The following is a 54,830-nucleotide window of genomic DNA, read 5'->3' on the forward strand; positions in this document are numbered from 1 at the left end:
TGGTGGCCGCCGCCCCCACATAGCCGATGACGATCTCGGCGTAGGAGACCGGCGCCGAGAGCAGCTCGTAGATGGCGCCGGAGAAGCGCGGGAAGAAGATCCCGAAGGAGGCGGTGGCCACGCTCTGGGTCAGCAGCATCAGCATGATCAGCCCGGGCACGATAAAGGCGCCATAGCTGACGCCCGCCACCTCGCTGATGCGGGTGCCGATGGCGGCGCCGAAGACCACGAAGTAGAGCGATGTGGAGATCACCGGCGAGACGATGCTCTGCAGCATGGTGCGCTTGGTTCTGGCGAGTTCGGCCAGGTAGAGGGTGCGTACGGCCTTGAGGTTCATAAGTCGGGTCCTGTGTGCGAGGCATCCATGTCGGCCGGGTTGGGCCGGGTAACGGGGGCGTCCGAGCCGGTATCAGGGCTCCTTGACCAGACTGACGAAGATCTCCTCCAGGGAGCTCTGGCGGGTATGCAGGTCGCTGTAGCGGACGCCGGCCTCGCGCAGGGCGCCGAGCAGCTCGGCGATCCCCGAGCCTTCGCCGTTCCCCGCGCTGCTGTCGTAGCGATAGATCAGCGCCTGGCCGTCCTCGCTCAGCGTCAGGTGGTAGGGCGCCAGGGCCTCGGGCACCGACGCCAGAGGCGCCTTGAGCTGCAGGGTCAGCTCCTTGCGGCCCAGTTGGCGCATCAGCGCCTGCTTCTCCTTGACCAGCACCAGCTCGCCGCGGCGGATCACCCCGATGCGGTCGGCCATCTCCTCGGCTTCCTCGATGTAATGGGTGGTGAGGATGATGGTGACGCCTTCGTCGCGCAGGTCGCGGACGATCTGCCACATCTCGCGACGCAGCTCCACGTCGACCCCGGCGGTGGGCTCGTCGAGGAACAGCACCTGGGGCTGGTGTGAGAGGGCCTTGGCGATCAGCACCCGGCGCTTCATGCCGCCGGAGAGGGCCATCAGGCGATTGTTGCGCTTGTCCCATAGGGTCAGGGCGCGCAGGATGCGCTCCAGGTAGGCGTCGTCCCGGGGCTTGCCGAACAGCCCGCGGCTGAAGCGCACCGTGTCCCATACCGTGGAGAAGGCCTCACCGGTCAGCTCCTGGGGCACCAGACCGATCAACTCCCGGGCCGCCCGATAGTCGCCGACGTTGTCATGCCCATCCACGGTGACCGTGCCGCCGCTGGCGTTGACCAGGCCACAGATGATGCTGATTAGCGTCGTCTTGCCGGCGCCGTTGGGGCCCAGCAGGGCGAAGATTTCGCCGCGATTGATGGTCAGGCTCACTTCCTTGAGGGCCTGGAAACCGCCGCGATAGGTCTTGGAAACTCCGTCGATGCGGATCATGGGCGTGCCCAGGGCGGCCTGAATAGGACTTGGCGCGAAGGCGGTGGTCATGGGCGCTCCTTACCCGGGGCGGCCTGGATAGGACTTGGCGCGAAGGCGGTGGTCATGGGCGCTCCTTACCCGGGGCGGCATGGATAGGGCTTGGCGCGAAGGCGGTGGTCATGGGCTGTCCTTATCAGCGGGCCGGGTCGTTGTGGGGCTACGTCACTCGAGGCGGGCGGTGCGGCCGAGTTTTCGACCTCTCCAATGACGAAGGCCGCGGCGACTCGCCGCGGCCTTCTCGGTGGCGCCAAGGCGCCGCTCACCCGGGGCGATCAGCTGCGGCTGGTGACTTCCAGCAGATGGTAACCGAACTGGGTCTTCACCGGGCCCAGCACGGTGTTGAGCTCGCCGGAGAACACCACCTTGTCGAATTCCGGCACCATCTGGCCGGGACCGAAGGCGCCCAGGTCGCCGCCCTGGCGGCCGGACGGACAGCTGGAGTGCTCGCGAGCCACCTCGGCGAAGTCGCGGCCGCCTTCGATCTCGGCCTTGAGGGCCAGACACTTCTCTTCACTCTCTACCAGAATATGACGCGCGGTTGCCCTGGCCATAATACACTCCTCGATGGATGGCTATCGGGCCGGCCAGACGGCCAGCCGGTTTCTCGGCCGAGGATAGCATGCCCGGCGCGGGTGGGGCAGCCAGGGAGGCATCGACACGGCCGGGTCGGGTTCCCGAGCCGGCCGTGTCGATGCGTCGACGCTGTTCGAGCGCCCGGCCGGTCAGGCCTCGGCGCCGGGCAGCGGGTACTCGGCCATCGCCGCTTCGATCTGCGCCATGCTGCGGCGCTGCGCGGGCCGCTGCTCCAGTGCCTGCCAGTAGCGCTCGAACTCGGGGCGCCGGTCGATGGTGCCGAACTGCATGCCCCAGCCGAGATGGGAACCCACATAAACGTCCGCCGCCGAGAAGCGCTCACCGGCGATATAGTGCCGCCCCCGAACCGCGTCGGCCAGCACGTCCAGCACCGTCTCGAGGCGCCCACAGCCCAGCTGCATTTCCTGGTCGGCGCTCATCTCCACCTGGCAAGCCTTCAGTCCCAGGGCGGCCTCGAGGGGCCCGGCGACGAACAACAGCCAGCGGTAGTAGTCGCCCCGCTCGGCCGGCGGAGGGGCCAGGCCGGCCTCGGGAAAGGCGTCGGCCAGATAGGCGCAGATCGCCGCCGCCTCGGTGACCACCACCTCGCCATGCCGAATGGCCGGCACCTTGCCCATCGGGTTGATGGCCAGGTAGTCGGGCGCCTTCATCGAGGTGCCGTATTGTAAATATTCCACTCGGTAGGGCACCCCGATCTCTTCCAGCATCCAGTGCGCGATGCCGCCACGCGAGTAGGGGTTGGTGTAGAGGGTAATCGTCCGTTCCATGTCGCACTCCTAATGTCCGTTGGGGTGCCTCAGCATAATCGAGCAGGCTGACAGCTTTTGTCAGCAGTCTTGGAGGGTCGCCAGCCATTCCCGACGCAAGACATGGCGTCGACGGGGATAGTGCTCCGCCAGGGGCGTCGCCGATTCGATCCGGTCGGCACGGAAATGCCGATATGCCCGACGCAGCTCACACCAGGCGGCCAGGATCCGGCTCGACTCGAAGAAGGTCAGGCTCACCGGCCAGATGAGCCGCGTCGACGCCTGGCCGGCTTCATCGTGGTAGTCGATCCGCAGCTTGCGCTCCTCACGAATGGCCTGGCGCAGGACGCTTAGCGCGACCGCCTGGGGTTTCTCCCAGCCGGGACCCACCAGCAAGGCCTGGTCTTCCAGGTGCGCATGGAGGGCGCGTGGCAGCACCGCCGAGACCTTCGCCAGAGCCTCGGCCGCGGCGGCGGCCAACTCATCGTCGGCTCGGCGCTCGACCCAGGTCAGTCCCAGGGCCAGGGCCTCCACCTCGTCGGCGGAAAACATCAAGGGGGGCAGCAGGAAATCCGGTCGGAGCACATAGCCCAGGCCGGGCTCACCGTCGATCTGGGCACCGATCGCCTTGAGGTCGGCGATGTCGCGGTACAGGGTGCGCAGGGACACGCCCAGTTGCTCCGCCAGCAGCTGGCCGCTCACGGGGCGCCGATGGTGGCGCAGCAACTGCATCAGATCGAATAGCCGGGTCGTGCGCGACATGGTGATCTAGGCTCCATTCGCCAGGAGAGGTAGTGCGGCACCTTAGCCGGTTCGCCCGGCTTTCGAAACTGGCCAGGCCATGAGGAGCCCTGCGTGCGCCAATGCCAGCGTCACCGCCGTTCGTCGCGGGTGGCGCGCAGCAGGACCCGGTCCATGCCGCGGCTGCCGAGCAGGCGCTTGAGGCAGGCAAAGAGGTGGGTCGGCAGGGTCACCGCATAGCGGGCCCGGGGGCGGGGGCTCTCCAGGGCATGCACCAGCTTGGCGATCACCGCCTCGGGGCCCAGGGTGAAGGGCGCCTTGCCTGCCTGGCTGGCCAGGCGCGCCTCCACATGGCGATAGGTCTCGGCATGGGCGCTGTGCCGGGTGTCGATGCGGGCCCGGAAGGCGCGGTGGGCGCTCTCCCGGAAGCGGCTGCTGATGGGGCCGGGCTGGATCAGGCTGACCTGGATGCCGCTGCCGGTGAGCTCCTGGCGCAGGGTATCGGTGAGGCCCTCCAGGGCGAACTTGGAGCAGACATAGGCGCCACGATAGGGCAGGGCGGCGAAGCCTAGCACCGAGCTGTTCTGCACGATGCGCCCATGCCCCTGGGCGCGCATCGCGGGAAGCACCCGGCAGGTCAGCTCATGGGTGCCCAGCAGGTTGGTCTCCAGTTGGGCGCGCAGGGTCGCCCGGCTGAGGTCCTCCACCGCCCCGGGTTGCCCATAGGCACCGTTGTTGAAGAGGGCATCGAGGCGCCCGTCGGTACGCTCCAGTACCTCTTGTACCGCGGCGGCGATGCTGTCGCTGTCGTCCAGGTCCAGGCGCAGGGCCTCCAGGCCCTCCGCCTCGAGTCGGGCCACGTCGTCCGCACGGCGCGCCGTGGCGAAGACCCGCCAACAGCGGGCGCTCAGGGCATGGGCGGCGGCATGACCGATGCCGCTGGAGCAGCCGGTGATCAGGATGGTGCGTGGCGAATCGGACACCCGGGTTCTCCCCTGACAAAAGCCGCACTGTGGCGCTTTCGTTCCCTCGGGGCAAGGCCGGGAGCGGGTGCCCCGTGATAGGAGATAGAGGTTACCGATGGACGGGGGCCGATCTACCCACAGCGAGAAGAGGACGTGTCGCCCATGCCCCAGGCCATGCGCCCCGGGTTGGTCGGTATCAGCTCGCGAGGGCAGTTGAGGAGGCCGCCGTCGGGTCCGATCACCATCGCCCTGGAGGTGGGCGGCGTTGTCGCGCAGCACGGCATGCGGCTCTGCGGACAACGGGGACGTCACGCCCCTGTCGCTCGATACGCCCCGGCCTGGGGGGAATGGGCTAGTGTGAAGGAAGGGGGCCGGGAGCCGCGTGGCGGTGCCCTCGAGGCCCGACGAATGGCGCCAGGGCGCCAGGGCAGGAGAACATGGAACCGCATCGCTTCGCCGAGTCGGCCCTCGGCTTCACCCGCAGCCCGCTGGGCATCATCGCGCTCTTTATCGTCCTGGTCTACGGCTTCGCCTCCCTGGTGGTCGGGCTCGGCAGCAACCTCGCCGAGCGGGTGGTGCCGCTGATCTATTTCATGGTCGGCTTCCCGGTGCTGGTCTTCTTCGGTTTCCTGTGGCTGGTCGCCCGACACCACAACAAGCTCTATGGTCCCGCCGATTTCGAGGACGAGGAGAACTTTCTTCGCGCCCAGGTGGCCACCGCCGCCTCCCTGGCGGCGGCCTCGATCAAGCATCCGGGGGACGAGGCCGACGCCGGCGAGAGCCAGGTGAACACGATCGTCGAGACCCTGTCGATGATGCCCCGCGGGCGGATGGAGCCCTGGCGCCAGCGCCTGCTATGGGTCGACGACCACCCGGAAAACAATATCTTCGAGCGTCGGGCCTTCGCCGCCCAGGGCATCGATGTGGTGCTGGCACGCTCCACCGACGAGGCCCTGAGGCTGCTGGAATCGCGGCGCTACGCGGTGATCATCTCCGACATGGGGCGGCGCGAAGGGCCGCGGGAGGGCTATGCACTGCTCGAACGCTTGCGCGCCCGCGGCGATACCACACCCTTTCTGATCTATGCCGGCTCGAATCGCCTCGAGCACAAGCAGGAGGCGCACCGGCGTGGCGCCCAGGGCTCCACCAATCGGGTCGAGGAGCTGTTTCGCCTGGTGATGGAGGCCCTGTGCCGCGATCGCGATGTGCCCGGCCCTAGGCCTTGCTGACGCGCACCGCGGTACCGGTGGCCACCAGGAAAAGCATCGACTTGCCGCCGCCGGAGATCTCGCTGTAATCGAGGTCGACGGCGATCACCGCATTGGCGCCCAGGGATTCCGCTTCCCGGCGCAGCTCGTCCAGGCAGGCCACCCGCGCGTCCCGCAGCGCCGCCTGGGACGACTTGTTGCGTCCGCCGAAGAAGTCGCGGAAGCCGGCGAACAGGTCCTTGAAGACGTTCATGCCGAAGACGCACTCCGCCGAGACGATATCGAGGTGCTCGACGACGCGGTAGCCTTCGAGGTGGGAGGAGGTGGTGAGCAGTAGGCGTTCAGACATGCGACTTCCTTTTCCGAGGTGACGGGGCCCGGCGCCTGGCCGGGACGAAATGCAAGGTACATTCGATCCTAGCCCAGCTTCCCCCGGCTGTAATCCTGCCCATGGGGATTAGACCATGGTCTAGGTCCCGTTTTTCGCTCATTCGTTGACACCCCGTTGTCCTGGCGACTAGGCTCAATGGCGAAAGTTACCGGTAACATTCGGCTCGATATGGAGAGCTCGTTGCATAAGTCTCGTTACCAGAGACCCGTTACCCAGATCCCGAATGCCGCCACGTCGGCGGTATCGACCAACAACAACGCCGATCACGGAGTCACGCCATGACACCTCGTTGGAGCCACGCCGCCGCCCTGACCGGGGCCGCCATCCTCTCCCTTGGCATCGCCCAGGCCCAGTCCCCCGAGCTCTCCGCGCCCCCCGCCATCGACGGTGAGGTGGTGGGAGACCACGGCAGCCATACCATCCGCATGGGCTTCGGCCTCTCGGAGGGCTCGCCCCAGTACCTCTCCAGCCGCTACTTCGCCGATATCCTCGAGCAGCGCAGCGAGGGCCGCCTGACGGTGCAGATCTTCCCCAACAGCCAACTGGGGGACGATGTGCAGATGATGGAGATGCTGCAGACCGGCACCCTGGACATGACCTATCCCTCCAGCTCGGCGGCCACCTCCTATGTCTCCGAGCTGGCGGTCTTCGACCTGCCCTTCCTGCTGCCTAGCCGCGAGGCGGCCATCGAGGTGCTGCAGAGCGAGGCCGCCCAATCGATGCTGGACGCCTTCGAGGGCAGCGGCATCAAGGCCCTGGCCTTCTCCGAGAATGGCTATCGCCAGCTCTCCAACAGCGCCCGCCCGGTGGCCAGCCCCGAGGACGTGGCCGGCCTGGACGTGCGCGGCCTGACCGTGCGCACCATGGAGAACCCGGTGCACCTGGCGATCTGGGAGGCGCTGGGCGCCAACCCCACGCCGATGGCCTTCGGCGAGCTCTTCTCGGCCATGGAGCAGGGCGTGGTGGACGGCCAGGAGAACCCCTGGAGCACCATCCTCACCTCCAACTTCCACGAGGTGCAGGACTATGGCTCCGAGACCCGCCACGTCTACACCCCCTTCGTGATGATGATGTCGGAGCGCACCTGGGATCGCCTGGATCCCGAGTACCAGGCCCTGGTGCAGGAGGCGGCCCGCCAGTCGGCGGCCTACGAGATCCAGATCAGCGCCGAGTATGACGACTGGGCCCGCGACCAGCTCGAGGCACGCGGCATGCAGATCACCCGCCTGGACGACGCCCAGATCGCCGCCTTCCAGGAGGCCGTGCAGCCGGTCTATGAAGAGTGGGCGCCGGAGATCGGCGAAGAGCTAATCACCGAGATCCAGCAGATCGCCGCCTCCGTCGCCGACGACCAATAAGACCGGTCTATGAGGAGTGGGGCCCGCAGATCGGCGAAGAGCTGATCACCGAGATCCAGCGGATCGCCGCCTCCGTCGCCGACGACGAGTAACTTCCCCCTTACCCCGATGTTCGATCCGGCGGGGCCCTCGGCGGCCCCGCCACTCGCCTCAGGAGTCCCGCGATGGACACCCAAGCCACCCCCGATCCCCACGCCTATGTGGAGGATCCCAACCGCCGCCCCCTGGAGCTGGACATCGAACAGCGCCGCGGCCCGGCGCCGTTCCGCTGGCTCACCGTGATCATGGAACAGCTGATCGCGGCCCTGCTGGTGGCGCTGATCCTGGCGGTCTCCGCCAATGTGGTGGGCCGTTCCCTGTTCAATCACGCCCTGCCCTGGGCCGACGAGCTGGCCCGCATGCTGTTTATCTGGCTGGTCTTCGTCGGCGCCGCGGCGGCCTTCGCCCGCTTCGAGCATATCGCCGTGGACTTCCTGGTACGCCGCCTGCCGCCCCGCGGGGCCTACCTGCTTTATCTGCTCCAGCACCTGATCATCGCCGCCCTGATGGGGGTGATCCTGTGGGGCGGGGCGCTGGTGGTCAGCCGCTCCACGGCCCGCACCGCCCTGCTCGGGGTGCCCTGGAACCTGATCAACGCCTCGCTGATCGTCTGCGCGCTCTTTATCGGCGCGGTGGCCCTGTGGCGCGCCTGGCAGAGCCTGGTGCGCCTCCTTTCCCCCACTTCCGGGAGCTGATGTCATGTTGTGGATCTTCCTGGCGATCCTCTTCGCCTCCATCGCCCTGGGCCTGCCCATCGCCTTCGGGCTCGGGGTGGCGGCCGTGGTCATGGCCGTGCTCTCCGATATTCCCCTGTCGATCCTGATCGAGCAGTCGATCCGCGGGGTCAACAGCTTCCCGCTGCTGGCGATCCCCTTCTTTATCCTGGTGGGGGAGGTGATGAGCGCCGGCGGCATCGCCCGTCGCCTGATGGACCTGGCCGGCGCCCTGGTGGGCTTTATCCGCGGCGGCCTGGGTCAGGTGGCGATCACCGGCTCGATGTTTTTCGGCGGCATCAGCGGCTCGGCGGTGGCGGATACCGCCGCCACCGGGGCGATGATGATCCCCTCCATGACCCGCCAGGGCTATACGGCGCCCCAGGCCACCGCCATCAACACCGTCTCCTCGGTGATCGGCATCATCATCCCGCCGTCGATCCCGCTGATCCTCTACGGCATCGTCACCGAGACCTCCATCAGTCGGCTGTTTATCGCCGGCATCGTGCCGGGGCTACTGATCGGCCTGGCCTTGATGGTCACCACCTTTATCATGGCCAGCCTCGAGCACGCCGGGCAGACCCGCAAGTTCCGCCTGGCGCCGCTGTGGCAGGCCTTCAAGGCCGCCTGGCTGGCCCTGGTGCTGCCGGTGATCGTGGTCGGCGGCATCATCGCCGGGGTCTTCACCGCCACCGAGGCGGCGGTGGCGGCGCTGCTCTACTCGCTGTTTATCTCGGTGGTTTGTTACCGGGAGATCCGTCTCGGCGACCTCTGGGGCATGTGCATCCGCACCGCGCGGCTCACCGGCATGGTGATGCTGCTGCTGGCCTTCGCCACCGTGATCGCCTGGTTCCTGACCATCAATCTGGTGCCCCAGACCCTGGTGCAGCAGGTCCAGGCGATTACTCAGGAGCCCTTCCTGTTGCTGCTGATCGTGGCGGCGCTGCTGCTGCTGATCGGCTTGGTGATGGACCTTACTCCGGCCATGGTGATCATGGCGCCGATGCTGGCCCCCATCGTCACCTCGGTGGGCGTCGATCCCGCCTACTTCGGGGTGCTGATGGCCTTTATCCTCGGCATCGGCCTGCTGACCCCGCCGGTGGGCACCTGCCTCTATGTGGGCTGTGGCGTGGGCAAGGTCTCCATGGAGTCCCTGGTCAAGGCGATGCTGCCCTATTACGCGGCCCTGCTGGTGATGCTGCTGGTGCTGGTGGCCTTCCCCGGCCTGGTCACCTGGCTGCCCGACCTGACCGCCGTGCGCGGCAACTAAGACGAGGGATGATCATGACGGCTTCTTGCCCTATCCAGGCCCCCTGGCTGCCTGCTCTGGCCACCCCGACCGCCGTGCGCGGCAACTAAGACGAGGAGCAAGCGTGACTCAGGCTTCCCCCCCCACGGCTTCCTACCGCATCCTGGTGATGGGCGTCTCCGGCTCGGGCAAGTCCCATGTCGGGCGCCTGTTGGCGCGGCGCCTCGGCGCCGATTTTATCGACGGCGATGATCACCATAGCGCCGCCAACGTGGCCAAGATGGCCCGCGGCATCCCGCTCACCGACGACGACCGACGCGGCTGGCTCGATACCCTGGCGGGGCGCTTCGCCGACTACCGCCGCCGCGACGCCTCGGTGGTGATCGCCTGCTCGGCGCTCAAGGCGCGCTATCGCGGGCGCCTGCGCCGCGGCGATCCCGAACTGCGCATTCTCTACCTGGGCGGCGAACGGGCCTTGCTGCGCGAGCGCCTCGGCTCCCGCCGGGGGCACTTCTTCAAGGGCGACGCCATGCTCGCCAGCCAACTCGCCGACCTGGAACCGCCGGGGCCGGACGAGGCTCGGGTGGCGAATATCGCCGAGTCCCCCGAGGCCATTGTCGAGGCCTTTGTCGCGGCGCTGGGGCAGGGGTAGTGCCATTGGAACGGCATAGGGGCGCTGGGGGTAGGCCGGAGCAAAGCGTCTTTTTCAGGGACGAAAAAGTCGAGCGTCCAAGGATGGATTCACAGCGTCTTTGCGAAGTGCCTACCCACAGGTTAGCCCCGTGCTCCAATGGCCCTGTCAAAGCGCGGGAGAGGCATGATTTACCCGGGCAACTCCGCTAAGGTGTTGATCTGATTTCAGCGACGGGCGAGCCATGGTGAAGAAGAAGCGTCCCACCCTCCAGGATATCGCCGACCGGGTCGGCGCCACCAAGATGACCGTGAGCCGTTGCCTGCGCGACCCGGCCACGGTCTCGGAGGGGCTTCGCCAGCGCATCTTCGAGGTGGCCGAAGAGCTCGGCTATATCCCCAACCGGGCCCCGGACATCCTCTCCAAGGCGCGCAGCCACGCCATCGGCGTGCTGGTGCCCTCCTTGACCAACCAGGTGTTCGCCGAGGTGATCGTCGGCATCGAGGAGGTCACCGAGCCGGCGGGCTACCACCTGATGCTCTCCCACTACGGCTACGACCAGGCCCTGGAGGAGCGCAGCCTGGCCTCACTGCTCTCCTATAACGTCGACGGGGTGATCCTCTCCGACAGCCAGCACAGCCCGCGCAGCCTGCGCATGCTCGAGACCGCCGGCATCCCCACGGTGGAGATCATGGACAGCCGCACCCCGCCGCTGCACCAGGCGGTGGGCTACGACAACGTGGAAGCATCGCGGGCCATGGTGGAGGCGATGATCGCCCGGGGCCGACGCCAGGTGGTCTACCTGGCGGTACGCCTGGATGCCCGCACCCGCCAGCGCGGCGAAGGCTACGCGGCGGCCATGGCGGCCCATGGCCTGACGCCGCTGACCCTGCAGAGTAGCCAGCGCTCCTCCTACAGTGTCGGCGCCGAGCTGATGGGCGAGGTGCTGGACAAGTACCCGCAGACCGACGGCCTCTTCTGCACCAACGATGACGTGGCCCTCGGCGCCTACTTCGAGTGCCTGCGCCGCGGCATCCCGGTGCCGCAGCGCATCGCCATCGCCGGCTTCCACGGCCACGACGTCGGTCAGGTGATGGCGCCGCCCCTGGCCAGCGTCATCACCCCGCGCCGGGCCATCGGCGAACGCGCCGCCCGAGAACTGCTGCACCGCCTGGACGGCCGCCCCATCGGCGAACCCACCATCGACCTAGGCTATCGTCTCGCCTTCGGCGGCACCCTCTAAATCCCCCGGGCGTTATAGCGTCTCCCAAGGCAGCGGCGGCGGCGACTCCAGGGCCTCGCGCACCAGGCCTAGGGCCCGCTCGAGCTGGTCGCGGCCGGCGGCGGCGCTGAGGCACAAACGCAGCGCCTGGGGCGCCGGCTCGCTGCCCACGCAGAAGGGCTCGGCGCTGGTCAGCTTGAGGCCGCGTTGGATCAGCGTCGCCTGCAGGGCGGCGCCGCGCAGGCCATTGGGCAGCGGCAGCCAGAGGTTCGAGCCATGGGGCCGCCCCGCCACCGGGAACCCGGCCAGGCGCTCACGGGCCAGGGCCTGGCGGGCCCCCAGTTCCTCGGTCTGCCAGGCCAGCAGGCGCTCGGCGTCCTCGCTTGCCACCCAGCGGCACACCGCTTCCACCATCAACGGCGGCACCATCCAGCTCTGGGCGCGCAGGGTGGCGCCGAGGCGCTCGCCCAGGGCCTCCGGCACGCAGAGGGTGCCGATGCGCAGGCCGCCGGCCAGCACCTTGGACGTACTGAAGATAAACAGGGTGCGCTCCGGGGCCAGGGTCAGCAGCGGGGTACCGCGTTCCGTGTCGGGCAGGTACTGAACCCCATCCTCGACGATCCAGAAGTCGTGGCGACGCGCCAGCGCGGCCAGGTGCTCGCGGCGCGGCTCGCTCAGCGGGCGGCCGGTGGGGTTGTTCTGGTCCGGGGTCACGTAGACCAGCCGCGGCGGTTGCTGGGCGCAGAGCCTGGCCAGGGCCTGGGTGTCCATGCCGTCCTCGTCCAGGGGCACCCCCAGCAGCTTGAGGTGGGCCTGCTGGCAGGCGGCGATCAGCCCGGGGTAGGTGAGGGTATCGGCGGCGACGCGCTCGCCGGGGCGAGTCAGGGCGCGCAGCGCCAGGTCGATGCCATGCTGGCCGCCCTGTGTCACCAGCAACCGCCGCGGGTCGGCGTCGATGCCCAGCAGGCGTTGCAGCCAGGCCGCCAACTGACGGCGATGGGCCGGTACGCCGCGCTCCGACTGGTACTCCACGGCGCGCCGCAGCACCGCCTCGTCGCCGGCCAGCTCGCCCAGCAGGCGGCCCAGGGTGCCGGCGCGCAGCGGATGGGGCGGCGGCAGGCTCATGCTCAGGTCGATGAGGCCGCTATCCAGCGACTCGTCTTCCGGCGGAACGGCCAGGAAGGGTGGGGTGGCCGGGGCCTCGGCATCGCACACATAGGTACCGCTGCCGACCCGGGCGGTGACCCAGCCCTGGCGCTCGGCCTCGGCATAGGCGCGGGTCACGGTGCCCACCGTGACGCCCAGGGCGTCGGCCAGGCGCCGCTGGGGCGGCAGGCGCTGCCCCGGGGCCAGCTCGCCGGATTCGATGGCCCGGGCGATGGCCTCGCCGATGGCGCGGTAGCGGGGCCCTTCCGAAGGGAGAGAGGGAGTCCATATTGTCACGGTGACAATAAAACCTTTGACGAGGAAATTGTGCCCATTATGCTGAATTTAGGCGCGAATGTCGCGCTTCATTGCCCAATAATCGCATAATTGTATGGATGCAATATTATGGAAGCCTTGGCAGTCCTGGGCCCGGCGGCCCTCTATATGATCTCCATGACCATCACCCCCGGCCCCAACAACGTGATGCTCACCGCTTCCGGGGCCAACTACGGCTTCCTGCGCACCCTGCCGCATATCTTCGGCATCCTGGGGGGCTGTTTCCTGCTCTTCGCCGGTATCGCCCTAGGCCTGGGGCTGCTCTTCGAGCGTTTCCCCCTGGTGCAGACCGCGCTGCGGCTGATCGGCAGCGCCTACCTGCTCTACCTGGCCTGGCGCATCGCCAGCGCGCCGCCCCCGGACCTGCGCCGCCGCGGCGAGGGGCGCCCGCTGACCTTCTGGCAGGCCTCGGCCTTCCAGTTCGCCAATCCCAAGGCCTGGGTGATGGGCCTGGCGCTGATGGCGGGTTTCCTCCCCGAGGACGGTGACACCTGGCTCAATGCCCTGCTGCTGGCGGCCTTCGCCGAGCTGGTGGCGCTGCCCTGCATCGCGGTCTGGGCGGGCTTCGGCACCGCCATCGGCCGCTGGCTCGACAGCCCCCGGGCCTGGCGGGTCTTCAATGCCCTGATGGGGGCGCTGACCGCCGCCTGCGTGCTGTTTATCCTGGGCTAAGGGCGCCTTGCCCCTGAGGGAGGGCGCCTGGGCCGGCGGCTCAGGCCCTCCCCGGGTGAAAGGCCTCCCAGGTCTTCTCCGCCAGGCCGATGCCGGCGCCGGTCATGGTCAGGTAGGTCTCGTTGGCGCCGGCCTCGCGCAGGGTCTCCGCCTCGTCGTCATAGAGCGTATTGGCGACGATGGGGCCGCCGAAGCCCAGGCGCCGCAACTGGCGCGCCGCCATGATCTTGCCCTCCATCTCCGGCATGGCCAGGATCACCGCCTTGATGCGGCTGATATCGATGGCGTGCCAGAAGCCGATATCCTCGGCGTCGGCATAGACCACCCGGCGCCCCGCCTGCTGATGCTTGCTGACCTTGTTGGGGTCGGCGTCCAGACCCACCACCCGGGCACGGCGCTCGGCGAGGAAATCGTAGGCGGCGCTGCCGGTACGCCCCATGCCCATGATCAGCAGGTCCGAACGCCCCAGGGAGACCGGTTGCTCGTCGGGGTGCTTGGTCTGACTCTCGAAGCGCCGGAGGAACCCCTCCAGGCGATCGAAGAGCGGGTGGGCCAGGCGATTCAGGGGCGCGGCCACCACGAAGGAGACCGCCACCGTGATGGCCAGGGGCACCAGCCACTCCTCGAGCACGCCGGCGGCGACGATCAGTCCGAATTCGCTGTAGCAGGTGAGGCTCAGCGCGCCGAGGAAGGCATTGCGGGCGCGCAGCCGGAACAGGGTCAGCAGGAAGAAGAACACCAGCCCCTTGAGGGGCAGCGCCAGGCCCATCACCAGGGCGAAGGTGAGCGCCTCGGCGTCGGGCAGGCCGGCCATGCCGATCTGCAGGAAGAAGCCGATCAGCAGGATCTCCTTGATGCCCCACAGGGCCTGGGAGAGCTCCTGGGCGCGGGGATGCTCGGCCAGCAGTACGCCCATGATCAGGGCGCCCAGCTCGGGGCTCAGCCCCACCAGTTCGAAGCCCAGGCCGCCCAGGGCCACCGCCAGGATCATACCCATCAGCACCAGCAGCTCCTCGTGGCCGGCCACGTCCATCAGCCAGTAGAGCAGCGGCTTGAGCAGCGGCAGGGCGAAGACCCCCAGCGCCCAGGGCGAGGGCGTATGGCCACCGGCCAGGCTGAGCACCGCCAGGGCGATCAGGTCCTGGATGATCAGGATGCCGATGGCCACTCGGCCATGGAAGGCGCGCAGCTCACGCTTGGACTCCAGCACCTTGGCCGCCAGCACCGTGCTGGAGAAGGCCAGGGCCACCCCCAGCATCAGGGCGGTCTGTCGATCGAGCTGGGTCAGCGCCAGGATGCCTAGGGCGAAGACGCCGGTGGTGAAGACGAAGTGCAGCAGGGCGCCGCCCAGCACCACCGGCTGCAACAGGCTCTTGATCTTGAGCTTGAGGCCCACGGTGAACAGCAACAGCAGGACCCCCATATGCGCCACGTGCTCCAGTACCGGACCGGCCTCATCGGGCAGGCCCAGGCCGGGACCATAGGCGTTGAGGGCGAAGCCGGCGGCCAGGAAGCCGACCAGCGGCGGCAGGCCGATCTGGCGCACCAGCATGCCGAACACGAAGGCGAAGGAGAGGGGAAGAACTTCGATCAAGGCACTCATGGGATCATCATTGTCTGCGAAAAGGGGGGGGGCGGCGGCGGTGCCGCCCTAGCGGCGATGGCGATCTTTTTCCTCGAGGCGCCAGTGTTTCTGCATTTCGAGGAAGGTGAAGGAGGCGGACCAGGTGATCAGCATGAAACCGGTCAGCGCCTCGCTGCCGTAGAGGAAGCGGATCGGGCCCAGCGGGATGATATCGCCATAGCCCAGGGTGGTGTAGGTGACCGCCGACATGAACACATAGTCGAGCATCACGAAACCGTCGTAGCCGACGATGGTGCCGATGCCCTGGTCCTCCACCAGCCACCAGGCGGTCAGGCCGAACAGCCAGATCTCCGCCACATGGGTCAGCAGCAGCCCGAACACCAACAGCAGAATACGCCCGCGATGTGACAGATGTGAGCGCTCGATCAGGCGCGTTAGGGCCACGAAGGCTTCATAGTGCAGCAACACCGCCACGATCACCGCACCCAGGGTGATGATGGCGACGTTGTAGTGTGCCATGTCCAGCAAGGGCCACTCTCCCGGCAAGCAGCAGTCGACGAGGGGCGCCAGTCTAGCACGGCAGCCCGGCTCGATAGGCGCCGCCATCCCAACGTTGAATTCGCCGCTCGCGGAAGGCGCTAAGGTGGAAGCGAGGCCGAGCGGGGAGGCGCCGATGAATCGATGGGCGGTCGTGGTAGGGGTGGTCATGCTGGCGGTGGTGGGGCTGGCGCTGCTGCCGGCCTCCCGGGCGCCCCTGTCGACGGGCGTCCCGTCGACACCCGAGGCCCTGGCCGAGCGTCGCGGTGCCCTGATCGATCGCCTGGTGTTCACCCAGGAGAGCGACCCGGGGCGGGTCACCGGCCTGCTCGAGACCGGCAGCCATCAGGCCTTCGTGCAGGGCATCGGCAGCATCCCCGTCTACCGCCGCCTGCGCGATGCCCCGGGGGCCGACTATGACCTCTCCTATGGCTCCTCGGTGGAGCTGACCCTCAACCCGGTGGGGCCGACCTTCCGCGACGGCCGCCTCAATCCTTTCCATGTGCCGGCCATCCGCGAGGCCCTGCACCAGTTGGTGGATCGCGACTATATCGCCGAGGAGCTCTACGGCGGCCTGGCGGTGCCGCGCTGGCTGCCGATCAGCACCGCCTTTCCCGACTACGCCCGCCTGGCCGAGACCGCCCGCGCCCTGGAGCTGCGCTATGCCTATGACCCGGCGGCGGCCGAGGCCACCATCGCCCGGGAGATGCGCGCCCTCGGCGCCACCCGCGAGGCGGGTCGCTGGCACCATCGGGGCGAGCCGGTGACCCTGATCCTGCTGATTCGCAACGACGACGAGCGGCGCCGGGTGGGGGACTACCTGGCCAACCAGCTGGAGGATATCGGCTTCGCCGTGGAGCGCCGCTACCGCAACGCCGAGGAGGCCTCGCGGCTATGGATCGCCGGTGATCCCGCCGCCGGCCAGTGGCACCTCTACACCGGCGGCTGGATCTCCATCGTCATCCAGCGCGATCAGGCCCAGAACTTCAGCGACTTCTTCACCCCCCGGGGGCGCGCCGAGCCGCTCTGGCAGGCCTATGCGCCGAGCCCCGAGCTCGATGCCCTGGCCGAGCGCCTGGAACGCCGCGACTACGCCGACTGGGACGAGCGCCAGGCGTTGATGGCCCGGGCCCTGGAACTGGCCATGCAGGACTCGGTGCGACTCTGGCTGGTGGATCGCCTCAGCGTCTCGGCCCGGGCCAGTAACGTCTCGGTGGCCGCGGACCTGGCCGGTGGCCTGGCCGGCTCGGCGCTGTGGCCCTATACCCTGCGCTACGAGGAGCGCCTGGGCGGCGAGATGGTCTTCGGCACACCGGGACTGCTCACCGAGCCCTGGAACCCCATCGCCGGCAGCAACTGGATCTTCGATCGCATGATCACCCGGGCCCTGGCCGACCCACCGCTGCTGCCCGACCCCTATACCGGCCTCTATCGTCCCCAGCGCCTCGAGCATGCCGAGGTGACGGTGGCCGAGGGCGTCACCCTGACCCGCAGCCTCGACTGGCTGAGCCTGGAGCGTCAGGCACGCATCGTCGTCCCCGAGGACGCCTGGCTGGGCTGGGATGCCGGCGAGGGACGCCTGATCACGGTGGGCGAGGCGCATCCCGAGGGGCCGCTCACCGCCCGCACCCGGGTGCGCCTCCACTATGAGGACGGCTACCTGGCCCAGCACTGGCATGATGGCTCGCGGCGCTCGGTGGCCGATCTGCTGCTGCCCTGGATCCTCGCCTTCGAGCGCGCCGACGAGGCGAGTCCGCTATTCGACGCCGCCCACCAGCCCACCTTCGAGGCCTATCGTCAGCACTTCCGCGGCTGGCGCATCCTGAGTACCGAACCGCTGATCATCGAGGCCTACAGCGATCAGGGCTTCCCCGACGCCGAGACCCTGGTGGCGGCCCGGGCGCCTCAGCCGCTGCCCTGGCACACCCTGGCCCTGGGCATCCTGGCCGAGCGGCGCGGCGAGCTGGCCTTCTCCTCCCACCAGGCGGATCGCCGTGGCATCGACTGGCTCAACCTGGTGGCCGGCCCCAGCCTGGCGATCCTCGAGCGCTACCTGGCCGAGGCCCGGGGGCGACACTACCTGCCCTTCGCCGCGGCCCTCTCGCCCTGGGTCGAGGAGGCGGAAATCGCCGCCCGCTATGCCGCCCTCGACGCCTGGGTGGCGTCCCGCGGTCACTACTGGGTCGGCGACGGCCCCTTCGAGCTGGCGGCGGTCTACCCCCTGGAGGGCAGCCTGGTGCTGGAACGCTTCGAGGACTTCCCCGACCCGGCCAACGAATGGCTGTCGCTGAGTCAGGCGGCGTTGCCGGAATTGACCACTCGGGGCCCCCTGGTGGTGCACGCCGGCGACTCGGCCGAGGTGCGCCTGAGCGTGACCCGGCAGGGCGAGCCCTACCCGGCGGCGGCCATCGATGCCATCCGCTACCTGCTCTTCGATGGGCAGGGACGGCTCGCCGGGCGCGGCGAGCCGCGGCCCCTGGGGGAAGGCGAATGGGGGCTGACCCTAGACGCCGAGCGCCTCGCCGCCCTAGGCGCCGGCGCCCATCGCCTGGAATTCATCCTCACCAGCCAGCGGGTGGCCCTGCCCGGCTTCGCCAGCCATCTCTTCGCTACCCTGCCGGCGACAGCCCCGGAGGCCAGCCCATGATGCCGCGTCGTTCCTGGGGCCGTGACCTGAGGTACCTGGCCCTCTACCTGGTCAAGCGCCTGCTGGCGCTGCTGGTCACGGTGCTGATCGGCGTCTACCTGACCATCGTGGTGGCCAATATGGGCGGCCAGGTGGACGAGCTGCGTCGGGTGCAGATCCGCAGCGAGGCCTTCGAGCAGGTGCGCGCCGACCCCGCCTTCCAGGAGATGGCCAGCGCCGAGCGCAACGCCCTGGTGGAACGCCGGGTGGCCCTGGAGGTCGAGCGGTTGCGTCTCGACGAGCCCTTCGTACTGCGCAGCGTCGACTACCTGCAGCGGGCCATGCGCCTCGACCTGGGGCGCGCCGAGCAGATGCACAGCGACGCCGGCTCGCGGCGGGTCAGCGATATCATCGTCGAGCGCCTGCCGGCGACCCTGCTGCTGTTCGGCACCGCCAACCTGCTGGTGTTCTTCGTCGCGGTGGGCAGCGCCCTATGGCTGTCGCGGCGCTACGGCGGTCGCGTCGATCGCCTGGTCATCGCCCTGGCCCCCAGCTCGGCGGCGCCGGGCTGGTTCTACGGCATCTTCCTGATCCTCGCCTTCGCCTTCCTGGTGCCGCTGCTGCCGCCGGGGGGCATGGTAGCAGCGCCGCCGCCGCAGGGGCTGGCCTATGCGATCAGCCTGGCGCGGCATATGCTGCTGCCGGTGGCGGCCATGGTGCTGTCGTCGATCTTCGTCTCCATCTACGCCTGGCGCACCTTCTTCCTGATCCATGCCAGCGAGGACTACGTGGAGATGGCCCGGGCCAAGGGACTGCCGTCGCGGCTGATCGAGCGCCGCTATATCCTGCGCCCGACCCTGGCGCCGATCATCACCAACTTCCTGCTGATGCTGATCGGCCTGTGGAGCGGCGCCATCATCCTCGAGCAGGTCTTCAACTGGCCGGGGCTGGGCTCGCTGCTGTTCCAGGCCATCGGCTTCCGCGATACCCCGGTGATCATCGGCGGGGTGGTGATCTTCGCCTACCTGCTGGCGGTGACCGTGCTGCTGCTGGACCTGCTCTATGCGCTGCTCGACCCCCGGGTGCGGATCCTCGGCGAGGGGAGGGGGGGCGCATGAGCTGGGGCATGGGACGTCGTGAAACCTGGGCGGAACTGCGTCGCTACCCCTCGGCCCTGGCCGGGGTGGCGCTGATTCTGCTGCTGGTCGCCCTGGCCCTGCACACCCTGGCCACCGTGCCCTACGACCAGGCGGTGGCCAGCTGGCGCAGCGGCGAGGCGCGGCTGCCGATCAATGCGCGGCCGGTCTGGAGCGACTGGCTGAACCCCGGCCGGGCGCCACGCAGCCAGAGCCTGATCGCCGAAGAGGTGGCGAGCGCGGCCTTCCCCGGCGGGCGACGCCTGACCCAGCGCATCGTCCTCGACTACGCCTACGACGACTTCCCCAGCGAGCTGGCGCTCTTCCTCACCCCACGGCATAGCGAGCACGCGGCCTTCCTGCGTCTCACCTGGCACACCCCGGACGGGCGCGAGATCGATCTCGGCAGCCGGCGCCTGGTCGGCGAGACCCGGGTGGCGCTCTCCCAGGATCGCCCACTGGAGCGACGCCTGGGGCGGCCGGCGCACCTCGGCCTGCTGGCCGCGACGGACGGCGAGGCGGTACTGCCGGGGCGCCATACCCTGACCCTGGAGGCGGTGTTCTTCGACCCCGGCGCCGAGCTTGCCAGCGAGCTGCTGCTCTATGGCCGGGTGCATGGCCTGGCGGGGACCGATCACCAGCGCCGCGACCTCAGCCTGGCGCTGCGCTGGGGCACGCCGATCGCCCTGGCCTTCGGCCTGGTGGCAGCGGTGGGCACCACCCTCAGCACCCTGGTGATCGCCGCCGTCGGCGTCTGGTACCGGGGCTGGGTGGATGCGCTGATCCAGCGCCTCACCGAGGTCAATATGATCCTGCCGCTGCTACCGATCCTGGTGATGGTGGGGACCCTCTACTCCACCAGCATCTGGCTGATGCTGGGGGTGGTGGTGGCGCTGGGCATCTTCAGCGCCGGCATCAAGACCTACCGGGCCATGCTGTTGCCGATCCGCGAGGCCCCCTATATCGAGGCGGCCCGGGCCTATGGTGCCAGCCACCTGCGCATCGTGATGCGCTATATGCTGCCGCGCATCCTGCCGGTGCTGATTCCCACCTTCGTGACCCTGATCCCCACCTTCGTCTTCCTCGAGGCGTCGCTGGCGGTGCTGGGGCTGGGCGACCCGGTATTGCCCACCTGGGGCAAGGTGCTCAACGACGCCCAGGCCCAGAGCGCTCTCTACAACGGCTACTACTACTGGGTGCTGGCCCCGGCGGCGCTGCTGATGCTCTCCGGGCTCGGCTTCGCCATGCTCGGTTTCGCCCTCGACCGGGTCTTCAATCCCCGGCTTAGGAGCCTCTAATGTGTGATGCGTTGCTCGAGGTGGAGGGACTGACCCTCGACTACCATACCCGCGGCGGGGTGATGCGCGCCGTGGATGACGTCGGCTTCACCGTCGGGCGCGGCGAGGCCCTGGTGGTGCTGGGCGAGTCGGGCTGTGGCAAGAGCTCCCTGGCCCGGGCGCTGATGCGTCTGCTGCCGCGCAATGCCGGCGGCCTGGGCGGGCGGGTGCGCCTGGCCGGACGCGAGCTGCACCCGCTGGATGACGAGACCTTTCGCCGCGAGGTGCAGTGGCAAGGGCTGGCGCTGGTGATGCAGGCCTCGATGAACGCCCTCAACCCGGTGGTCAAGGTGGGCGAGCAGGTCGCCGAGCCGCTGCGGGTGCACCTGGGCTGGGAGCGTCGCCGGGCCCTGGCCCGGGCCGCCGAGGTCTTCGAGCTAGTGGGGTTGCCCGGCGACTTCCTGCGCCGCTACCCCTTCGAGCTCTCCGGCGGCATGCGCCAGCGGGCGGTGCTGGCCATGGCGCTGGTGGCCGAGCCCGACCTGGTGATTCTCGATGAGCCCACCTCGGCGCTGGACGTGCTGACCCAGGCGGGGATCATGAACGCCCTCAAGCGGGTCAAGGCGGAGCTCGGCACCGGCTTTATCCTGATCACCCATGACGTCGCCACCTCCAGCGAGCTGGCCGACCAGGTGGCGCTGATGTACGCCGGCCAGTTGGTGGAGATGGCCGACGCCGCGACCTTCTTCTCCGCCCCGGGCCACCCCTATGCCCAGGCGCTGATGGCCAGCGTCCCCAAGCTTCGCCAGCGCGAGCGGCCCCGGGCGATTCCCGGCGAGCCCCCCAGCCTGCTCGACCCGCCGGTGGGCTGTCGCTTCGCCGCGCGCTGCCCGCGGCGCTTCGCCGACTGCGCCCGGCTGCCGCCGGCCTTCGCCCTGGCGCCGCGCCAGGAAGTACGTTGCTGGCTGCATCAGCAGGATGGTATGGAGGATGGCGTATGAGCGACCTGGTTCAGGCGGATAATCTCTCCGTGCATTTCCATGACGACCGGCAATGGGGCGGGGGTTGCCCCGAGGAGGCGTGCCGATGAGTGCCCTGGTGGAGGTGGCGGATCTGTCGGTGCACTTCGAGGTAAGGCAGTGGGGCTTCCTGCGCCTGGGGGCGGTGCAGGCGGTGGATCGGGTGGCCCTGACGCTGGCGGAGGGGGAGTCGGTGGCCATCGTCGGCGAGAGCGGCTGTGGCAAGAGCACCCTGGCACGCACCCTGCTCGGGCTGCATCGCCCCACCCAAGGCGAGGTGCGCTTCGCCGGGCGCGAGCTCAGCGGTCTGCGGCGGGGCGAGCTCCGGGCCTATCGGGCCAGCGCCGGCTATGTGCAGCAGGACCCCTTCGGCGCCACCGCGCCCTTCCTCGACGTGCGGCGCATCCTCGCCGAGCCACTGATCATCCAGGGTGTCGGGCGCGACGAGCGGGAGGCGCGCATCCGCGCCGCCCTGGAGGAGGTACACCTGACCCCGGTGGAGGAGCTGCTCGGCAAGTTCCCGCATATGCTCAGCGGTGGCCAGCAGCAGCGCCTGGTGATCGCCCGGGCGCTGATCCTCGGGCCGCGGCTGCTGGTCGCCGACGAGCCGGTCTCCATGCTCGATGCCTCGGTGCGAGTGGAGATTCTCGAGCTGTTGCGACGCATCCAGGGCCGGCGCCGCCTGACCCTGGCCTTTATCACCCATGACCTCTCCACGGTGCGCCACTACGCCGAGCGGATCTTCGTGATGTACGCCGGCCGCCTGGTGGAGTCGGCGCCGGTGGACGCGCTGCTCGACGCCCCCCGCCACCCCTATACCCAGGCCCTGCTGGGGGCCATCGCCGACCCGGACGCCGCCAACGCCCGCCGCCAGCGCGAGCTGCCCGCCGGCGAGCCGCCCAGCCTGCTCGATCCGCCCCGGGGCTGCCGCTTCCACCCGCGCTGCCCCCATGCCATGGCCGGGCTCTGCGATCGGGACGATCCCCCGGACTTCGACGTCGGCGAGCGCCATCGCAGCGCCTGCTGGCTGCATCGGGAGTAGCCATCGCCTGGCGTGTCGGCCGCCCATCCCCTCCACTCGCTGACGAGCCTCGCCCCGGGAAGGCGAAGGTGCGTCCTGCTTACTCCCCCAGCGCCGCCAGGATATGCCAGGCCGCCTCGACGCGCTCGCCGTTGGGGTAGCCCTTGTTGGCGAGGATCGCGATGCCTCGTTCCTGGGCCGGAATAAAGGCCGCATAGGCGCCGAAGCCATTGGTGGAGCCGGTCTTGTGGTACCAGCGCGCCGGCCGCGGGTCACCTGTGGTGTCGAGCAGGGTGGCGGGTTGGGGTTCCAGTGCCATCTCGGCGGTGGTGCCGGCCCGGAGGCTATCGAGGGAGACCGGCAGGGCATAGCTCTCCCAGCCCAGGCCCTGGTGCATCTCGCCGATGGCGGCATAGCCGTGTTGCGTCGCCAGGAGCGCCCGGGACATGGGGTCGTCCTGGTGGTAGGCCGCCAGATTGGCCTGGACGAAGCGACCCAGATCGATCGCCGTGGTCTTGATGCCGTAGGCTTGGGCGTCCATGACACCGGGGTTAAGGCGAACCGGGGTATCGTCACGACCATAGCCCTGGGCATAGTCACCGAGCCGGGCTTCCGGTACCTCGAGCCAGGTCTGTTCCAGCCCTAGGGTCGGCAGGACCTGCGCCTGCATCAGCTCGCTGAACGGCTGGCCATGGTGGCGCGCCGCCAGCTCGCCGAACAAGCCGATGCTGGGGTTCGAGTAGAGACGCTGGGCGCCCGGGGCAAACGCCGGCTGCCAGTGTCGGTAGTAGTCGAGGACGTTGTCCTGGCTGATCCCGTCGGGGAATTGCAGGGGGAAGCCGCCGGCGGTGTAGGTGGCCAGCTCGACCAGGGTAGTCTCGCCCACGGGGCTGCCCGCCAGACGGGGTTCGATACTGGCGACGCGGTCGCCCCAGTCGAAGCCCCCCTGCTGATGCACCCAGGCGGCGAGGACGGAGGTGAGGGGCTTGGTCACCGAGCCGATCTCGAAGAGGGTGTCATCCCCCACGGCGAGGCCGGTGTCGCGGGAGGCCACACCGAAATGGCTGACGCACAGCTCACCGTGGTCCACCACCGCCACGGAGAGACCGGGAATGTCATGGCGGCTCATCAGCGCCATGACCTGCTCATCCAGGGTGGGGGAATCGCAGGGGGAGACGGCGGCCTGGGCCGCACCGGCGGCCAGGGTGAGAGCGAGGGGCAGTAGGCGGCCTGGCATGGGGCGTGGCTCCTAGGGTAGATGACAATCCAGTTTATGCATCTTCGGGGTTGATGCGGCTGGATGAGTGTAGAAAGCCACCATGGCTGGCACAATCGATGAAATTTATCATCTGATACAAATATGATTTGTGGCTGAGATGCATCGACACCAACTTCCCCTGAATGCCCTACGCGCCTTCGAGGCGTCGGCGCGGCATGGCAGCTTTACCGCCGCGGCCAATGAGCTCTGCGTCAGCCAGGCGGCGGTTAGCCACCAGGTGCGACAACTCGAGGCGCAACTGGGCGTGGCGCTGTTTCGTCGCTTGCCCCGCGGCCTGAGCCTCAGTGGAGAGGGTGAACGACTGTTTCCGGTCCTCACTGAGGCGCTCGATCGTCTGTCACAGAGCTTGGCGTCGCTGGCCGATGGCGCGCGCCGCGAGATCCTGCGGCTGGGCGTCGTCGGCACCTTCGCGGCCTGCTGGTTACTGCCGCGCCTGGCCGGCTTTCACCGGCGGTTCCCGTTTATCGAGGTGCGCGTCACCACCCACAACAACCGCGTCGAGCTGGCTGCCGAGGGGTATGACATGGCGATTCGCTATGGTGGCGGGGCCTGGCATGGCGAATCGGCGGTACATCTGATGGAAACCCCCTTGAGCGTGCTCTGCTCGCCGCGGGTGGCCCCGGAACTGCACCGCCCCGCGGACGTACTGACGCAGACGCTGTTTCGCTCCTTTCGCAGCGACGAGTGGCAGACCTGGTTGGCCGCGGCGGGAGTCGATCCCTACCGGCGGCTGCCCGAGAGCGTGACGCTCGACTCCTCCCTGGCGATGATGGAGGCGGTGGTGCAGGGCAGTGGGGTGGCCCTGGTGCCGATTCCCATGTTCGAGCGTCACCTGGCCAGTGGGGCGGCCGTCAAACCCTTCGATATCCAGGTGACCCTGGGGAGCTACTGGCTGACCCGGCTGCAGTCACACCCCGAGAGTCCTGGCATGGCGCTGTTTCGGCGCTGGCTGCTCGAGGAGACCCATGCCGCGGATCGCCACTGAAGCCGGCTGGCACGATTCGCCCCTGCCTCGGCCCGTCCACCTCGGGTATCATCGGCGGCCCGTTTCACTTGAGCCTCGCCATGCCGTCTGCCTATGCCCAACGCTTCGCCCGCCTGACCGAGCTGCTGGCCCACTGGCAGCCGCTCTGGGCGCCGGAGCCGTTCCGCTATCGCCGGGCGCCCTGGGGGGCGGCCTTTCCCGCCCTCGAGGCCTGGCTGCTGGGGCTGGACGAGGCCGAGCGGGAGCGCCTCGAGGCGGCCCCCTTCGCCGCCTCGAGGCTGGCCGACTGGCTGCCGGTGGCGGAGCTTGCCGCGCTCAGCGAGGTGGCGCCGCTGCCCGAGGCGGCGGGCACGCCACCGCTGCCCGAGGCCTGGGCCACCCATGTGGGCGGGCGCAAGTGGGCGCAGATCGGCGCCTTCGCCGCCCGCCTGGCCCCGGCGCCGGCCTACCTGGAGTGGTGCGCCGGCAAGGGGCACCTGGGGCGGGCCCTGGCGCGGCGCGATAACGCCCGGGTCATCGGCCTGGAGTGGCAGGCGTCGCTGTGCCAGGCGGGCCAGGCCCTGGCCGAGGCCCAGGGGGCGGATCTCAGCCTTCACGAGCAGGACGTGATGGCCGACAGCGCCGCCGACTGGCTGACCCCGGGGCGCCAACTGGTGGCCCTGCACGCCTGCGGCGACCTGCATGGGCGGCTGGTTCGGCGGGCCGCCGAGGGGCGCCTGCCGCTGACCCTGGCGCCCTGTTGTTACCAGCGCACCGCCGAGACCAGCTATCGGCCGCTCTCCCGCCAGGGCGAGCGGGCCATGGCCGAGCACGGGCTGGCGCTGCCCCGGGAGCAGTTGGCCCTGGCGGTGCAGGAGACGGTGACCGCGCCGCGCCAGGTGCGGCTGAGCCGCGCCCGGGCCAATGCCTGGCGGCTGGGCTTCGACGAGCTGCAGCGGGAGCTGCGCGGCGAGGATCGCTACCTGCCGGTGCCGAGCCTCGCCTATGGGCGCCTGCCCGATGACTTCGCCGGCTTCTGCCGCTGGGCCGCCGCCGAGAAGGGGCTGTCCCTGCCGCCGCATCTGGATTGGGCGCGCTTCGAGGCGGCGGGCGCCACGCGCCAGGCCCGGGTCGAGCGCCTGGAGCTGGTGCGTCACCTCTTCCGCCGCCCCCTGGAGCTATGGCTGGTGCTGGACCGTTTGCTGTGCCTGGAGGAGGCGGGGATGGCGGTGCGCCTGGGGACCTTCTGCGAGCGCTCGCTCACCCCCCGGAACCTGCTGATTCAGGCCCGGTAGGCCTTACTCTTCGTCCCCGGGCGGGGCGAAGTCGACGCCGGGGATTTCGCCAGCGCCGGTCCGTTCTGCCTCCCAGCCACCCACCGCCAGGGTCTCGCCGCTGCCATCCACCACCAGATAGCCTTGCCGGCCATGGTGTCGCCAGCGCCGGGCCAGGGCGGCCAGGGCCTCGGGGCCGTCGGCGCTGAGTAGGGCGATGGGCCGCCCGGGCAACAGCCAGAGCCGGGCCTGGCCCCGGGTGGCCGGTGCCGCCGCGGCGCCATCGATACCGGCCTCGGCGAGCCATTCCACCACCGCCCGGGTATCGCCCACCACCAGGGTCAGGGCGGCCTCGTCGGCGATCGGCGTCTCGCCGATCACCGCCTGGGCGTCCAGGCCTGGGGTCAGCGACGCCAGCCGCAGCGCCGGGGCCAGGGCCAGGCGGCGCAGGATCGATGGCGGGGGCAACCGCCGGGGCAACTCGAAGGCGGGGTCGAGGAGAAGGCGCCGGGGGCGAGTCGCGCTCTCCAGCACGAAGGCCCGGCGTGGCGATTCGAGCGCAACCTCGAAGACCTGTCGCTCGTCCGCCGAGGCTCCCTCGAGCACCAGAGGCACCTCCATGGGCCAGACGCCGCCCTCTTGCACCAGTTCGCCGTCGATCCGCCAGCGACCGTCCTCGCCGCGGGTCAGGCGTACCCCGTCGAGGTGGAGGGCCGGTCGTCCCGGCCGCTCCAGCCAGGGGGTGGCGACGGCCATCAGGGCCTGGCGCTCGGCCTCGTCGCCCGCCAGCGAGGCGATCAAGTCGCTCCACCCCGCCTCCCGGTGCATCCAGGCATCGGCGAAGCGGCGCAGGCCGGCATCAAAGGCGGCATCGCCGAGTCGGCGGCGCAGTTGGTGGAAGAGCAGGGCGCCGTGTTGGTAGCCGATCAGTCGCTCGGCGGCATCCGCGCCGCCCCGGAAGTCGACCAGGGCCGGCGTGTTCGCCTCCGACAGCGCCGCCAGGTCGCGTAGCCAGCGTCGCCGGGTCTTGCTGGCCTGGCCGCGGGCCTCGTCCAGGGCATGGTCGGCCAGGTAGGTGGTCAGGGCCTCGGCCCAATTGCCGGCGGCGTCGTCCACCGCGACCCCGGCGCCCCACCAGCCATGCATCAGCTCGTGGGCCAGGGAGGTGTGGGGGATAAAGGGCAGGGGGATGACCCGCTCGCCGAGCAGGGTGAAGCCGGGGAAGGCCACGCCCAGGGGCGCGGGGCTGGCCGCCATGCTGAAGCTGGCGACGGGGAAGGGGCCCAAGCGCGCCTGGAAGGCGGCCAGGTGATCGGCGGCGGCGTCGAGGTAGGTCTCGGCGAATGCCTCGTCCAGTGTCTCGGGGAAAAGCGTGCGCAGGCGCACCCCGTCGATCACCCGTTCGCGGACGGCCCAGGGACCGGTGGCCAGGCTCGCCTGCGTGGTCAGGGGGTGGTGGAAACGCACGCCCTCCTCGGCGCCTTCCTCCATCAGGCCGCCGCTGGCCACGCCCCGCTGGCCGGCGGGCAGGTGCAGGGTCAGCGTCAGGGGGCCGGGGGACATGGCCTCGGGTTGAGGGTGCCAGGCGATGGCGGCGGGCAGCAGGCCGCCGTCCGCGGCCAGGCCGATGGCGTCTCGGCGGGGCAGTCGCCCCCGCCAGCTTAGGGTCAGCGGGGCCTCGCCCTCCGCGGCGTCGAGACGGTAGCGCCCCGGGGCCAGGCGTTCGACGGCAATCGCGTCCTCGCCCTGACTCGCTCCCTCCAAGCGCAGTGCGGGATGCAGGCGTAACTCACCGGAGACCGGCGCCAGGGTCATCTCGCCGCGCAGGCTCGCGGCCGACGGGTCGAGCCAGACACGCAGCGACCAGGCGTCGTCGTTGCCCCAGGCGGGGGCCAGCGTCGTCACCAGCAGGCCCAGCAGCATCAACCAGCGGTGCATGGCGGGTCACTCCGAGGCGCTGGGGAAGCGGGCCAGCAGTTCCCAGACGCTGCCGTCGCGGCGGATCTCCAGGGGCATCAGGCTGCCCGGCGGCTGGCGGCCGACCAGGGCCGTCAGGTCGCTGGGGCGGCGCAGCGCCTGGCCGGCGGCGCGCAGGATGATATCGCCCACCTCCAGGCCCAGGCGCTCGGCCAGGGAGTCGGGGCCGATGCCCTCGACCCGCACGCCGTCCTCGGCACCATTCACCCAGACCCCCAGGCGCGGTGGCGCCAGGGGCTCGAAGGGCGCCTCGTCACCGAGCAGGAAGTGCGCATCGGCGAGTTCCCGGGGCGGTGGTTCGCAGCTCAGCGAGGCCCAGGGCAGCAGACTGCGCTGGGCCTCGATACCCAGGTCGTGCAACTGATGGGGCACCCCGTGGCCCAGATGGCCCTGGCCCATCAGGCCCACCACCAGGCGCCCCGGGGCGCTGGCCTCGGCCAGGGCCGTGGCCATGGCGCGATCCCAGACCAGTTGGGCATCGATAAAGCGCGCCAGGGCGGCCTCGTCGTCGGCGCCGCTGGAATGGGCGCGGAACACCTCGCTCAGGGTATCCCGGTAGGCCGCCGGGGGCGGAGCCGGGGGCGTGATGGCATGACGCTCGGCGCTGGGTACGGCCTCCCAGCCCTCGCTGGCCAGGCGCTGGCGCAGTGCCGGGGTGACGTTGAGGGCCAGCAGCGGCAGCCGGTGCATGCGCGCGAAGTGCAGGATGGGCAGGTAGAGCCCGGGATCGAAGCCCCAGTGGCGGTGCCAGTCGCTGGCCTCGAGGAAGGCCGTCTCGTCCAGCTCGCCGGCGACCCAGGCGTCGAGGGCCGGCTGGGCCTCGCGCGGCAGCATCTCCAGGCCGATCACCAGGTCGGGCTGGTGGGCATGCAGCCCGGCCAGGGTATGCAACTGCCAGCGGTGATGGGCCAGGCGATCGTGCTGCTCGCCCAGCAACACGACGCGCTGGGTGGCCAGCTCGCTTAGCAGGACTGGCGTGCTGATTGGTGTACCGTCCGTCGCCTGCCACTGCCCCGGGGCGGCGCCGGGGCAGGCGTTGCCATTGGCGAGGGTGGCCGGGGCAAGGGTGATGCCGAGGGCGAGCAGGCAGGAGGGGACCAGGGCGGGAATCAGGCGACGAGGGAGGGGCATGGCGTGCATCCGTGACGACGGCGATGCTCCTAACGTTACCCCCTGGCGCCCGGCAGGCAAAGCTGGTTTCCCCGCCTACTCCTCGAGTAGGGCCTCGCGAAATAGCGCCTCGATGCGTTCCCGGGTGCGGGCGTACCAGGCCTCGTCCTTGGTTACCGCCCTCTGGGTGTTGAGGGGGTGGGTGGGAATATGCAGGCGCATGTCCAGGCCGCTGTCGCGGTGAGTCGTGACCTGCATGGCGGCGGAGCGCCGCGCCGGGCCATAGGGGATATGCCGGGCCAGCTCGGCCTGGCGCTCGCTGCTGGTGGCGAAGCGGATAAAGTCGCGGGCCGCCTCGGGGTGAGGCGCGCCGCGGGGAATCGCCCAGGTCTCGTGCTCCTGGAGCTGGCCGTCCCAGAGGATCTCGATGGGCAGGTCGCGCTCGACCATGGCGGCGAAGAAACGACCGTTGTAGCCGGAGGCCATCACCACCTTGCCCTCGGCGAGCCACTCCACCGGGGTCTCGCCGGCCTCCCACCAGTGGATTTCGTCGAGGCCACGCAGCCGGGCGAAGGCGAGCTCCAGGCCGCGGCGGGTGCTGAGCAGCCGATAGAGCGCCTCCCGGGGCACCCGGTAGGAGAGCAGGGCCCACTCCAGGTTGGCCGCCGGGGTGCGTTGCAGGGCTCGGGGGCCGGGGAAGCGCTGTTGATCGAAGAGGTCGGCGATGCGCGTGGGGCGCCGCCCGGGGAAGGCGTCGCGGCGGTAGGCCACCACGGTGGCGAAGATCGAGTGGCTGATGGCGCAGCGCCCCAGGGCATCGGGCAGGAAGTCCTCCGCCGCCGGGGTGCCGTCCGGTGCCGGGGCCGCCAGGTCCGCGGGCAGCGGCTCCAGCAGTCCCTCCTCACAGGCCGCCATGGCCTCGCTGCGGGTCATGTCGAGCACGTCCCAGGGCACGGCATCGTCCGCCACGGCACGGCGCAGGTCGCTCAGGCCGCCGTTGTAGCGAGCCGCCTCCACCGCGATGCCCGTCGCCTCGGTAAAGGGGGTGAAGAGGGCGCGACGTTGGGCGCGCTCGTAGGCGCCGCCCCAACTGAGTACCGTCAGGGGGCCCGCGTCCTCCGGCCCCTCGGCGACGGCCGAGTGTGGGGAGAGGGCGGCCAGGCTCAGCAGCCCGGCCAGCAGCCGGGCCGGCAACCCCGGTAGCCAACGCCTAGCCGGCACCGTGTTCCTCCCGCCGCAGGGCGTCGCTGTGATGCAGGAAGGCGCGGGCGATGCTCGATTCATAGGCGACCCCCAGGAAGCGTTCCTCGTCGTCCACCACGGCGATGGCCTCGCCGGTGACCTGTTGCAGTCGATGCATCGCCTCCCAGAGCGAGGCCTGGGGGCCCAGCACCGGGCGCGGCGCCTCGGGGCAGTCGGCCAGGGTGCGGGCCGTGCCGGCCTCGCGCCGGGCCTCCAGCTCCGCCAGCGTCACGCAGCCTCGGTAGCGGCCCTCGTCGTCCACCCGGTAGGCCTCGCCGTGGCCCGCCCGGCCCAGCCGCGAGATGGCACGCTCCAGCGGTGTTTCCGGGGCCAGGGTCACGGCGTCCTGGCTGATCAGCTCGGCCAGTCGCGCCTCCTGGAGCACGGCGCGGCCGCGGCCCGCGGAGAGATCCAGGCCACGCTTGGCCAGTTGGATATCGAATAGCGAGCGGCCGAACAGCTGGGCGGCCAGGGGGCTGGCCAGGGTCACGCTGGCCAGGGCGGCGGTGGTCAGCGCGTAGCTGCCGGTGAGCTCGAAGACGATCAGCAGGGTGGTGAGGGGCGCGCCGATCACCGGTGCGGTGACCGCCACCATGCCGCACACCGCATAGAAGATAAAGGTCTCCTGGGCGCCGCCCAGCCCCATCACCAGGGTGCCGGCGAGGGCGCCGAAGAGGGTGCCGATGACCAGCGCCGGGCTGAACACGCCGCCGGCGAAGCCCAGCCCCAGGCACAGGGCGGTGGCGGCCAGCTTGAGCCCCAGCACCAGCAGCAGCTCGCCGCCGCCATAGGCGCCGGCCAGGGTAGCGAAGCGCAGGGTCTCCTGGCCCATGCCGAGGATATCCGGCACCCAGAGGGCGGTCAGGCCGAGCAGGGCCCCGGCCAGGGCCGGACGCAGGCCGACCGGCAGCGGCAGGCGCTGGGCCAGGCGCCCCATGCCGAGGATGGCGTGCATATAGGCGCCGGCCACCAGGGCGCCCAGGCCGCCCAGGACCAGGAAGAGGGCGAATTCCCAGGGGCGAGGCACGGCGGGGTCGGCGATATGGAAGAGTGCCCCTTGGGCCAGCCATTGGGTGGCCAGCACATGGCCGACGATGGCCGCGGCGGCCACCGGGGCGAAGGCGCGCAGGGCGTAGTGACGCAGCACCACCTCATGGGCGAAGACGATCCCCGCCAGGGGCGCATTGAAGGCCGCGGCGATGGCCGCCGCCACTCCGCAGGCGATGGTGATATTGTCCTCCGAGCGGCCCAGGCGCAGCAGTCGCGCCGCCTGGGAGCCCAGGGTGGCCCCCAGGTGCACCAGGGGCCCGTACTGGCCCACCGAGGCGCCGGCGCCCAGCGAGACCAGGGCGCTCAGCGCCGAGAGGCCGCCGGCCCGGGCCGGCAGGCGGCCGCGGCGGGTCTGGACGGCGGCGATGGCATCGGCGGGAGTATGCGGCCGGCCATCGGGCAGGCCGCGATGCAGCTGGCCGACCACCAGCCCGCCCAGGGTCGGCACCAGCAGGGTGGCGAGCACCACCAGGCCGGGGTCGGCGGCCATCATCCGCCCCCGGGGGGAGATCAGCAGCAGGTCGTTGAGCCATACCACCGCATTGACGAAGCAGACGGCGGCCAGGGCGGCCACGCCACCGATCAGTGCGCCCAGCAGTACCAGGCCGAGAAAGCGCCAGACCGCCAGTGCGCGCCGCACCTTGGGGCCGAAGAGGGGGGAGTCCATGCACAAGGTGTAGGCAGGATTGGCGGGGGGAGCAAGCCCTCGCTCAGGCCCCTCAGGGTCGGCAGACGAAGTAGTCGTTCTGGATATCGTGCTCCAGTTGATGGACCTCGATGTCGTGGAAGCCGGCCTCCTCCAGGTAGGCGAGGGCCCGCTCGCGGCCCCACATGGTGCCCAGCCCCTCGCCGCCCTGGGCCAGCGACACCGTCATGCAGTGACTCAGCGACACGGCATAGAGCATGGCGCCCAGCGGGTGCTCGCGATCCAGGTGATGATGGCTCGAGGCGTGGATATCCTGCACCAGGTAGAGGCCGTCCGCGGTGAGGCTGCGGTGGATGCCCGCCAGTAGGCGCCGCGGCTGGGCCTGGTCGTGGATGCCGTCGAAGGTGGTGACCAGCTCGAAGGCCTCGGGCTCGGCGCTGGCGTCGAAGTCGCTAAGGTCGCGGGCCTCGAAGCGCAGGTTGGTCAGCCCGGCCCGTTCGGCCTGTTCGCGGCCCCAGGCGATGGCCTCCTCGGAGAGGTCGTAGCCGACGAAGCGGCTGGCCGGGAAGCGCTCGGCCATGGCCAGTAGGGCCCGGCCGCGGCCACAGGCGCAGTCCAGTACCCGAATGCCGCTCTCGAGGCGCTCGACCAGCCCCGGGGCCAGCGGCAGGATATGTTCGAACAGCGCCGGCAGCACCGTCTGGCCGCTGTCGCTGGCCATTACCTCCTGGAAGCGCGGATAGCGGGAGTAGGGCACGCCGCCACCCTCCTGGAAGCAGCGCACCACCTCGTCCTCCACGCTGCCCAACAAGGGCATAAACTGGGCATAGACGGCCAGGTTCACCTCGCCCTGGCTGGTGAGCAGGGCGGCGCGTTCGTCGGGCAGCCAGTAGCGGCCGGTGTCGGGATCGGTCTCGATGACTTCGGCGGCCACCATGCCGCCCAGCCATTCGCGCACGTAGCGCTCCTGCAGGCCGAGGCGTTCGGCCAGGGCCTGGCTGGTCAGCGGGGGCTGGCCGGCCAGGGCATCGAGCAGGCCGGTGCGGTGGCCGATGGAGGTCAGCAGCAGCAGACCGCCGTGGTTCAGCGCTTGCACCAGGCGCGCCTCGAAATCGTCGGCAGTCGATGCCTGGGGCGTGGAAAGGGGGAGATCACACATGGCCGGGGCCTCTTGTCGTTATGGGGTGAAATCAGCCTACGCCGCCCCAGGGGCGAAGACGCAGGCGTATCACGCCGCAACCGGGAGTTTTCTGCCATGACTGACCCTGACGGCACCGCCGGCATCACGGTCGCCCTGCTGGCGGGCCCGGATGCCACCGCCTCCACCCTCTATGGCATGTACGACATCCTCGGCGCGGCAGGGCGCGACTGGGCGTTGCTGATGCATGGCCAGGCCGGTCAGCCGCTGATCACGCCCTGGATCGTCTCCCGGGACGGGCTCGGCTTTCGCACCGCCAATGGCGCCTGGATCGAGCCCCATGCCGCCCTGGCCGAGCTGCCATCCCCCCGAGCCGTCTGCGTGCCGGAGCTGTTCGTGGCGCCCCAGGCCAGCCTGGCGGGCTATGACGCGGAGAGCGCCTGGCTGCGGCGCTGCCTGCACCGGGGCCCTGCTGTTCGCCGAGGCGGGGTTGCTCGACGACCAGGACGCCACCACTCACTGGGCCTACTGCGACGCCCTGAGTCGGCGTTTTCCCCGGGTGCGGGTGCATGCTCATCGCAGCCTGGTGGTCAGCGGCGAGGGGCAGCGGCTGATCATGGCCGGTGGCGGCACCACCTGGCTGGACCTGGCGCTGTTTCTGGTGGCGCGGCTGGTGGGCGTCGACGAGGCCATGCGCCTGGCGCGGATCAACCTGATCGACTGGCACCACCAGGGGCAGCAGCCCTATGCGGCCCTGACCTGTGCGCGCCAGGTGGAGGATGCCTCCATTACCCAATGCCAGGTCTGGGTGGCCCAGCATTACGACACCCACTCGCCGGTGGCCGGCATGGTGGCCATCAGCGGCCTCACCGAGCGCTCCTTCAAGCGTCGCTTCAAGGCCGCCACCGGCATGACGCCCATGGAGTACCTGCACACCCTGCGCCTGGAGGAGGCCAAGCAACTGCTGGAGAGCGGCGAGGCCCCCATCGACGAGGTGGCCGAACAGGTGGGCTACGCTGACCCTAGCTTCTTCCGGCGCCTGTTCGGGCGCCGGGTGGGGCTGACGCCGAGCCAGTATCGGCGGCGCTTTCGCGCCATGCGGCTGCGCCTGGAATAAGGCGGTCGAGAAAAAATCCGACGCCGCTGTCGATTCTGCGCCGCGTCGGGCGATTCACCGATACCCCGTCGCCGAGCGGCGGGGCGACCCTATCACACGGAGGTACCCGACCCATGCAATATGCCGCCCTGGTCTATTATCAGCAGAGCCTGATCGATGCCATGACCGAGCCCCAGTGGCACGACCTCAACCAGGAGTGCGTGGCCGGCGTGGCTCGCCTGACCCAGGAGGGCCACTTCCTGGGCGGCCAGGCCCTGCAGTCGGTGGACACCGCCACCAGCGTGCGGGTGCGCGACGGCGAGACGCTGATCTCCGACGGTCCCTTCGCCGAGACCAAGGAGCAGTTGGCCGGCTTCTACCTGCTGGAGGCCCGCGACCTGGACGAGGCGCTGCGGCTGGCCAGTCGTATTCCGCCGGCCCGCTTCGGCACCATCGAGGTGCGCCCGGTGCGGCAGCTACCTCCCCTGGATAATCAAGGAGACGACGGATGAGCTATATGGATGGTTTCGTGGCTGCGGTGCCCACCGCCAACAAGGCGAAATATCTCGAGCACGCCCGCATCGCCGCGGCGGTATTCAAGGAGTTAGGCGCCCTCAAGGTGGTGGAGTGCTGGGGCGACGACGTGCCGGAGGGCAAGGTCACCTCCTTCCCCCAGGCGGTGAAGTGCCAGGCGGACGAGAGCGTGGTCTTCGGCTGGATCACCTGGCCCTCGAAAGACGTGCGCGACCGGGCCATGGCCCAGGCCATGGAGGACCCGCGAATGCACCCCGACGTCAATCCCATGCCCTTCGATGGCCGGCGGCTGGTCTATGGGGGCTTCGAGGTGCTGTTCGAGGAATAAGGGCGATGCCTCGGAGGTCGCCGGCATGAATGGAGTGCCCCGGCCTTTCGATGGGTTCGAGGCGGCGGTGTGCTATGACTGCCTGGGGACGATCCACTGGCGAGGTGACTTATGCGGGTTAGGCGCATCGTAGCCAATACCGAGACCCCGGACGTCCATCGGGCGGCGGCTTTTTATCGAGATATCCTCGGCCTCGAACTGCTTATGGACCACGGCTGGTTCCAGACCTACGGCACGGACGAAAAGATGATCGTCCAGGTCAGCTTCGGGAGCGAGGGCGGGTCGGGCACTCCCGTCCCCGACTTGTCGATCGAAGTCGATGACCTGGACGCCGCCTTGGCCAGGGTCAAGGCGGCGAACCTACCCATCGAGTACGGGCCGGCGAGCGAACCCTGGGGCGTACGCCGCTTCTATGTGCGCGACCCCTTCGGCCGACTGATCAATCTCTTGCAGCATGAGTGAGCGGGGCGGCCCCGGCCTGGCTGGGGTGGGCACCCGCCTGCCGGGGGCGGTGCCCGGTTTCGTACAAATTCGTCACCGAGTCGGAGCGGTGTGACATCGGTCTACGCATTGTCTGAACAGCCGGCGAGCGCAGGCAGTTTTCAGACAAAGCGTAAGGGTGAGGGACGCATGCGATTTTCACTAGGATGGAGCGGCATGGCCTTGGCGGGGCTAGCACTCTTCGCCCAGGCGGGGGTGGCTAGCGGCCTCTATTTTTCTCACCATGATTGGGAGCTCGCCTGCGATAACACCCGGACCTGCCGGGCGGCGGGCTACCAGCGCGACGGGGACAGCCCGGCCGTGTCGGTGCTGCTGACCCGCAAGGCAGGCCCCCATGAGCCGGTGGCCGGGGAACTGAGGATCGGCGAGCTGGATGGCGATGCGGCGGATAGTCTGGCGTCGGAGGGCCAACTGTCGCTGCACATCGATGGTGACTTCGTGGGACGGGTCGAGCTCGCCCCGGGGACCCTGAGCGCGGTGCTGTCCGACAGGGAAATGGCGGCCTTGCTGCCCGCCTTAAGGCGCGACAGCGTTATCGAGTGGGTGGCGGGCGACTCCCGGTGGCGCCTCTCCGACACCGGGGCCGCGGCCGTGCTGCTGAAGATGGATGACTATCAGGGGCGTGTCGGCACCCCGGGGGCCATGGTACGCCAAGGCTCGCGCCGTGAAGAGGATGTCCTGCCGCCCTTGCCGGCTCCCGTCATCATCGCGGTTCCCGTGGCGGAAAACGGGGCTGCTGACCGTCCGCTAACGAGTGCGACACTGCAGGAGGTTCGGGAAGTGCTGCGTGCCACCCTGGAGCACGTTGATGAGTGCTTCGGCCTGGCGGCGCCTGAGGACGGTGGGCGGGAGCTGACGGCCAGCCGACTGTCGGGCAGCCGATGGCTGGTCTCGACCTTATGCTGGCAGGCCGCCTACAACATGGGCGAGGGCTACTGGGTCATCAATGACGTGCCGCCCTATGAGCCCGTCCTGATCACCACATCCGGCTCCTGGTACGACGAGGGCACCATCACCGCCGCCCACAAGGGGCGAGGCATCGGGGATTGCTGGTCCCGGGACGACTGGACCTGGGATGGCGAGCAGTTTATCCATACCGCGTCATTCTCGACGGGCATGTGCCGGCTGGTCGCCGCGGGGGGCGCCTGGACGTTGCCGACGCGGGTCACGGAGATCCGTCGGGCGGTGGATGAACGGCCGCGATGACGCTCCATGCGCCCTTCGCGAGTGGCCGTCGCAGTGTACACTCCACTCGAGTCGTCCAGAGAAGGAAGAGACCATGACGGAACCCAGCCACCCCCACTTCTGGCGCGATGCGCGCCTGCCGCACCTGGAGCTGCGCCTGGTCGAGGACGGCCGCAAGGTCTGCTACGCGCCGCATAGCCATCGACACTGGTCGCTGGGGGCGGTGACCGCCGGAGAGAGCACCTTCCACTACCGAGAGGCGCGCCATCATATCCAGGCCGGCAGCCTGGTGCTGATGAACCCGGAGTGGGTGCACGCCTGCAACCCTATCGACGACCGGCCCTGGGCCTACCGCATGCTCTATGTGGATACCGACTGGTTGACCACGCTGCGTCATGGGGCGGGGCTGCTCGTGGCGCCTTGCTGGGAGGACATTCCCACCGCGGTGATCACCGCCCCCGACTGGTATGCCGGGTACCTGCGCATGACCGATGCCCTGCTCGACCCGACCCGCGACCTGCTGGACCAGCAGAGCGAGGTGGCCGATTACCTCACGGCGCTGATGCACCACCTGGCGGGGGAGACGGCCCGGTCGCGGCCGCTGCCTCCGGCCACCCTGCGCGAACTGGCCGCCTACCTGGACGCCCACGCCGCCGAGGAGGTCTCCCTGGACACCCTGTGCGCGCGTTCCGGCTATAGCCCCGGGCACCTGATCCGCGCCTTCAAGCAGTACTTCGGGCTGACACCCCACGCCTACCTGATCAATCGTCGCGTCCAACTGGGGCAGCGGGAACTCAAGCGCGGCACACCCATCGCCGAGGCGGCGCTGAGCGCCGGCTTCAGCGATCAGCCGCATTTCCAGCGCACCTTCAAGCGCCTGGTGGCCGCCACCCCCGATCAGTACCGCCGCTCGCGACTCGAATCCTAGCCGGGGGCGCTTATGAGCGCCCCCGGGGCGGCCGGGCGGCATGGCGCAGCAGGCGCCGAAAGGTCGGGCACTCCAGATGGCTCGGCGCCGTGCAGGCCGCGACATGGCGCAGGCCGTCGCGCATCCTGACGAGGTGCCGAATGCGCTTATCCAGGTCGTCGGCCTGCTCGAGGAGTCGGGCCCGATCGATGGCCGGCCGGCCATCGGCGCCGAACATCTCGGCCATCTCCTCCAGGGTGAAGCCCGCGCCCTGGCCGAGGGCGATCAGGGACAGCCGCTCGAGGACGCTCTCCGCGAACAGCCGGCGCAGGCCATGGCGTCCCGTCGAGCGGATCAGCCCCTTCTCCTCGTAGAAACGCAGGGTCGACGCCGGCAAACCGGAACGTTGGGCGACCTCGGCGATATCCAGCGTCTTCATGCTTGACCTCAAGTGCTCTTGAATTCGTAGAGTGACGGCTTCCGCCAACACAGGGATGGCTCGTCATTATGAACGGAATGCATGCAATGATCTGGCATGGCGCGGTGATCGGCCTCGGCGCCACGGCGGTGATGGACCTCTGGGCCCTGCTCCAGCGGCGCCTGTTCGGGGTGCCGTCACTCGATTATGCGCTGGTCGGGCGCTGGCTCGGCCACTTCCCCCGGGGACGCTTTCGTCATAAGGCCATCATGGCGGCGCCACCGGTGGCGGGGGAGCGGGTCCTCGGTTGGGCGGCACACTACGCCATCGGCATGCTGTTCGCCGCGCTGCTGATCGGGCTCTGGGGGCCGGCGTGGGTGGCCGATCCCACGCCGGGGCCGGCGCTGATCATCGGCGTGGGCACGGTGGTCGTGCCCTTCTTGATCATGCAGCCGGCCTTCGGTGCCGGCCTGGCGGCCTCCCGCACGCCCCAGCCGAACAAGGCTCGCTTCCGGAGCCTGGTGGCACACGCCTCTTTCGGGGTGGGGCTCTACCTGGCCGCGAAAATCAGTGCATTATGGGGCTAGTCGGCAGGGGAGATTGGTCAAATGCCAGCGCTACTCGCCCGCCCCTGAATCACCACCATAGAGAAGAGGATGTCCCCGAGATGGAAGCAAGGATTCGCATCGTGCGCCTGAGCGGCGACTCGCCGCATGTCGCCACCCTGGCCGAATGGACCCACGACGCCTGGGGGCATCTGCAGCCCGGCCGGAGCCTCGAGACCGCCATCGCCCTGCTACGGGAGGAGTGCGGCCCGGCCGGGGTGCCCTCGGTGTTCGCCGCCCTGGACGGCGACACCCCGGTGGGCACGGCCTGCCTGGTGGCCGACGACATGAGCGATCGCCGCGACCTGACGCCTTGGCTGGCCTCGGTCTTCGTGCTGCCCGAGTGGCGGGGTCGGGGCATCGCCTCGCGGCTGGTTCAGCGCGTGGAAGACGAGGCCCGCGCCCAGGGGCACGGTCACTTCTACCTCTACACCCCGGATCAGCAACCCCTCTACCGGCGCCTGGGCTGGCGCGACCAGGAAGAGCGCGACTATCGCGGCGAGGCGGTGACCATTATGCGCCGCGACTTCGTCGCGCCGGGGGCAGACGCCGATCAATCGATCAGCAGATAGACGCAGCTGGCGGCGAGCAGCAGCGCCAGGCTGCGGTTGATGGCGACCAGCACCCCGGGACGCTGCACATGGCGGCGCAGGAAGGCCCCGGCATAGACCCAACTGCCCAGGGAGAGCCAGCAGATGGGCAGGTAGAGGGCGGCGAAGAGCCAGAGCTGGCCCACGTCGCCGCCGGTATAGGCGCCGATGCCCGAGGCCGAGGCCAGCCAGGCCTTGGGATTGAGCCACTGCATCAGCGCCCCCGCCATAAAGCCCGGGGCCTGACGGCCGTCGTCCTCTGGCAGGCGGCCATCGTCGCGAAACAGCCGCAGGCTCAGGTAGAGCAGGAAGGCCACCCCCGCCCAGCGCAGGGCCGTCTCCAGCCCCGGCACCATCGCCAGCAGCGAGTAGAGTCCCAGGCCGATGGCCAGGAACAGCGCGAGAAAGCCCAGGGTGGCCCCGGTGACGAAGACCAGCCCCCGGGGGATGGGGTAGCGGGTGCCGCTGCTCAGGCAGACCAGGTTGACCGGGCCAGGAGAGATGGAAGCGGCCAGGGCGAAGGCCGACATCGGCAGGATCAGGGACAGGCTCATGGGGTTCCTCCTCGAAGAGCAAGCGATGCCCCGAGTCTGGCCACTCCCGCGTTCCCGGTATTGCACAAAATTGCCCTGGGCGAGCGCTGCCGCTTATCGGGCAAGCGCTAGACTGGAGGCGGCGACCCCTTATCGAAAAGGAGATAGCCCCATGCGACTCCAGGGTTCCTGTCACTGTGGCGCGGTGCGCTTTAGCGTCGAGTCGCCGCACCCCTATCCCTACCAGCGTTGCTACTGCTCCATCTGCCGCAAGACCGCCGGGGGCGGCGGCTACGCCATCAACCTGAGCGGGCGCGCCGCGACCCTTGAGGTCGAGGGCGCCGAACACCAGGGAATCTACCGGGCGGTGATCGACGGCGAGACCAGCCCCGGCGAGCGCCACTTCTGCCGTCACTGCGCCTCGGCGTTATGGGTCTTCGATCCACGCTGGCCGGAGCTGGTGCACCCCTTCGCCTCGGCCATCGACACCGAGCTGCCGATCCCGCCCGAGCGGGTCCACCTGCTACTGGACAGCAAGGCCAGTTGGGTAGAGGTCGAGGCCAGAGACACCGACAAGTGCTTCGCCGGCTACCCGGAGGAGAGCATCGACGACTGGCACCGCCGCCTGGGCCTGGAACGCTAAACAATAAGCGAGCCCCGGGACGCAGGAGCTATGCCTTTGAGCAAACTCGACTTTGCATCGATTAGGGGCCTCGCATAGGCTGGACCATCGAGACCCCGGAAGAGGGCCAGGGAGTGGAACATCGCGGCACGCAGGGACTACCGCATGGATGGCAGGACGCCATCGCGACATGCCCAGGTAGGGGCGGTAGCGTGCCTAAATGCCTTACCCAGCCCAGCCATATCCTTGTCCCACCGGCAACCTCCTGCAGGCACCGGCCTTAGCCGACGATATAAAAGGCCATTGACGCTGGGATAGTAGGAGCTTGCTTTAGCAGGCGGTATCCATCAGCTTCGGAGGCCTGTTGTGAGTATCCATAGGGTGGATCTCTTGGGGTGTGGACGACATACCGTATTATTGACCCTGGCAAAGCGCGCAAGCACGCGAATCCTGTATAGGTAGTCGAGCTATAATTACTTTATTTTAAATCAATTGGTTAGGTGCTTGGTGGTAGGCTATATTTGCTGGACAATCGTGCCGGCACGTTGATCCAATCATAGAGCGCACCGTCTAATACCTGTTAGCCACTTCATAGGAGCTGAGATAGATGGATGCGATATGGGCCGCAATTTTAGGCACGCTCGGAGCGTTTGCCACTGGCGTTGCGTACCTGTGTGAACGTAGGCCACGAGTTGCTATGCGCGTTTGTGAATACCTCACTACTATCGCCGTCACCATTGGATTGGTTTCTGGCGGTGGGCTCACCTCATCCATAATCGCAAAAGCGGCTGTTGGTGCATTGGCGGCAGGCATGTACGCCGAAGATTTCGCTATTACCGACGGCGACCCGGGCACGGACAGCAACGAAATTGGCAGGTATGTCGTTAGCCGAATCGCATCTTCGGTTGACCCCATAATCATGATCAACCTTCGCGTTGTCATAGCAGCACTTCTCACATATGTTATTTGTCGTGCCGCAGTTCACTTTTCGCAGGTAGTCCTTGATGATGGAAAGACCGAACACGACAACAATGGCTAACCCTTCGGTCAAGAGGGATGCTCCGCCGGCAGGCCGGTTCCGTGCCCCTTACCTAAAACGTTATGAACTAATAGAAGTACTTTGAGTAGTTGATGCCAGAGATTGAGCCAAACTGGGTATCAGCGGCAGCCACAGCATTCGCCGGGGTCGCAACAATTGCTGCCGCGTTCACTACTTTTCTCGCATACAGGCTGCAGCGAACTTTGACGAGAAGCAGGAATCAACTTTTGAGGGGGGACGCCCTGATTAATAACATTCAATCATTGATCGCCACATTTGCGGATATTCATGCAACTGACAAACAAGGCTGGTCGACTGAAAGAACGGAGAAGCTTCGAGCACTTTCCGAGCATATTCGCTATACCGAGACGGTAATCAAGTCGTTGCACCCGGATATAGGAACCAAGGTCGAACAATGGCGAACCTCTTCAGACAATGAAGGGAGCAGTATTCCTCGTGTTGTGAGTTATATTCTTGGTGGGGTCGGCGCCATCATTGGTGATAAATATGATGAATTCCTGTTTTCAAAGGCGGAAGACCTTAGGAGAATTCAGGGTTACGTTTTCGAAGAGATAAGTGAATAGCCAAGCAATGCACGCGAAAAGCGCGTGATTACGACGTCAGATCCGCTTAATTATAGAGGTGGTAGATGGAAAGAAAACACCAAGTCTTTGTTTCGTCCACTTATAGAGATCTGGTGGAAGAACGAAAAGAAGTAATACATGCGCTGCTTGAGCTGGATTGTATTCCTGCTGGAATGGAGTTGTTTCCTGCCACTGATGAAGATGCATGGTCGTTGATTACAGAGGTAATAGACGGGTGCGATTATTACGTTTTGATTCTTGCAGGAAAATACGGTTCAGCAAATAAAGAGGGCATAGGTTACACAGAAATGGAGTTTGACTATGCGGTCTCTCGAAAAAAGCCGATTCTTTGCTTTCTTCACGAAGATCTGGAGGCACTCCCCGCAAGCAAAATTGAAGGGAGTGATAAGGGAAAATCGAGACTAGAGTCATTTAGAGAAAAAGCTAAAGAAAAGCACTGTAAGTTTTGGACCACAGCTCCCGATTTAGGCGGGAAGGTTTCACGAAGCATGGTCCAGCTCAAGAAAAAACATCCTTCTGATGGATGGGTCCCGGGTAGATTTGCTGTTGACCAAAAAATGGTTGCAGAAATGGAGAGGCTCAGGGCAAGGGTTGCCGAGCTAGAAATGGAGGCCCTAGTTTCCCATTCGTATATGCCAGAGAATGTTGAAGGTTTGGAGGGTGGTAATGATAAATATCCCATCCCGGCAAAAATCATCACAGATGGCGAGGGAAACAGCGAAACAATAATGCTTGAAGTTTCATGGGACAAGATATTCGCGTACTGCGGTCCCGCGTTATCAGGTGAGTGTACAAGCAAGGAGCTGAACGAAAAAATTGAACTCGCATACTTTCACGCTATTCCACAGGATGTTCTGGATTTCAACTCGCGCCGAAATATTACAATCCCATATGTATGTGAAGATCAAATACATGTTCAGCTTCAGGCGTTGGGGTTGATGGAGCCTGGACAGAAGAAAAGAGCTGTTTCCGATACCAACACCTACTGGAAATTAACGCCTTTTGGAGAGCAGTATCTAATACAGATAAAAGCGCTTCGTAAGAAATCTGAAAAATCAATGCAGTCGGCCGCTAAACCGTCGGCTGATTGAGGCGTTATGTGTGAGCGAGAGCGATTCCTGAATGGTCGTCATAGGGCTCCCAAGTCATGATGTTTTCGGCGTATAGTGAGTCTGGTCGACAGGAAATAGAAGCCCTATTTATCCGGACATTCTCTGATTCGGAAGGTCAGTCCGAGGGGAAACTGATTGGGTATTTGGTGCATGAGTTGATGAGCGGGGCCGAAGCAGATGACCTGTTCGGGTTCATCGCTACCGAGCAAGAGCAGATAGTCGGCTGTATCTTTTTTACGCGATTGTCGTTTGGTTCTCCCATAAAAGCTTTTATGCTGTCACCGGTAGCCGTTGATACAGACCACCAGGGTAAAGGCATTGGCCAAAAATTGATTGATTTTGGGATTAAGCGATTGCGTGAATTGGGTGTCGAACTCGTTTTTACTTATGGCGATCCGAGCTACTATTCAAAAGTGGGCTTCGAGCACGTATCTCAAGAGATCGCGGAAGCGCCGTTTAAATTATCCTATCCAGAAGGTTGGCTGGGGCAGTCTTTGGATGGAGGCAGTCTTGAACTTCCACTGGGACAAGCTTGTTGCATTGAGGCATTCAATGATCCTCGGTATTGGTAAACCTATCTGCCGCACCGGGAATCACATGAAAGTTCGCGTAAGGAGGGCGTCCCTGACGGGTCGCCGCTTCGCTCCTCGGGAAAAGGTACTGACTTGGAAAAACTATTAGTAAGTGCCTGCCTGCTGGGAAAGCGGGTCAGGTATGATGGAGGAAGCCTCGCTCTGACGGACCAAATTGTCGAGAGGTGGCTATCCGACGGTCGCATCGTCTCCGTCTGTCCCGAAGTCGAGGCCGGGATGAGCATACCTCGCAAGCCGGCGGAAATTGTCGCAGGCGATGGTGAGAAGGTGTTGAGTGGTGAAACGATGGTTGCCGAAAAAGGCGGGGTGGAGGTGACCGACGAGTTTATCACCGGCGCCCAGGTGGCCCTGGAGCTGTGTCAACGGTTCCACATCAAGGTCGCCGTGCTGGCCGAGTTCAGCCCTTCCTGTGGAAGCTCGGCCATTTATGATGGGAGCTTTTCGGGAAAGAAGGTCCCCGGCATGGGAGTGACGGCGGCCTTGCTACGCCGGCATGGGGTTCGAGTGTTTAGCCAATATGAAGTGGCAGCGGCTGATGAGATGATTCGTTCGCTAGGCGAATGAATTTCTTTGTTGAGGTTTTAGTCTGGGAGTGAAGTAATTGAAATGCGAGCTGGTGGATGTCTTTGCTAGAGAAAAGCTGAATGGAAATGGCTTGACCATATTTTCTGATTGTGATGAGTTGTGTTCAAAGGAAATGTTGGCATGGGCGCAAGAAATGCGTCAGTTTGAATCCATTTTCCTTCAGGTGAAAGCAGATGAATATCATGCAAGAATTTTTACGGTGGAAGAGGAGTTGGGTTTTGCTGGTCACCCACTGCTGGGGTTGACTTACCATCTTCATGAACGATTTGGTAGCGATAGTGAACATGAATGGACTGTTCATATAAATGGTCGTCCTTTAAGGCTTTCGAGCAAAAAGACCGATTCAGAATTTATTGCAACCATGAGTCAGGGTAGACCATTTTATTCATATTCATTGTCTGAGGATGAAGCACAGGTGCTATATTCCTCCCTCAATCTGACCAAGCCGGACGGTCTTTCTTCAGGCGCTGAAGTCATATCAACAGGGTTGCCTTATGTCATTCTTCCAGTGAGGTCTCAGTTAGAGAATATTTCCTTCAATGTCAGGGACCTGAGCCCTCTCATAGAGCCGTATGGTGGGAAGTTTCTTTATGTGCTGGATGTGGATACCCTTGAAGGGCGAACTTGGGATAATAAAGGGTTGTTCGAGGATGTTGCAACGGGAAGTGCTGCAGGTCCGGTTTCAGCTTACTTATTCAAGCACGGCTTCGTTGGGGATGGGGAGGTGATTATAAAGCAAGGTAGATTCTTGGGTCGCCCCAGTGAAGTTAAGGTTCGTGTAGTGACTTGTAGTTCGGAAATCGAAGATTTGCAAGTTAGTGCCAATGTTGTCAAAGTTGCCGACATTGCTATTTTGTGCTAGCCCATTTCTCTGATGGGGTGAAAGCTTCGGAAGGTGCTGAAGGTGCGACCATTAAGGGCATACCCTGTTCGCGGCATTCGATGGGTGTGGCTTATGCTGTGTGATAAGTTTTTTAGCTTTATAAGAATGATGTACTAGGCTGGCATCGCTTTGTGATTTATTTTTTCTCAGGTGCGTTTATGAAAGTTATTAGGGGAAGAGAGTTCGTGGCGGATCGCGCCTGGGGCGCCGAGGATATTGCCTCGATGAATGGCATTTCCACGCGCCTGCATTGGACCGATCAGCCATACAAGTGGCATGTGAACGATGGCGAAGAGGTCTTCGTGGTCCTGGATGGCAAGGTGGAGATGTTCTTCCGGGAAAATGGTGAGGAAGCGTCGGTGACCCTGGGCGTCGGGGATATTTTCTATGCCTCCGTCGGCACCGAGCATGTGGCCCACCCGGTGGGTGAGGCCAGGATATTGGTGGTGGAGAAGGAAGGCAGCGTGTAGTTCGTTACGTCCTTCGGGGGTTCTGGATGCTGGCTGGTGAAGCGCCAGTCACGTTGGGTTTATCTATTGCAGGAAGCATTATGATCGTCGTCTATGGAATCAAGGAATACCTCAATCCTATCAAGGCCGGGCTGTCCGAAGTGATTCACGGCTGCATGCAGTCGGTTCTCGGCATGCCGGAGGACAAGCGGGCGCACCGCTTTATGCCGATGGATGCCGAGGATTTCTACTACCCGGGTGGCAGGACGCCCGCCTATACGGTCATCGAGATCAATATGATGCAGGGGCGTACCCCGGAGACGCAGAAGGTACTGATCAAGGCGCTGTTCAGAGAGATCGAGTCGGAGCTGGGAATCGCCCCCGCGGATATCGAGGTGACGATCAAGGAGCAGCCGGCGCACTGCTGGGGCTTTCGCGGCATGACCGGGGATGAGGCACGGGATCTCAGGTACGCCATCGAGGTGTGAGTCGCGTCGTAGGCCGACGTGGTGCCTGGCGGAGGCGGCGGCCCGGAGGCGGGAGGCTTGGTCGTGGTTGGCGGGGCGCCGGTGAATTTTTAGCCAGCCCACCGAGACGGGCGGCGGGAAAAGCTGGATAATGGCAGGTTACGCGCCCTCGGGGCCCGCCGACATTCATAGATCCGGTGCTTTGTCAATGGAAATCAAGGTCAATTATCTCGATAACCTCCGGCTGGAGGCGAAGTTCGACGACTTCACCGTCATCTCCGACCAGCCGATCCGCTACAAGGGCGACGGTTCGGCCCCGGGGCCCTTCGACTACTTCCTGGCGTCGTCGGCGATGTGCGCGGCCTATTTCGTCAAGGTCTACTGCAACGCGCGGGATATCCCCACCGAGAATATCCGCCTGGCGCACAACAATATCGTCGACCCGGAGAATCGCTACAAGCAGATCTTCAAGATCCAGATCGAGCTGCCGGAGTCCATTTCCGACAAGGATCGCGAGGGCATCCTGCGCTCCATCGACCGCTGCACCGTGAAGAAGGTGGTGCAGACCGGCCCGGAATTCCAGCTCGAGGTGGTGGAGAACCTGGATGAGGATGCCCAGGCCCTGCTGCTGGGCGAACCGCAGGGGGAGGGTAGCACCTGGATCGAGGGCAAGGACCTGCCATTGGAGCAGACCATCGCCAATATGACCAAGATCCTCGCCGATCTCGGCATGAAGATCGAGATCGCCTCCTGGCGTAATATCGTGCCCCATGTGTGGTCGCTGCATATCCGCGATGCCGCCTCGCCAATGTGCTTTACCAACGGCAAGGGCGCCACCAAGGAGAGCGCGCTGTGCTCGGCGCTGGGCGAATTCATCGAGCGCCTGAGCTGCAACTTCTTCTATAACGATCAGTTCTTCGGCGAGGAGATCGCTAATAGCGACTTCGTTCATTACCCCAACGAGCGGTGGTTCCAGCCGGGGCCGAACGACGAGCTGCCTGACGAGATCCTCGACGACCATACCCGTGAGATCTATGACCCGGAGGGCGAGCTGTGCGGCTCGCACCTGATCGACACCAACTCCGGCAAGGCGGAACGGGGCATCGTCTCGCTGCCCTTCGTGCGCCAGTCGGATGGCGAGACGGTCTACTTCCCCTCCAACCTGATCGAGAACCTCTACCTCAGCAATGGCATGAGCGCGGGCAACACCCTGCCCGAGGCCCAGGTGCAGTGCCTCTCGGAGATCTTCGAGCGGGCGGTGAAGCGCCAGATCATCGAGGAGGAGATCGCCCTGCCGGACGTGCCCCTGGAGGTGCTGAAGCAGTACCCGGCGATCCTCGAGGGTATCGAGGCGCTGGAGGCCCAGGGCTTCCCGGTACTGGTCAAGGATGCCTCCCTGGGCGGCCAGTTCCCGGTGATGTGCGTGACCCTGATGAACCCCAAGACCGGTGGCGTCTTCGCCTCCTTCGGTGCCCACCCGAGCTTCGAGGTGGCGCTCGAGCGCAGTCTCACCGAGCTGCTCCAGGGGCGCAGCTTCGAGGGCCTCAACGACTTTATGCCGCCCACCTTCAGCTCCCTGGCGGTGACCGAGCCCAATAACTTCGTCGAGCATTTCATCGACTCCTCCGGGCTGATCTCCTGGCGCTTCTTCAGCAGCAAGGCGGACGTGGAGTTCGTCGAGTGGGACTTCTCGGGCAGCAACGAGGAGGAGGCCGCGGGCCTGTTCGGCATCCTCGAGGAGCTGGGCAAGGAGGCCTACATGGCCGTCCATGAGGACCTGGGCGCGCCGGTGTGCCGCATCCTGGTGCCGGATTTCTCCGAGGTCTACCCGGTGGAGGACCTGATCTGGGACAACACCAACCAGGCGCTGGAGTACCGGGAGGATATCCTCAATCTCCACCGCCTGAACGATGATCAACTGGCCGACCTGCTCGAGCGCCTGGAGGAGAGCCAGCTCGACGAGCACATGGATATCATCACCCTGATCGGTATCGAGTTCGACGAGAATACCGTCTGGGGTCAGCTGACCATCCTCGAGCTGAAGCTGCTGATCAACCTGGCCCTGGGCCAGCACGAGGAGGCCCTGGAGCGGGTCGAGATGTTCCAGCAGTTCAACGACAATACCGTCGAGCGGGGGCTCTTCTACCAGGCGGTGAGCGCGGTGCTGGAGATTGTCCTGGATGACGAGCTGGAGCTCGACGACTTCCTCTATAACCTGCGGCGCATGTTCGGCGAGCAAACCATGGAGGCGGTGGTCGGCTCGGTGAACGGCAGCGTGCGCTTCCATGGCCTGACCCCCACCAGCATGGAGCTGGAGGGGCTGGAGAAGCACCAGCGGCTGATCGAGAGCTACAAGAAGCTGCACGCGCATCGCGCCGCCCGGGCCGGTGTGGCGGGATAAGCCACTCGGTCGCCACGGCACACACCGCGCCCCGGGCCAGCTCACCTGGCCCGGGGCGCGGTGTTTTGGCGTACCGGCCGACTGTTTTCCCACTCTTGCTGGGATGTCGAGATCCCAGAGTCTCGCTCGACTACTGTTCGTGTATTGCCCTCGTTCAGGAGATCGCGATGAGTCAGCTACGCGTGTCATGCATCGGCCTGTCGCTCGATGGGTTTGCCGCCGGCCCGGAACAGAGCCTGGAGCACCCGATGGGCCTCAACGGCCTGGAGAATCAGGATTGGCAGTTCGCGACGGCGACCTTCCAGCGACGCGTGCTGGGTCGTGAGGAGGGTGAGGCCGGGCCAGACGACGACTTCGTGGCCCGTGGCTTCGAGAACGTCGGCGCGTGGATCATGGGGCGCAACATGTTCGGCCCCGAGCGCGGCCCCTGGCAGGACGAGGCGTGGAAGGGGTGGTGGGGGGACACCCCGCCGTTTCACGCGCCGGCCTTCGTTCTGACGCATCATGCTCGCGACCCCATCGAGATGGCTGGCGGCACGACGTTTCACTTCGTCACGGAAGGCATCCATGGGGCCCTGGAGCGCGCCCGCGAAGCCGCCGGGGACAGGGATGTGCGCCTCGGCGGTGGGGTGGCCACGATTCAACAGTACCTGCGGGCACGATTGGTCGACGAACTCCATCTTGCCATCGCGCCTGTTCTGCTCGGCGCAGGGGAGCGCCTGTTCGCCGGTATCGACATGCGCGCCCTCGGCTATCGGTGCGTGGAAAGGGTAGCTACCGACAGGGCTACCCATGTCGTCCTCAGAAGGAGCGCCGAATGACCGACCTGATCCTCGCCACCTTCGATTGGGTCCCCGAGATGCCGCGGGGCTATGTCGCGCGGGGCACGGCCCGCCCGACCTTCGTCAAGGGCCGCGCCGACCAGCTAGCGCATTTCTCGGTGGTGGACTGAGCCAAGGCACCGACTCAAGGCTACCCCGGCGTCGAATCCCTGCACCTCGTATTCAGGCGCACTGGTAAGACGACCCAACACCCCGAGCCAGCTCACTTGGCCCGGGGTGTTGTCGTTTGTGGCCACTGGTGCAAGAGACTGGCGCTACAGCTTGCTGACGATCAGCGCCGCATTGACCCCACCGAAGCCGAAGCCGTTGCACAGCACGTGCCGGGTAGCGTGCTCGCGAGCCGAGCCCGAGACGATATCCAGGTCCTGCAGGTCGTCGTCGACGTTCTCCAGGTTCAGGGTCGGGGGCAGGCGGTCGTGCATCACCGACAGGGCGGAGAAGAGGCTCTCCACGCCGCCGGCGGCACCCAGCAGATGGCCGGTGGCCGACTTGGTGGCGGAGATCGGGATACCGGCCAGAGCCTCGCCGAAGGCGTTGCGCAGGGCGGCGATCTCGGCCCGATCGCCGACCGGCGTCGAGGTGGCGTGGGCATTGATATGGTCGATCGCCCCGGGGGAGAGCCCCGCCATCTTGAGCGCCGCCCGGATGGCCGCCGCGGCACCGCTGCCGTCTTCCGGGCCGGCGGTGATGTGGTGGGCGTCGGCGCTGGTGCCATAGCCGCTGAGAACGGCCAGGGGCGTGGCCCCCCGGGCCTCCGCATGGGCCAGGGTTTCGATCACCAGCAGCCCCGCGCCTTCCCCCATGACGAAGCCATTGCGGGCCTGGTCGAAGGGGCGCGACGCCCTGGTGGGGTCGTCCTGCTCGGTGGAGAGCGCCTTCATGGCGTGGAAGCTGGCCAGCGAGAGCGGGTCGATACAGGCCTCGGCGCCGCCCACCAGGGCCACCTCGGCCTCGCCGCTGCGGATCAGGCGCATGCCATCGCCGATGGCCTGGATGCCGGCCGCACAGGCGGTCACCGGGCACCCCAGTGGCCCCCGGAAGCCATGGCGAATCGAGACGTTACCCGCCGCCAGGTTGGCCAGGAAGGCCGGTACGGTGAACGGGGAGAGCCGGCGGTGGCCGCGTGTCGTCAGGGTGGTCTGTGCCTGGGTGATGGTGGGGAAGCCGCCGATGCCGGAGCCGACGATGGTGGCGGTGGCCAGGCGGTCCGCATCGCTGGTCGGGAACCAGTCGGCCTGGGCCAGCGCCTCCTCGGCGGCGGCCATGGCGTAGAGGCTGAACAGCTCCATCTTGCGACGCTCCTTGGCGTCGACCACCCGGTCCGGGTCGAGGCCGGCTTCGGGGTCGTCGGCAAGGTCGGGCACCGAGCCGGCGACCTTGATCGGCAGATCGCCGGTATCGAAGCGAGTAATCGAGGAGAGGCCGGAGCGGCCGGCGAGGAGGCGTTCCCAGCCTGCCTTGACGCCGCAACCGAGGGGGCTGATCATGCCCATGCCGGTGATGACGAGTGGTGATTGCATGGTAATGTCCTGAACAGCTTGGGGTGAAACCACGCTAGCACCGGGCTTTATATGATCAAGGTAATATTCAGCGGGGAGTCTGAGGTCGCCATGCCCTACTCGGCAAACCACAAGGCGAAATCTCGGGAGCGCATCCTCAAGTCGGCGATCGAGCTGTTCAGTCGCCAGGGCTTCGAGAAGGTCTCCATCGGGCAGATCATGAAGTTAGCCAAGCTGACCCACGGGGCCTTCTACGCGCACTTCGCCTCGAAGGAGGCGCTCTATCATGCCTCGGTGCGGGAAACCCTGGAGAGCAGCCGCGCGGCCAGGCTGGTCAAGGGGCCCCTGTCAGTGCAGCATCTGACGGAGCTGGTCGCCAACTGCTGGAACCTTCAGGAGCTGGAACGCAAGCACAAGCCGGGACCGGAGACGGTGCTGTTCAACGAGATCGGCAACCAGAATGCCGAGGTGCGCACCCTGTTCGAAGCCTCCTACCTGCGCATGAAGAAGATGCTGGAGACCCGTCTTATCGCGCTGGGCCGCTTGAAGAAACTGCCCTTCGAGCCCGACCGCGAGGTCATCGCCGAGAAGTCTCGCGCCATTCTTGCTTCCTTGGTGGGCGCCGTGGCCATCGCCAAGAGCCTGCCCGGTGAGCAGGAGCGTCAGCACATCCTCGATGCCGCCCAGCGCAACATCCTGCAGATGCTCGGCGTCAACGACGGTGGGCCGGAAGGCAGGCCGGGCCGCGCCCACTGGGCCGCCCAATAGGCTGCTCGATAGCCACTCGTTGGAGGCGCCATGAGCAACGACACCGCAGCGATGATCGTCGACTCCGCCGTCTACAAGACGCTGCTGGAGTCGACCCTGGCGATTCCCTGGAAGATCGACTGGGAAACCCTGCGCTTCGCCTACATCGGGCCGCAGATCGAGCGCCTGCTCGGCTGGCCCCAGGGTAGCTGGCTCAGCATCGATGATTGGGTCGAGCGCATGCACCCGGAGGATCGCGAGCGGGTCGTGAACTTCTGCGTCGCCCAGTCCAAGGCGGGGATTGATCATGAGGCGGATTACCGCGCGCTGAAGGCGGACGGCAGCTACGTGTGGATTCGCGATGTGGTGCATGTGGTGCGTGATGACGACGGCGAGGTGGAATCGCTGATCGGCTTCATGTTCGATATCAGCGAGCGCAAGCAGACCGAGGAGCGGCTGCTGCGGCTGCAGCGGGAACTCGAGGCGCTCTCCTATCAGGATGGCCTGACCGGGGCGGCCAACCGGCGTCGGCTCGATGCCGTGCTGGAAACGGAGTGGGCCAGCGGCCGTCGCAGCGGCCGACCGTTGTCGTTGATCATGCTGGATATCGACTGCTTCAAGCAGTACAACGACCGCTTCGGCCACCTGGCGGGCGACGACTGCCTGCGACGGGTGGTAGAGGTCGTCGGCACCTCGGCCCTGCGACCGCGTGATCTGCTGGCGCGATTCGGCGGTGAGGAGTTCGCCCTGGTACTGCCGGAGACGGATCGCGACGCCGCCCTTCGGGTGGCGCAGCGCTGTCGGGCGTTGATCGCCGAGGCGGCCATCGCTCATCCGGCCTCCGAGGTCTCGCCTTTGCTCACCCTCAGCATGGGGGTGGCCACCGCGCTGCCCTCGGATGTGGTAGCGCCGACCTGGCTGCTGGAGACGGCCGATCGGCGGCTCTACCGCGCCAAGCAGGGCGGGCGGGATCGCATCGTCGCGGAGTGAGCCACGGCCGCCTGAGCGGGTCAGTGGTGCCCTGGCAACAGCCCCCGAGCCGGTTCTCCGGCTCGGGGGCGCGTCGTTGTGTCGTGTGATTACTTGGCTGCCAGCGCCACGCCCACCTTGGCCCGGTTGGGGCGGCCGATGGCCTGGGTGATCCAGGTGCCGGTGGCGGCGAGCTTGTCGAGGTCGATGCCGCTCTCGATACCCAGGCCGTTAAGCAGGTAGACCACGTCCTCGCTGGCGACGTTGCCCGAGGCGCCTTTGGCATAGGGACACCCCCCCAGGCCCGCCACCGAGCTGTCGATGACCGCCACGCCTTCCTCGAGCACGGCGTAGAGGTTGGCGATCGCCTGGCCATATGTATCGTGGAAGTGGGCGGCGAGCTTCGCCATGGGGACTTCCCTGGCCACGGCCTCGAGCATGCGCTTGGCCTTCAAGGGCGTGCCCACGCCGATGGTGTCGCCCAGCGAGATCTCGTAGCAGCCCATGTCGAGCAGTGCCTTGCTGACCTCGGCGACCTTGGCGGGGGCGATCTCGCCCTCGTAGGGGCAACCCAGCACGCAGGAGACGTAGCCGCGCACCCGCACGCCGGCCTCCTGGGCGCGGGCAAGCACCGGGGCGAAGCGCTCCAGCGACTCGGCCACCGAGCAGTTGATGTTCTTCTGGGAGAAGGCCTCGGAGGCGGCGCCGAATACCGCGACCTCCTTGGTGCCGCACGCCAGCGCCGCTTCCAGGCCCTTGAGGTTGGGGGTCAGCGCCGAGTAGACGACGCCGGGGCGGCGCTTGAGGCCGGTCATCACCTCGCGGTGGTCGGCCATCTGCGGCACCCACTTGGGGGAGACGAAGCTGGCCGCCTCGATATGGGTCAGGCCCGCCGCGCCGAGGCGGTCGATCAGCTCCAGCTTGGTGGCCGTGGCGATGGGCTCGGCCTCGTTCTGGAGGCCGTCCCGGGGGCCGACCTCGACCAGGCGCACCTGGGTGGGAAATGCCATCGTCTTACTCCTCCGCGGCGAATTCGAGCAGCACATCGCCCTGGCCGACGGTGTCGCCGGCGGCGAAGTGGAAGCTTTCCACCTGGCCGTCGGCGGGGGCGGTCAGGGTGTGTTCCATCTTCATCGCTTCCATGACCATCAGCGGCATGCCTTTCTCCACCGCCTGGCCGGGTTCCACCAGCAGCGCCACCACGGTGCCGTGCATGGGCGCGGTGAGGGTCGATTCCGCCTCGTGGTGACCATGGTCGATACCATCGATGCGCCGCCAGTGCAGGCGGGTCTCGCCCTGGGGATCAACCATCACCACCAGGCTGTTATCCACCAGGCGGGCCTGGAGGCGGCGGCGGTGGCCGTTCAGGGTCACCGCCACGGCGTCGCCGGCCAGCCGCTCGAGGCGGGCGGTGAGGGTCTCGCCGCCGATGGTCAGCTGCCAGGCGTCGGCGTCGCCCTCGCGGCGACCTTCCACCACCACCGGGGTGGCCTCGCTGTCGTTGGCCTCGGCGGGGTCGCCGAGGGCGAGTCGGATGGTGTGGGGGGCGTTGAGGCGGAAGCCGTCGTGGCGGTCCCAGGGGGAGCGGCTCTCGCACTCCCGGGCCAACTGGTCGAGGCCGATCAGGGCGGCGCCGGCGTAGTCCTCCACCCGGTAGGGCTGGGGGGCGAAGAGGCTGGCCTCGTGACGTTCGATAAAGCGAGTATCCAGCTCGCAGGCCTTGAAGGCCGGGTGGCCGGCCAGGCGCTGCAGGAAGCCGCGGTTGGTGACCACGCCTTGCACGTCGAGGGCGGCCAGGGCCCGGTTGAGGGTGGCCAGGGCCTGGTCGCGGTCAGCGCCATGGACGATCAGCTTGGCGAGCATGGGGTCGTAGTGCATGGAGACCTCGTCACCGCTCTCCACGCCGCTGTCCAGGCGCACCTTGTCGGCCGCGAGTCCGGCACCGGCGAGGTCCAGGGCGAAGCGGGTCAGGCGCCCGGTGGCGGGCAGGAAGTCCTGGGCCGGGTCTTCGGCGTAGAGGCGCGCCTCGAAGCTATGGCCACTGAGGGTTAGC

General features: G+C 67.1%; 57 protein-coding genes (2 of these 57 only partly in view). 36 read left to right on the plus strand and 21 right to left on the minus strand.

Annotated elements, in window-relative coordinates; translation table 11 throughout:
- The 6 genes from HPA02_RS05515 to HPA02_RS05535 all read right to left on the minus strand — a co-directional run.
- Positions 1-337, minus strand: partial view of an ABC transporter permease gene (locus HPA02_RS05515; protein ID WP_146802090.1) — the 5' portion only. 425 nt of this gene lie to the left of the window's left edge; only the first 337 of its 762 coding nucleotides appear in the window; its start codon is at positions 335-337; the stop codon falls past the left edge of the window.
- Positions 338-409: 72 nt separating this feature from the next.
- Positions 410-1,384: an ABC transporter ATP-binding protein gene (locus tag HPA02_RS05520; RefSeq protein ID WP_186809934.1), complete on the minus strand. Its 975-nt coding sequence runs from the start codon at positions 1,382-1,384 to the stop codon at positions 410-412.
- A 263-nt stretch (positions 1,385-1,647) separates the two neighbouring features.
- A complete protein-coding gene (locus HPA02_RS05525; protein WP_146802091.1) occupies positions 1,648-1,926 on the minus strand; it encodes a peptidylprolyl isomerase in 279 nt (92 codons plus the stop codon).
- Positions 1,927-2,097: 171 nt separating this feature from the next.
- Positions 2,098-2,736, minus strand: a complete 639-nt coding sequence (locus HPA02_RS18335) for a glutathione S-transferase family protein (protein ID WP_222593974.1) — start codon at positions 2,734-2,736, stop codon at positions 2,098-2,100.
- A 60-nt stretch (positions 2,737-2,796) separates the two neighbouring features.
- Positions 2,797-3,477, minus strand: a complete 681-nt coding sequence (locus HPA02_RS18340) for a helix-turn-helix transcriptional regulator (protein WP_222593975.1) — start codon at positions 3,475-3,477, stop codon at positions 2,797-2,799.
- A 110-nt stretch (positions 3,478-3,587) separates the two neighbouring features.
- On the minus strand, positions 3,588-4,439 hold the full coding sequence (locus tag HPA02_RS05535) for an SDR family oxidoreductase (protein WP_146802092.1): 852 nt from the start codon (positions 4,437-4,439) through the stop codon (positions 3,588-3,590).
- Positions 4,440-4,858: 419 nt separating this feature from the next.
- Here HPA02_RS05535 and HPA02_RS05540 point away from each other — a divergent pair, with 419 nt between their 5' ends.
- Positions 4,859-5,650 carry a response regulator gene (locus tag HPA02_RS05540; RefSeq protein ID WP_146802093.1) on the plus strand — a complete coding sequence of 264 codons (792 nt, stop codon included), beginning with the start codon at positions 4,859-4,861 and terminating at the stop codon, positions 5,648-5,650.
- Here the strand turns inward: HPA02_RS05540 and HPA02_RS05545 are convergent.
- Complete coding sequence (locus HPA02_RS05545; protein ID WP_146802094.1) at positions 5,637-5,978, minus strand: YbjQ family protein; 342 nt, start codon at positions 5,976-5,978, stop codon at positions 5,637-5,639. The two genes, HPA02_RS05540 and HPA02_RS05545, sit on opposite strands and share 14 nt — an antisense overlap.
- A 320-nt stretch (positions 5,979-6,298) precedes the next feature.
- On the opposite strand from HPA02_RS05545, the gene HPA02_RS05550 reads away from it, so the two are divergent.
- The 5 genes from HPA02_RS05550 (at position 6,299) to gntR (ending at position 11,253) form a co-directional block, all read left to right on the plus strand.
- On the plus strand, positions 6,299-7,378 hold the full coding sequence (locus HPA02_RS05550) for a TRAP transporter substrate-binding protein (protein ID WP_146802095.1): 1,080 nt from the start codon (positions 6,299-6,301) through the stop codon (positions 7,376-7,378).
- A gap of 164 nt (positions 7,379-7,542) precedes the next feature.
- Positions 7,543-8,112, plus strand: coding sequence for a TRAP transporter small permease (locus HPA02_RS05555; RefSeq protein ID WP_146802096.1), 570 nt, complete (start codon positions 7,543-7,545; stop codon positions 8,110-8,112).
- Between the two features lie 4 nt (positions 8,113-8,116).
- Complete coding sequence (locus HPA02_RS05560; RefSeq protein WP_146802097.1) at positions 8,117-9,400, plus strand: TRAP transporter large permease; 1,284 nt, start codon at positions 8,117-8,119, stop codon at positions 9,398-9,400.
- Between the two features lie 148 nt (positions 9,401-9,548).
- Positions 9,549-10,031, plus strand: a complete 483-nt coding sequence (locus HPA02_RS05565) for a gluconokinase (protein ID WP_146802144.1) — start codon at positions 9,549-9,551, stop codon at positions 10,029-10,031.
- Between the two features lie 226 nt (positions 10,032-10,257).
- A complete protein-coding gene (gene gntR, locus HPA02_RS05570) occupies positions 10,258-11,253 on the plus strand; it encodes a gluconate operon transcriptional repressor GntR (RefSeq protein WP_146802145.1) in 996 nt (331 codons plus the stop codon).
- Positions 11,254-11,265: 12 nt separating this feature from the next.
- Here gntR and HPA02_RS05575 read toward each other — a convergent pair whose 3' ends face one another.
- The gene (locus tag HPA02_RS05575; RefSeq protein WP_146802098.1) at positions 11,266-12,675 is read right to left on the minus strand and encodes an aminotransferase-like domain-containing protein; all 1,410 of its coding nucleotides are present in this window, start codon (positions 12,673-12,675) and stop codon (positions 11,266-11,268) included.
- A 108-nt stretch (positions 12,676-12,783) separates the two neighbouring features.
- Between HPA02_RS05575 and HPA02_RS05580 the strand changes: the two genes are divergently transcribed.
- Complete coding sequence (locus tag HPA02_RS05580; RefSeq protein ID WP_146802099.1) at positions 12,784-13,386, plus strand: LysE family translocator; 603 nt, start codon at positions 12,784-12,786, stop codon at positions 13,384-13,386.
- Between the two features lie 40 nt (positions 13,387-13,426).
- Here the strand turns inward: HPA02_RS05580 and HPA02_RS05585 are convergent, their stop codons facing one another.
- Positions 13,427-14,989, minus strand: coding sequence for a cation:proton antiporter domain-containing protein (locus HPA02_RS05585; protein ID WP_232341058.1), 1,563 nt, complete (start codon positions 14,987-14,989; stop codon positions 13,427-13,429).
- A 48-nt stretch (positions 14,990-15,037) separates the two neighbouring features.
- Positions 15,038-15,490 (minus strand): potassium channel family protein, encoded by a 453-nt coding sequence (locus tag HPA02_RS05590; RefSeq protein WP_146802147.1) that lies wholly within the window; start codon positions 15,488-15,490, stop codon positions 15,038-15,040.
- 154 nt (positions 15,491-15,644) lie between these two features.
- On the opposite strand from HPA02_RS05590, the gene HPA02_RS05595 reads away from it, so the two are divergent.
- From HPA02_RS05595 to HPA02_RS05615, 5 genes are all read left to right on the plus strand, one after another.
- Positions 15,645-18,155 carry an ABC transporter substrate-binding protein gene (locus tag HPA02_RS05595; RefSeq protein WP_146802100.1) on the plus strand — a complete coding sequence of 837 codons (2,511 nt, stop codon included), beginning with the start codon at positions 15,645-15,647 and terminating at the stop codon, positions 18,153-18,155.
- On the plus strand, positions 18,152-19,252 hold the full coding sequence (locus HPA02_RS05600; protein WP_146802101.1) for an ABC transporter permease: 1,101 nt from the start codon (positions 18,152-18,154) through the stop codon (positions 19,250-19,252). The genes HPA02_RS05595 and HPA02_RS05600 overlap by 4 nt, the downstream gene beginning before the upstream one ends.
- An 8-nt stretch (positions 19,253-19,260) precedes the next feature.
- Positions 19,261-20,568, plus strand: coding sequence for an ABC transporter permease (locus HPA02_RS05605; protein ID WP_146802102.1), 1,308 nt, complete (start codon positions 19,261-19,263; stop codon positions 20,566-20,568).
- Positions 20,568-21,548, plus strand: a complete 981-nt coding sequence (locus tag HPA02_RS05610) for an ABC transporter ATP-binding protein (protein WP_146802103.1) — start codon at positions 20,568-20,570, stop codon at positions 21,546-21,548. Before HPA02_RS05605 ends, HPA02_RS05610 begins: the two co-directional genes overlap by 1 nt.
- An 85-nt stretch (positions 21,549-21,633) precedes the next feature.
- Complete coding sequence (locus HPA02_RS05615) at positions 21,634-22,608, plus strand: ABC transporter ATP-binding protein (protein ID WP_146802104.1); 975 nt, start codon at positions 21,634-21,636, stop codon at positions 22,606-22,608.
- Positions 22,609-22,687: 79 nt separating this feature from the next.
- Here the strand turns inward: HPA02_RS05615 and ampC are convergent, their stop codons facing one another.
- Entirely contained in the window at positions 22,688-23,824 is a 1,137-nt protein-coding gene (gene ampC / locus HPA02_RS05620) for a class C beta-lactamase (RefSeq protein WP_146802105.1), read from the minus strand.
- Between the two features lie 139 nt (positions 23,825-23,963).
- Between ampC and HPA02_RS05625 the strand changes: the two genes are divergently transcribed.
- Positions 23,964-24,851, plus strand: a complete 888-nt coding sequence (locus tag HPA02_RS05625) for a LysR family transcriptional regulator (protein ID WP_146802106.1) — start codon at positions 23,964-23,966, stop codon at positions 24,849-24,851.
- An 80-nt stretch (positions 24,852-24,931) separates the two neighbouring features.
- Positions 24,932-26,125 (plus strand): methyltransferase, encoded by a 1,194-nt coding sequence (locus HPA02_RS05630; protein WP_146802107.1) that lies wholly within the window; start codon positions 24,932-24,934, stop codon positions 26,123-26,125.
- A gap of 3 nt (positions 26,126-26,128) precedes the next feature.
- Here the strand turns inward: HPA02_RS05630 and HPA02_RS05635 are convergent, their stop codons facing one another.
- The 5 genes from HPA02_RS05635 to HPA02_RS05655 form a co-directional block, all read right to left on the minus strand.
- Positions 26,129-28,042, minus strand: a complete 1,914-nt coding sequence (locus tag HPA02_RS05635) for a M1 family aminopeptidase (RefSeq protein ID WP_146802108.1) — start codon at positions 28,040-28,042, stop codon at positions 26,129-26,131.
- Positions 28,043-28,048: 6 nt separating this feature from the next.
- Positions 28,049-29,212, minus strand: a complete 1,164-nt coding sequence (locus tag HPA02_RS05640) for a ChaN family lipoprotein (RefSeq protein WP_146802109.1) — start codon at positions 29,210-29,212, stop codon at positions 28,049-28,051.
- A 75-nt stretch (positions 29,213-29,287) separates the two neighbouring features.
- The gene (locus tag HPA02_RS05645; protein WP_244945865.1) at positions 29,288-30,412 is read right to left on the minus strand and encodes an extracellular solute-binding protein; all 1,125 of its coding nucleotides are present in this window, start codon (positions 30,410-30,412) and stop codon (positions 29,288-29,290) included.
- A complete protein-coding gene (locus HPA02_RS05650; protein WP_146802111.1) occupies positions 30,402-32,150 on the minus strand; it encodes a chloride channel protein in 1,749 nt (582 codons plus the stop codon). The genes HPA02_RS05645 and HPA02_RS05650 overlap by 11 nt, the downstream gene beginning before the upstream one ends.
- A gap of 52 nt (positions 32,151-32,202) precedes the next feature.
- On the minus strand, positions 32,203-33,288 hold the full coding sequence (locus HPA02_RS05655) for a methyltransferase domain-containing protein (RefSeq protein ID WP_146802112.1): 1,086 nt from the start codon (positions 33,286-33,288) through the stop codon (positions 32,203-32,205).
- Between the two features lie 403 nt (positions 33,289-33,691).
- On the opposite strand from HPA02_RS05655, the gene HPA02_RS05660 reads away from it, so the two are divergent.
- From HPA02_RS05660 to HPA02_RS05685, 6 genes are all read left to right on the plus strand, one after another.
- Positions 33,692-34,384, plus strand: a complete 693-nt coding sequence (locus tag HPA02_RS05660; RefSeq protein WP_244945866.1) for a GlxA family transcriptional regulator — start codon at positions 33,692-33,694, stop codon at positions 34,382-34,384.
- Positions 34,385-34,497: 113 nt separating this feature from the next.
- Positions 34,498-34,875, plus strand: coding sequence for a YciI family protein (locus tag HPA02_RS05665; protein WP_146802113.1), 378 nt, complete (start codon positions 34,498-34,500; stop codon positions 34,873-34,875).
- Entirely contained in the window at positions 34,872-35,225 is a 354-nt protein-coding gene (locus HPA02_RS05670) for a DUF1428 domain-containing protein (protein ID WP_146802114.1), read from the plus strand. The genes HPA02_RS05665 and HPA02_RS05670 overlap by 4 nt, the downstream gene beginning before the upstream one ends.
- 111 nt (positions 35,226-35,336) lie before the next feature.
- Positions 35,337-35,687 carry a VOC family protein gene (locus HPA02_RS05675; protein ID WP_146802115.1) on the plus strand — a complete coding sequence of 117 codons (351 nt, stop codon included), beginning with the start codon at positions 35,337-35,339 and terminating at the stop codon, positions 35,685-35,687.
- A gap of 168 nt (positions 35,688-35,855) precedes the next feature.
- Positions 35,856-36,932, plus strand: a complete 1,077-nt coding sequence (locus HPA02_RS05680; protein ID WP_146802116.1) for a DUF1176 domain-containing protein — start codon at positions 35,856-35,858, stop codon at positions 36,930-36,932.
- Between the two features lie 73 nt (positions 36,933-37,005).
- Positions 37,006-37,839 (plus strand): AraC family transcriptional regulator, encoded by an 834-nt coding sequence (locus HPA02_RS05685; RefSeq protein WP_146802117.1) that lies wholly within the window; start codon positions 37,006-37,008, stop codon positions 37,837-37,839.
- Positions 37,840-37,849: 10 nt separating this feature from the next.
- On the opposite strand, the gene HPA02_RS05690 is transcribed toward HPA02_RS05685, so the two are convergent.
- The gene (locus HPA02_RS05690) at positions 37,850-38,257 is read right to left on the minus strand and encodes a helix-turn-helix domain-containing protein (RefSeq protein ID WP_146802118.1); all 408 of its coding nucleotides are present in this window, start codon (positions 38,255-38,257) and stop codon (positions 37,850-37,852) included.
- Positions 38,258-38,343: 86 nt separating this feature from the next.
- On the opposite strand from HPA02_RS05690, the gene HPA02_RS05695 reads away from it, so the two are divergent.
- Entirely contained in the window at positions 38,344-38,823 is a 480-nt protein-coding gene (locus HPA02_RS05695) for a DUF2938 domain-containing protein (protein ID WP_244945867.1), read from the plus strand.
- 80 nt (positions 38,824-38,903) lie between these two features.
- The gene (locus HPA02_RS05700) at positions 38,904-39,413 is read left to right on the plus strand and encodes a GNAT family N-acetyltransferase (protein WP_146802120.1); all 510 of its coding nucleotides are present in this window, start codon (positions 38,904-38,906) and stop codon (positions 39,411-39,413) included.
- On the opposite strand, the gene HPA02_RS05705 is transcribed toward HPA02_RS05700, so the two are convergent.
- Positions 39,395-39,985, minus strand: a complete 591-nt coding sequence (locus HPA02_RS05705) for a LysE family translocator (protein ID WP_186809936.1) — start codon at positions 39,983-39,985, stop codon at positions 39,395-39,397. The two genes, HPA02_RS05700 and HPA02_RS05705, sit on opposite strands and share 19 nt — an antisense overlap.
- A gap of 151 nt (positions 39,986-40,136) precedes the next feature.
- Here HPA02_RS05705 and HPA02_RS05710 point away from each other — a divergent pair, with 151 nt between their 5' ends.
- The 12 genes from HPA02_RS05710 to HPA02_RS18540 all read left to right on the plus strand — a co-directional run bounded on the left by HPA02_RS05710 (position 40,137) and on the right by HPA02_RS18540 (position 49,672).
- On the plus strand, positions 40,137-40,607 hold the full coding sequence (locus HPA02_RS05710) for a GFA family protein (RefSeq protein WP_146802121.1): 471 nt from the start codon (positions 40,137-40,139) through the stop codon (positions 40,605-40,607).
- Between the two features lie 586 nt (positions 40,608-41,193).
- A complete protein-coding gene (locus HPA02_RS05715) occupies positions 41,194-41,625 on the plus strand; it encodes a hypothetical protein (RefSeq protein ID WP_186809937.1) in 432 nt (143 codons plus the stop codon).
- Positions 41,626-41,717: 92 nt separating this feature from the next.
- Positions 41,718-42,209 carry a hypothetical protein gene (locus HPA02_RS05720; RefSeq protein WP_146802123.1) on the plus strand — a complete coding sequence of 164 codons (492 nt, stop codon included), beginning with the start codon at positions 41,718-41,720 and terminating at the stop codon, positions 42,207-42,209.
- A gap of 65 nt (positions 42,210-42,274) precedes the next feature.
- On the plus strand, positions 42,275-43,321 hold the full coding sequence (locus HPA02_RS05725) for a DUF4062 domain-containing protein (RefSeq protein WP_146802124.1): 1,047 nt from the start codon (positions 42,275-42,277) through the stop codon (positions 43,319-43,321).
- Between the two features lie 56 nt (positions 43,322-43,377).
- Positions 43,378-43,914 carry a GNAT family N-acetyltransferase gene (locus HPA02_RS05730; protein ID WP_146802125.1) on the plus strand — a complete coding sequence of 179 codons (537 nt, stop codon included), beginning with the start codon at positions 43,378-43,380 and terminating at the stop codon, positions 43,912-43,914.
- Between the two features lie 93 nt (positions 43,915-44,007).
- Positions 44,008-44,499, plus strand: coding sequence for a 2-thiouracil desulfurase family protein (locus HPA02_RS05735; protein ID WP_146802126.1), 492 nt, complete (start codon positions 44,008-44,010; stop codon positions 44,497-44,499).
- Between the two features lie 37 nt (positions 44,500-44,536).
- Positions 44,537-45,382 (plus strand): PhzF family phenazine biosynthesis protein, encoded by an 846-nt coding sequence (locus tag HPA02_RS05740; protein WP_146802127.1) that lies wholly within the window; start codon positions 44,537-44,539, stop codon positions 45,380-45,382.
- Between the two features lie 179 nt (positions 45,383-45,561).
- A complete protein-coding gene (locus tag HPA02_RS05745; RefSeq protein WP_146802128.1) occupies positions 45,562-45,873 on the plus strand; it encodes a cupin domain-containing protein in 312 nt (103 codons plus the stop codon).
- Between the two features lie 80 nt (positions 45,874-45,953).
- A complete protein-coding gene (locus HPA02_RS05750; protein ID WP_146802129.1) occupies positions 45,954-46,340 on the plus strand; it encodes a tautomerase family protein in 387 nt (128 codons plus the stop codon).
- Positions 46,341-46,527: 187 nt separating this feature from the next.
- Positions 46,528-48,720, plus strand: coding sequence for an OsmC domain/YcaO domain-containing protein (locus tag HPA02_RS05755; protein WP_146802130.1), 2,193 nt, complete (start codon positions 46,528-46,530; stop codon positions 48,718-48,720).
- A 167-nt stretch (positions 48,721-48,887) separates the two neighbouring features.
- Positions 48,888-49,541, plus strand: a complete 654-nt coding sequence (locus HPA02_RS05760) for a dihydrofolate reductase family protein (RefSeq protein WP_146802131.1) — start codon at positions 48,888-48,890, stop codon at positions 49,539-49,541.
- Positions 49,538-49,672 carry a hypothetical protein gene (locus tag HPA02_RS18540; protein WP_276508200.1) on the plus strand — a complete coding sequence of 45 codons (135 nt, stop codon included), beginning with the start codon at positions 49,538-49,540 and terminating at the stop codon, positions 49,670-49,672. Before HPA02_RS05760 ends, HPA02_RS18540 begins: the two co-directional genes overlap by 4 nt.
- Positions 49,673-49,816: 144 nt before the next feature.
- On the opposite strand, the gene fabF is transcribed toward HPA02_RS18540, so the two are convergent.
- Complete coding sequence (gene fabF / locus HPA02_RS05765; RefSeq protein ID WP_146802132.1) at positions 49,817-51,082, minus strand: beta-ketoacyl-ACP synthase II; 1,266 nt, start codon at positions 51,080-51,082, stop codon at positions 49,817-49,819.
- 90 nt (positions 51,083-51,172) lie between these two features.
- Between fabF and HPA02_RS05770 the strand changes: the two genes are divergently transcribed.
- The gene (locus HPA02_RS05770) at positions 51,173-51,829 is read left to right on the plus strand and encodes a TetR/AcrR family transcriptional regulator (RefSeq protein WP_146802133.1); all 657 of its coding nucleotides are present in this window, start codon (positions 51,173-51,175) and stop codon (positions 51,827-51,829) included.
- Positions 51,830-51,859: 30 nt separating this feature from the next.
- Positions 51,860-52,798: a GGDEF domain-containing protein gene (locus tag HPA02_RS05775; RefSeq protein ID WP_146802134.1), complete on the plus strand. Its 939-nt coding sequence runs from the start codon at positions 51,860-51,862 to the stop codon at positions 52,796-52,798.
- A gap of 89 nt (positions 52,799-52,887) precedes the next feature.
- Here HPA02_RS05775 and HPA02_RS05780 read toward each other — a convergent pair whose 3' ends face one another.
- Both HPA02_RS05780 and HPA02_RS05785 read right to left on the minus strand, forming a co-directional pair.
- Positions 52,888-53,787 (minus strand): hydroxymethylglutaryl-CoA lyase, encoded by a 900-nt coding sequence (locus HPA02_RS05780; RefSeq protein ID WP_146802135.1) that lies wholly within the window; start codon positions 53,785-53,787, stop codon positions 52,888-52,890.
- A gap of 4 nt (positions 53,788-53,791) precedes the next feature.
- Positions 53,792-54,830, minus strand: the 3' portion of a protein-coding gene (locus HPA02_RS05785; RefSeq protein ID WP_146802136.1) for an acetyl/propionyl/methylcrotonyl-CoA carboxylase subunit alpha. Its footprint extends 992 nt past the window's final position; only the last 1,039 of its 2,031 coding nucleotides appear in the window; its start codon lies off the right edge, out of view — the gene reads right to left on this strand; its stop codon occupies positions 53,792-53,794.

The organism is Bisbaumannia pacifica (assembly GCF_007989625.1).
In the GTDB taxonomy this organism is placed as follows: Bacteria; Pseudomonadota; Gammaproteobacteria; order Pseudomonadales; family Halomonadaceae; genus Bisbaumannia; species Bisbaumannia pacifica.

What these genes read in the sequence shown, in the direction of transcription:
- HPA02_RS05520 (WP_186809934.1), bottom strand. Translation starts at nt 1,384, where the DNA reads ATGACCACCGCCTTCGCGCCAAGTCCTATTCAGGCCGCCCTGGGCACG.
- HPA02_RS05525 (WP_146802091.1), bottom strand. Translation starts at nt 1,926, where the DNA reads ATGGCCAGGGCAACCGCGCGTCATATTCTGGTAGAGAGTGAAGAGAAG.
- HPA02_RS18335 (WP_222593974.1), bottom strand. Translation starts at nt 2,736, where the DNA reads ATGGAACGGACGATTACCCTCTACACCAACCCCTACTCGCGTGGCGGC.
- HPA02_RS18340 (WP_222593975.1), bottom strand. Translation starts at nt 3,477, where the DNA reads ATGTCGCGCACGACCCGGCTATTCGATCTGATGCAGTTGCTGCGCCAC.
- HPA02_RS05540 (WP_146802093.1), top strand. Translation starts at nt 4,859, where the DNA reads ATGGAACCGCATCGCTTCGCCGAGTCGGCCCTCGGCTTCACCCGCAGC.
- HPA02_RS05545 (WP_146802094.1), bottom strand. Translation starts at nt 5,978, where the DNA reads ATGTCTGAACGCCTACTGCTCACCACCTCCTCCCACCTCGAAGGCTAC.
- HPA02_RS05550 (WP_146802095.1), top strand. Translation starts at nt 6,299, where the DNA reads ATGACACCTCGTTGGAGCCACGCCGCCGCCCTGACCGGGGCCGCCATC.
- HPA02_RS05555 (WP_146802096.1), top strand. Translation starts at nt 7,543, where the DNA reads ATGGACACCCAAGCCACCCCCGATCCCCACGCCTATGTGGAGGATCCC.
- HPA02_RS05560 (WP_146802097.1), top strand. Translation starts at nt 8,117, where the DNA reads ATGTTGTGGATCTTCCTGGCGATCCTCTTCGCCTCCATCGCCCTGGGC.
- HPA02_RS05565 (WP_146802144.1), top strand. Translation starts at nt 9,549, where the DNA reads ATGGGCGTCTCCGGCTCGGGCAAGTCCCATGTCGGGCGCCTGTTGGCG.
- HPA02_RS05580 (WP_146802099.1), top strand. Translation starts at nt 12,784, where the DNA reads ATGGAAGCCTTGGCAGTCCTGGGCCCGGCGGCCCTCTATATGATCTCC.
- HPA02_RS05585 (WP_232341058.1), bottom strand. Translation starts at nt 14,989, where the DNA reads ATGAGTGCCTTGATCGAAGTTCTTCCCCTCTCCTTCGCCTTCGTGTTC.
- HPA02_RS05590 (WP_146802147.1), bottom strand. Translation starts at nt 15,490, where the DNA reads ATGGCACACTACAACGTCGCCATCATCACCCTGGGTGCGGTGATCGTG.
- HPA02_RS05595 (WP_146802100.1), top strand. Translation starts at nt 15,645, where the DNA reads ATGAATCGATGGGCGGTCGTGGTAGGGGTGGTCATGCTGGCGGTGGTG.
- HPA02_RS05600 (WP_146802101.1), top strand. Translation starts at nt 18,152, where the DNA reads ATGATGCCGCGTCGTTCCTGGGGCCGTGACCTGAGGTACCTGGCCCTC.
- HPA02_RS05605 (WP_146802102.1), top strand. Translation starts at nt 19,261, where the DNA reads ATGGGACGTCGTGAAACCTGGGCGGAACTGCGTCGCTACCCCTCGGCC.
- HPA02_RS05610 (WP_146802103.1), top strand. Translation starts at nt 20,568, where the DNA reads ATGTGTGATGCGTTGCTCGAGGTGGAGGGACTGACCCTCGACTACCAT.
- HPA02_RS05615 (WP_146802104.1), top strand. Translation starts at nt 21,634, where the DNA reads ATGAGTGCCCTGGTGGAGGTGGCGGATCTGTCGGTGCACTTCGAGGTA.
- ampC (WP_146802105.1), bottom strand. Translation starts at nt 23,824, where the DNA reads ATGCCAGGCCGCCTACTGCCCCTCGCTCTCACCCTGGCCGCCGGTGCG.
- HPA02_RS05625 (WP_146802106.1), top strand. Translation starts at nt 23,964, where the DNA reads ATGCATCGACACCAACTTCCCCTGAATGCCCTACGCGCCTTCGAGGCG.
- HPA02_RS05630 (WP_146802107.1), top strand. Translation starts at nt 24,932, where the DNA reads ATGCCGTCTGCCTATGCCCAACGCTTCGCCCGCCTGACCGAGCTGCTG.
- HPA02_RS05635 (WP_146802108.1), bottom strand. Translation starts at nt 28,042, where the DNA reads ATGCACCGCTGGTTGATGCTGCTGGGCCTGCTGGTGACGACGCTGGCC.
- HPA02_RS05640 (WP_146802109.1), bottom strand. Translation starts at nt 29,212, where the DNA reads ATGCCCCTCCCTCGTCGCCTGATTCCCGCCCTGGTCCCCTCCTGCCTG.
- HPA02_RS05650 (WP_146802111.1), bottom strand. Translation starts at nt 32,150, where the DNA reads ATGGACTCCCCCCTCTTCGGCCCCAAGGTGCGGCGCGCACTGGCGGTC.
- HPA02_RS05655 (WP_146802112.1), bottom strand. Translation starts at nt 33,288, where the DNA reads ATGTGTGATCTCCCCCTTTCCACGCCCCAGGCATCGACTGCCGACGAT.
- HPA02_RS05660 (WP_244945866.1), top strand. Translation starts at nt 33,692, where the DNA reads ATGACGCGGAGAGCGCCTGGCTGCGGCGCTGCCTGCACCGGGGCCCTG.
- HPA02_RS05665 (WP_146802113.1), top strand. Translation starts at nt 34,498, where the DNA reads ATGCAATATGCCGCCCTGGTCTATTATCAGCAGAGCCTGATCGATGCC.
- HPA02_RS05670 (WP_146802114.1), top strand. Translation starts at nt 34,872, where the DNA reads ATGAGCTATATGGATGGTTTCGTGGCTGCGGTGCCCACCGCCAACAAG.
- HPA02_RS05675 (WP_146802115.1), top strand. Translation starts at nt 35,337, where the DNA reads ATGCGGGTTAGGCGCATCGTAGCCAATACCGAGACCCCGGACGTCCAT.
- HPA02_RS05680 (WP_146802116.1), top strand. Translation starts at nt 35,856, where the DNA reads ATGCGATTTTCACTAGGATGGAGCGGCATGGCCTTGGCGGGGCTAGCA.
- HPA02_RS05685 (WP_146802117.1), top strand. Translation starts at nt 37,006, where the DNA reads ATGACGGAACCCAGCCACCCCCACTTCTGGCGCGATGCGCGCCTGCCG.
- HPA02_RS05690 (WP_146802118.1), bottom strand. Translation starts at nt 38,257, where the DNA reads ATGAAGACGCTGGATATCGCCGAGGTCGCCCAACGTTCCGGTTTGCCG.
- HPA02_RS05695 (WP_244945867.1), top strand. Translation starts at nt 38,344, where the DNA reads ATGATCTGGCATGGCGCGGTGATCGGCCTCGGCGCCACGGCGGTGATG.
- HPA02_RS05700 (WP_146802120.1), top strand. Translation starts at nt 38,904, where the DNA reads ATGGAAGCAAGGATTCGCATCGTGCGCCTGAGCGGCGACTCGCCGCAT.
- HPA02_RS05705 (WP_186809936.1), bottom strand. Translation starts at nt 39,985, where the DNA reads ATGAGCCTGTCCCTGATCCTGCCGATGTCGGCCTTCGCCCTGGCCGCT.
- HPA02_RS05710 (WP_146802121.1), top strand. Translation starts at nt 40,137, where the DNA reads ATGCGACTCCAGGGTTCCTGTCACTGTGGCGCGGTGCGCTTTAGCGTC.
- HPA02_RS05715 (WP_186809937.1), top strand. Translation starts at nt 41,194, where the DNA reads ATGGATGCGATATGGGCCGCAATTTTAGGCACGCTCGGAGCGTTTGCC.
- HPA02_RS05720 (WP_146802123.1), top strand. Translation starts at nt 41,718, where the DNA reads ATGCCAGAGATTGAGCCAAACTGGGTATCAGCGGCAGCCACAGCATTC.
- HPA02_RS05725 (WP_146802124.1), top strand. Translation starts at nt 42,275, where the DNA reads ATGGAAAGAAAACACCAAGTCTTTGTTTCGTCCACTTATAGAGATCTG.
- HPA02_RS05730 (WP_146802125.1), top strand. Translation starts at nt 43,378, where the DNA reads ATGATGTTTTCGGCGTATAGTGAGTCTGGTCGACAGGAAATAGAAGCC.
- HPA02_RS05745 (WP_146802128.1), top strand. Translation starts at nt 45,562, where the DNA reads ATGAAAGTTATTAGGGGAAGAGAGTTCGTGGCGGATCGCGCCTGGGGC.
- HPA02_RS05750 (WP_146802129.1), top strand. Translation starts at nt 45,954, where the DNA reads ATGATCGTCGTCTATGGAATCAAGGAATACCTCAATCCTATCAAGGCC.
- HPA02_RS05755 (WP_146802130.1), top strand. Translation starts at nt 46,528, where the DNA reads ATGGAAATCAAGGTCAATTATCTCGATAACCTCCGGCTGGAGGCGAAG.
- HPA02_RS05760 (WP_146802131.1), top strand. Translation starts at nt 48,888, where the DNA reads ATGAGTCAGCTACGCGTGTCATGCATCGGCCTGTCGCTCGATGGGTTT.
- HPA02_RS18540 (WP_276508200.1), top strand. Translation starts at nt 49,538, where the DNA reads ATGACCGACCTGATCCTCGCCACCTTCGATTGGGTCCCCGAGATGCCG.
- fabF (WP_146802132.1), bottom strand. Translation starts at nt 51,082, where the DNA reads ATGCAATCACCACTCGTCATCACCGGCATGGGCATGATCAGCCCCCTC.
- HPA02_RS05770 (WP_146802133.1), top strand. Translation starts at nt 51,173, where the DNA reads ATGCCCTACTCGGCAAACCACAAGGCGAAATCTCGGGAGCGCATCCTC.
- HPA02_RS05775 (WP_146802134.1), top strand. Translation starts at nt 51,860, where the DNA reads ATGAGCAACGACACCGCAGCGATGATCGTCGACTCCGCCGTCTACAAG.
- HPA02_RS05780 (WP_146802135.1), bottom strand. Translation starts at nt 53,787, where the DNA reads ATGGCATTTCCCACCCAGGTGCGCCTGGTCGAGGTCGGCCCCCGGGAC.